The organism is Mesorhizobium sp. M0715 (assembly GCF_040320355.1).
Lineage (GTDB): Bacteria > Pseudomonadota > Alphaproteobacteria > Rhizobiales > Rhizobiaceae > Mesorhizobium.
This window is the reverse complement of the sequence record NZ_JAMYPL010000003.1, coordinates 335,675-391,893: the sequence shown is the minus strand read 5'-3', so window position 1 is coordinate 391,893 and position 56,219 is coordinate 335,675. Positions and strand designations below refer to the sequence as shown.

53 protein-coding genes, 2 pseudogenes and 1 riboswitch (2 of these 56 running past the window's edge) are annotated in these 56,219 nt (G+C 63.0%); of the genes and pseudogenes, 19 read left to right on the top strand and 36 right to left on the bottom strand.

Going from position 1 to position 56,219, the window contains the following annotated elements:
- Nucleotides 1-519: the 5' portion of a polyhydroxyalkanoate synthesis repressor PhaR gene (gene phaR, locus NKI21_RS05835; protein ID WP_023814312.1), read on the bottom strand. 93 nt of this gene lie to the left of the window's left edge; 519 of the gene's 612 nt are visible here — the first part of the coding sequence; its start codon is at nucleotides 517-519; the stop codon falls past the left edge of the window.
- A 301-nt stretch (nucleotides 520-820) separates the two neighbouring features.
- Here phaR and NKI21_RS05830 point away from each other — a divergent pair, with 301 nt between their 5' ends.
- The 6 genes from NKI21_RS05830 to NKI21_RS05805 all read left to right on the top strand — a co-directional run bounded on the left by NKI21_RS05830 (nucleotide 821) and on the right by NKI21_RS05805 (nucleotide 8,888).
- A complete protein-coding gene (locus NKI21_RS05830) occupies nucleotides 821-1,999 on the top strand; it encodes an acetyl-CoA C-acetyltransferase (protein ID WP_128305521.1) in 1,179 nt (392 codons plus the stop codon).
- A 92-nt stretch (nucleotides 2,000-2,091) separates the two neighbouring features.
- On the top strand, nucleotides 2,092-2,817 hold the full coding sequence (gene phbB, locus NKI21_RS05825) for an acetoacetyl-CoA reductase (protein ID WP_023814310.1): 726 nt from the start codon (nucleotides 2,092-2,094) through the stop codon (nucleotides 2,815-2,817).
- A gap of 712 nt (nucleotides 2,818-3,529) precedes the next feature.
- Entirely contained in the window at nucleotides 3,530-6,964 is a 3,435-nt protein-coding gene (locus tag NKI21_RS05820) for a helicase-related protein (protein ID WP_352864880.1), read from the top strand.
- A 16-nt stretch (nucleotides 6,965-6,980) separates the two neighbouring features.
- On the top strand, nucleotides 6,981-7,367 hold the full coding sequence (locus tag NKI21_RS05815) for an RNA-binding S4 domain-containing protein (RefSeq protein ID WP_127297242.1): 387 nt from the start codon (nucleotides 6,981-6,983) through the stop codon (nucleotides 7,365-7,367).
- Between the two features lie 234 nt (nucleotides 7,368-7,601).
- Entirely contained in the window at nucleotides 7,602-7,940 is a 339-nt protein-coding gene (fdxA, locus tag NKI21_RS05810; RefSeq protein WP_023699302.1) for a ferredoxin FdxA, read from the top strand.
- A gap of 366 nt (nucleotides 7,941-8,306) precedes the next feature.
- The gene (locus NKI21_RS05805) at nucleotides 8,307-8,888 is read left to right on the top strand and encodes a CarD family transcriptional regulator (RefSeq protein WP_013529179.1); all 582 of its coding nucleotides are present in this window, start codon (nucleotides 8,307-8,309) and stop codon (nucleotides 8,886-8,888) included.
- A gap of 172 nt (nucleotides 8,889-9,060) precedes the next feature.
- On the opposite strand, the gene NKI21_RS05800 is transcribed toward NKI21_RS05805, so the two are convergent.
- Complete coding sequence (locus NKI21_RS05800) at nucleotides 9,061-9,690, bottom strand: ATP-binding response regulator (protein ID WP_352461319.1); 630 nt, start codon at nucleotides 9,688-9,690, stop codon at nucleotides 9,061-9,063.
- Nucleotides 9,691-10,042: 352 nt separating this feature from the next.
- Nucleotides 10,043-10,288 (bottom strand): annotated as a pseudogene (locus tag NKI21_RS05795) (histidine kinase dimerization/phospho-acceptor domain-containing protein); the annotation flags it as partial.
- Nucleotides 10,289-10,960: 672 nt separating this feature from the next.
- On the opposite strand from NKI21_RS05795, the gene NKI21_RS05790 reads away from it, so the two are divergent.
- Both NKI21_RS05790 and NKI21_RS05785 read left to right on the top strand, forming a co-directional pair.
- The gene (locus NKI21_RS05790; RefSeq protein ID WP_352440949.1) at nucleotides 10,961-11,620 is read left to right on the top strand and encodes a response regulator; all 660 of its coding nucleotides are present in this window, start codon (nucleotides 10,961-10,963) and stop codon (nucleotides 11,618-11,620) included.
- Between the two features lie 157 nt (nucleotides 11,621-11,777).
- Nucleotides 11,778-12,395: a LysE family translocator gene (locus tag NKI21_RS05785; RefSeq protein WP_352440950.1), complete on the top strand. Its 618-nt coding sequence runs from the start codon at nucleotides 11,778-11,780 to the stop codon at nucleotides 12,393-12,395.
- A 184-nt stretch (nucleotides 12,396-12,579) separates the two neighbouring features.
- On the opposite strand, the gene NKI21_RS05780 is transcribed toward NKI21_RS05785, so the two are convergent.
- The 3 genes from NKI21_RS05780 to NKI21_RS05770 all read right to left on the bottom strand — a co-directional run bounded on the left by NKI21_RS05780 (nucleotide 12,580) and on the right by NKI21_RS05770 (nucleotide 14,939).
- Entirely contained in the window at nucleotides 12,580-13,350 is a 771-nt protein-coding gene (locus NKI21_RS05780) for an amino acid ABC transporter ATP-binding protein (protein ID WP_352440952.1), read from the bottom strand.
- A complete protein-coding gene (locus NKI21_RS05775) occupies nucleotides 13,347-14,027 on the bottom strand; it encodes an amino acid ABC transporter permease (RefSeq protein ID WP_031213968.1) in 681 nt (226 codons plus the stop codon). The genes NKI21_RS05780 and NKI21_RS05775 overlap by 4 nt, the downstream gene beginning before the upstream one ends.
- Before the next feature lie 138 nt (nucleotides 14,028-14,165).
- Nucleotides 14,166-14,939, bottom strand: coding sequence for an amino acid ABC transporter substrate-binding protein (locus tag NKI21_RS05770; protein ID WP_023814302.1), 774 nt, complete (start codon nucleotides 14,937-14,939; stop codon nucleotides 14,166-14,168).
- 323 nt (nucleotides 14,940-15,262) lie between these two features.
- On the opposite strand from NKI21_RS05770, the pseudogene NKI21_RS05765 reads away from it, so the two are divergent.
- Nucleotides 15,263-16,120, top strand: a pseudogene (locus NKI21_RS05765) (RNA polymerase factor sigma-32); the annotation flags it as partial.
- 30 nt (nucleotides 16,121-16,150) lie between these two features.
- On the opposite strand, the gene NKI21_RS05760 reads toward NKI21_RS05765, so the two are convergent.
- The 4 genes from NKI21_RS05760 to thiB form a co-directional block, all read right to left on the bottom strand.
- Nucleotides 16,151-17,620, bottom strand: coding sequence for a M48 family metalloprotease (locus tag NKI21_RS05760; protein WP_127267258.1), 1,470 nt, complete (start codon nucleotides 17,618-17,620; stop codon nucleotides 16,151-16,153).
- Between the two features lie 256 nt (nucleotides 17,621-17,876).
- Entirely contained in the window at nucleotides 17,877-18,668 is a 792-nt protein-coding gene (thiQ, locus tag NKI21_RS05755; protein ID WP_352440953.1) for a thiamine ABC transporter ATP-binding protein, read from the bottom strand.
- The gene (gene thiP, locus NKI21_RS05750) at nucleotides 18,661-20,280 is read right to left on the bottom strand and encodes a thiamine/thiamine pyrophosphate ABC transporter permease (RefSeq protein ID WP_352864874.1); all 1,620 of its coding nucleotides are present in this window, start codon (nucleotides 20,278-20,280) and stop codon (nucleotides 18,661-18,663) included. Before thiP ends, thiQ begins: the two co-directional genes overlap by 8 nt.
- 243 nt (nucleotides 20,281-20,523) lie before the next feature.
- Nucleotides 20,524-21,522, bottom strand: coding sequence for a thiamine ABC transporter substrate binding subunit (gene thiB, locus NKI21_RS05745; RefSeq protein ID WP_127297428.1), 999 nt, complete (start codon nucleotides 21,520-21,522; stop codon nucleotides 20,524-20,526).
- A gap of 43 nt (nucleotides 21,523-21,565) precedes the next feature.
- Nucleotides 21,566-21,680, bottom strand: a riboswitch (TPP riboswitch).
- An 87-nt stretch (nucleotides 21,681-21,767) separates the two neighbouring features.
- Here thiB and NKI21_RS05740 point away from each other — a divergent pair.
- From NKI21_RS05740 to NKI21_RS05725, 4 genes are read left to right on the top strand one after another with little or no spacing between them, the layout of a single operon-like run.
- Nucleotides 21,768-22,412, top strand: a complete 645-nt coding sequence (locus NKI21_RS05740; protein ID WP_127297429.1) for a thiamine diphosphokinase — start codon at nucleotides 21,768-21,770, stop codon at nucleotides 22,410-22,412.
- A 1-nt stretch (nucleotide 22,413) separates the two neighbouring features.
- Nucleotides 22,414-24,234: an ABC-F family ATP-binding cassette domain-containing protein gene (locus NKI21_RS05735; protein WP_352864869.1), complete on the top strand. Its 1,821-nt coding sequence runs from the start codon at nucleotides 22,414-22,416 to the stop codon at nucleotides 24,232-24,234.
- A gap of 58 nt (nucleotides 24,235-24,292) precedes the next feature.
- Nucleotides 24,293-24,535, top strand: a complete 243-nt coding sequence (locus tag NKI21_RS05730) for a type II toxin-antitoxin system CcdA family antitoxin (RefSeq protein WP_352864866.1) — start codon at nucleotides 24,293-24,295, stop codon at nucleotides 24,533-24,535.
- A complete protein-coding gene (locus tag NKI21_RS05725) occupies nucleotides 24,535-24,834 on the top strand; it encodes a CcdB family protein (protein WP_127297430.1) in 300 nt (99 codons plus the stop codon). The genes NKI21_RS05730 and NKI21_RS05725 overlap by 1 nt, the downstream gene beginning before the upstream one ends.
- Before the next feature lie 29 nt (nucleotides 24,835-24,863).
- On the opposite strand, the gene NKI21_RS05720 is transcribed toward NKI21_RS05725, so the two are convergent.
- Both NKI21_RS05720 and NKI21_RS05715 read right to left on the bottom strand, forming a co-directional pair.
- Complete coding sequence (locus NKI21_RS05720; protein WP_352864863.1) at nucleotides 24,864-26,513, bottom strand: hypothetical protein; 1,650 nt, start codon at nucleotides 26,511-26,513, stop codon at nucleotides 24,864-24,866.
- A 76-nt stretch (nucleotides 26,514-26,589) separates the two neighbouring features.
- The gene (locus tag NKI21_RS05715; RefSeq protein WP_023811870.1) at nucleotides 26,590-27,888 is read right to left on the bottom strand and encodes an adenylosuccinate synthase; all 1,299 of its coding nucleotides are present in this window, start codon (nucleotides 27,886-27,888) and stop codon (nucleotides 26,590-26,592) included.
- A gap of 208 nt (nucleotides 27,889-28,096) precedes the next feature.
- Between NKI21_RS05715 and NKI21_RS05710 the strand changes: the two genes are divergently transcribed.
- Together NKI21_RS05710 and NKI21_RS05705 are read left to right on the top strand one after the other, a co-directional pair.
- A complete protein-coding gene (locus tag NKI21_RS05710; RefSeq protein ID WP_023811869.1) occupies nucleotides 28,097-29,002 on the top strand; it encodes a DMT family transporter in 906 nt (301 codons plus the stop codon).
- 152 nt (nucleotides 29,003-29,154) lie between these two features.
- Complete coding sequence (locus NKI21_RS05705; protein ID WP_352441038.1) at nucleotides 29,155-29,619, top strand: DUF2231 domain-containing protein; 465 nt, start codon at nucleotides 29,155-29,157, stop codon at nucleotides 29,617-29,619.
- A 48-nt stretch (nucleotides 29,620-29,667) separates the two neighbouring features.
- Here NKI21_RS05705 and serA read toward each other — a convergent pair whose 3' ends face one another.
- From serA to glmM, 5 genes are all read right to left on the bottom strand, one after another.
- On the bottom strand, nucleotides 29,668-31,269 hold the full coding sequence (serA, locus tag NKI21_RS05700) for a phosphoglycerate dehydrogenase (RefSeq protein ID WP_352864860.1): 1,602 nt from the start codon (nucleotides 31,267-31,269) through the stop codon (nucleotides 29,668-29,670).
- 67 nt (nucleotides 31,270-31,336) lie between these two features.
- On the bottom strand, nucleotides 31,337-32,512 hold the full coding sequence (locus tag NKI21_RS05695; RefSeq protein WP_023811866.1) for a phosphoserine transaminase: 1,176 nt from the start codon (nucleotides 32,510-32,512) through the stop codon (nucleotides 31,337-31,339).
- A 201-nt stretch (nucleotides 32,513-32,713) separates the two neighbouring features.
- Nucleotides 32,714-33,487, bottom strand: a complete 774-nt coding sequence (locus NKI21_RS05690; protein WP_023811865.1) for an outer membrane protein — start codon at nucleotides 33,485-33,487, stop codon at nucleotides 32,714-32,716.
- Between the two features lie 210 nt (nucleotides 33,488-33,697).
- Nucleotides 33,698-34,534: an outer membrane protein gene (locus NKI21_RS05685; protein ID WP_023811864.1), complete on the bottom strand. Its 837-nt coding sequence runs from the start codon at nucleotides 34,532-34,534 to the stop codon at nucleotides 33,698-33,700.
- A gap of 270 nt (nucleotides 34,535-34,804) precedes the next feature.
- Nucleotides 34,805-36,157: a phosphoglucosamine mutase gene (gene glmM / locus NKI21_RS05680; protein ID WP_023811863.1), complete on the bottom strand. Its 1,353-nt coding sequence runs from the start codon at nucleotides 36,155-36,157 to the stop codon at nucleotides 34,805-34,807.
- A 367-nt stretch (nucleotides 36,158-36,524) separates the two neighbouring features.
- Here glmM and NKI21_RS05675 point away from each other — a divergent pair, with 367 nt between their 5' ends.
- Nucleotides 36,525-37,370 carry a hypothetical protein gene (locus NKI21_RS05675; protein ID WP_352440957.1) on the top strand — a complete coding sequence of 282 codons (846 nt, stop codon included), beginning with the start codon at nucleotides 36,525-36,527 and terminating at the stop codon, nucleotides 37,368-37,370.
- A gap of 241 nt (nucleotides 37,371-37,611) precedes the next feature.
- A complete protein-coding gene (locus NKI21_RS05670) occupies nucleotides 37,612-38,064 on the top strand; it encodes a hypothetical protein (protein ID WP_023811860.1) in 453 nt (150 codons plus the stop codon).
- 248 nt (nucleotides 38,065-38,312) lie between these two features.
- On the opposite strand, the gene ftsH is transcribed toward NKI21_RS05670, so the two are convergent.
- The 9 genes from ftsH to ybgC form a co-directional block, all read right to left on the bottom strand.
- Complete coding sequence (ftsH, locus tag NKI21_RS05665; RefSeq protein ID WP_023811859.1) at nucleotides 38,313-40,241, bottom strand: ATP-dependent zinc metalloprotease FtsH; 1,929 nt, start codon at nucleotides 40,239-40,241, stop codon at nucleotides 38,313-38,315.
- Nucleotides 40,242-40,366: 125 nt separating this feature from the next.
- Nucleotides 40,367-41,761: a tRNA lysidine(34) synthetase TilS gene (gene tilS / locus NKI21_RS05660; RefSeq protein ID WP_352440958.1), complete on the bottom strand. Its 1,395-nt coding sequence runs from the start codon at nucleotides 41,759-41,761 to the stop codon at nucleotides 40,367-40,369.
- Between the two features lie 57 nt (nucleotides 41,762-41,818).
- On the bottom strand, nucleotides 41,819-42,913 hold the full coding sequence (ybgF, locus tag NKI21_RS05655) for a tol-pal system protein YbgF (protein WP_128305347.1): 1,095 nt from the start codon (nucleotides 42,911-42,913) through the stop codon (nucleotides 41,819-41,821).
- Nucleotides 42,914-43,138: 225 nt separating this feature from the next.
- Nucleotides 43,139-43,645, bottom strand: coding sequence for a peptidoglycan-associated lipoprotein Pal (gene pal / locus NKI21_RS05650; protein WP_013529149.1), 507 nt, complete (start codon nucleotides 43,643-43,645; stop codon nucleotides 43,139-43,141).
- Between the two features lie 247 nt (nucleotides 43,646-43,892).
- Nucleotides 43,893-45,203 carry a Tol-Pal system beta propeller repeat protein TolB gene (gene tolB / locus NKI21_RS05645; RefSeq protein ID WP_352440959.1) on the bottom strand — a complete coding sequence of 437 codons (1,311 nt, stop codon included), beginning with the start codon at nucleotides 45,201-45,203 and terminating at the stop codon, nucleotides 43,893-43,895.
- 43 nt (nucleotides 45,204-45,246) lie between these two features.
- Nucleotides 45,247-46,404: a cell envelope integrity protein TolA gene (gene tolA / locus NKI21_RS05640; RefSeq protein ID WP_352440960.1), complete on the bottom strand. Its 1,158-nt coding sequence runs from the start codon at nucleotides 46,402-46,404 to the stop codon at nucleotides 45,247-45,249.
- 7 nt (nucleotides 46,405-46,411) lie between these two features.
- Nucleotides 46,412-46,864 (bottom strand): protein TolR, encoded by a 453-nt coding sequence (gene tolR / locus NKI21_RS05635; RefSeq protein ID WP_023811855.1) that lies wholly within the window; start codon nucleotides 46,862-46,864, stop codon nucleotides 46,412-46,414.
- Between the two features lie 10 nt (nucleotides 46,865-46,874).
- Nucleotides 46,875-47,585, bottom strand: a complete 711-nt coding sequence (gene tolQ / locus NKI21_RS05630) for a protein TolQ (protein ID WP_013529145.1) — start codon at nucleotides 47,583-47,585, stop codon at nucleotides 46,875-46,877.
- 397 nt (nucleotides 47,586-47,982) lie between these two features.
- Complete coding sequence (gene ybgC / locus NKI21_RS05625) at nucleotides 47,983-48,453, bottom strand: tol-pal system-associated acyl-CoA thioesterase (RefSeq protein WP_128305344.1); 471 nt, start codon at nucleotides 48,451-48,453, stop codon at nucleotides 47,983-47,985.
- A 57-nt stretch (nucleotides 48,454-48,510) separates the two neighbouring features.
- On the opposite strand from ybgC, the gene NKI21_RS05620 reads away from it, so the two are divergent.
- The gene (locus tag NKI21_RS05620; RefSeq protein ID WP_352864853.1) at nucleotides 48,511-49,761 is read left to right on the top strand and encodes a glycoside hydrolase family 5 protein; all 1,251 of its coding nucleotides are present in this window, start codon (nucleotides 48,511-48,513) and stop codon (nucleotides 49,759-49,761) included.
- Between the two features lie 26 nt (nucleotides 49,762-49,787).
- On the opposite strand, the gene ruvB is transcribed toward NKI21_RS05620, so the two are convergent.
- From ruvB to NKI21_RS05575, 9 genes are all read right to left on the bottom strand, one after another.
- The gene (ruvB, locus tag NKI21_RS05615; protein ID WP_023811851.1) at nucleotides 49,788-50,825 is read right to left on the bottom strand and encodes a Holliday junction branch migration DNA helicase RuvB; all 1,038 of its coding nucleotides are present in this window, start codon (nucleotides 50,823-50,825) and stop codon (nucleotides 49,788-49,790) included.
- Nucleotides 50,822-51,226 (bottom strand): type II toxin-antitoxin system VapC family toxin, encoded by a 405-nt coding sequence (locus tag NKI21_RS05610; protein WP_127296186.1) that lies wholly within the window; start codon nucleotides 51,224-51,226, stop codon nucleotides 50,822-50,824. Before NKI21_RS05610 ends, ruvB begins: the two co-directional genes overlap by 4 nt.
- Nucleotides 51,223-51,507 (bottom strand): AbrB/MazE/SpoVT family DNA-binding domain-containing protein, encoded by a 285-nt coding sequence (locus NKI21_RS05605; protein WP_023811849.1) that lies wholly within the window; start codon nucleotides 51,505-51,507, stop codon nucleotides 51,223-51,225. Before NKI21_RS05605 ends, NKI21_RS05610 begins: the two co-directional genes overlap by 4 nt.
- Before the next feature lie 68 nt (nucleotides 51,508-51,575).
- Nucleotides 51,576-52,196, bottom strand: a complete 621-nt coding sequence (ruvA, locus tag NKI21_RS05600; protein ID WP_023811848.1) for a Holliday junction branch migration protein RuvA — start codon at nucleotides 52,194-52,196, stop codon at nucleotides 51,576-51,578.
- A 27-nt stretch (nucleotides 52,197-52,223) separates the two neighbouring features.
- Nucleotides 52,224-52,643, bottom strand: coding sequence for a type II toxin-antitoxin system VapC family toxin (locus tag NKI21_RS05595; RefSeq protein WP_023811847.1), 420 nt, complete (start codon nucleotides 52,641-52,643; stop codon nucleotides 52,224-52,226).
- Entirely contained in the window at nucleotides 52,621-52,890 is a 270-nt protein-coding gene (locus NKI21_RS05590) for an AbrB/MazE/SpoVT family DNA-binding domain-containing protein (RefSeq protein WP_023811846.1), read from the bottom strand. The genes NKI21_RS05595 and NKI21_RS05590 overlap by 23 nt, the downstream gene beginning before the upstream one ends.
- Nucleotides 52,891-52,946: 56 nt before the next feature.
- Nucleotides 52,947-53,456, bottom strand: coding sequence for a crossover junction endodeoxyribonuclease RuvC (ruvC, locus tag NKI21_RS05585; RefSeq protein WP_127296188.1), 510 nt, complete (start codon nucleotides 53,454-53,456; stop codon nucleotides 52,947-52,949).
- A 76-nt stretch (nucleotides 53,457-53,532) separates the two neighbouring features.
- Nucleotides 53,533-54,066, bottom strand: a complete 534-nt coding sequence (gene rcdA, locus NKI21_RS05580) for a protease adaptor protein RcdA (protein WP_023811844.1) — start codon at nucleotides 54,064-54,066, stop codon at nucleotides 53,533-53,535.
- A gap of 398 nt (nucleotides 54,067-54,464) precedes the next feature.
- Nucleotides 54,465-54,845, bottom strand: coding sequence for a hypothetical protein (locus NKI21_RS05575; RefSeq protein ID WP_023811843.1), 381 nt, complete (start codon nucleotides 54,843-54,845; stop codon nucleotides 54,465-54,467).
- A gap of 332 nt (nucleotides 54,846-55,177) precedes the next feature.
- Between NKI21_RS05575 and NKI21_RS05570 the strand changes: the two genes are divergently transcribed.
- Entirely contained in the window at nucleotides 55,178-55,729 is a 552-nt protein-coding gene (locus NKI21_RS05570; protein ID WP_352554254.1) for a DUF2269 family protein, read from the top strand.
- 36 nt (nucleotides 55,730-55,765) lie between these two features.
- Here NKI21_RS05570 and NKI21_RS05565 read toward each other — a convergent pair whose 3' ends face one another.
- Nucleotides 55,766-56,219 carry the 3' portion of a sulfite exporter TauE/SafE family protein gene (locus tag NKI21_RS05565; RefSeq protein ID WP_352864847.1) on the bottom strand. Its footprint extends 317 nt past the window's final position, so only the last 454 of its 771 coding nucleotides appear in the window; the start codon falls outside the window, past its right edge; its stop codon occupies nucleotides 55,766-55,768.

Sequence of the window (56,219 nt, the reverse complement as noted above, 5' to 3'; positions counted from 1 at the left end):
CGGCTCGGGCGACGGCGCGGCGGCCGGCGCGGTGCCGGCGGGCGGGAACGGCGTGAACAGCCGCATCGCATTCTGGAACATTTCCATGTTGCGGCGTGTCTGTTCCTCCAGCGCCTTGATCGGCGTAGTGATCTTCATCATGTCGAGCGGCGACTTGCCGATCGCCCCCTTCATCTGCTCGCGAAAGCGCTCCTGCTCCTTGGAAAAGGCGAGCATCGACTGTTCGAGGAAGCTCGGCACGATCATCTGCATCTGGTCGCCGTAATAAGCGATGAGCTGGCGCAGGAACGGGATCGGCAGCATGTTTTGCCCGTCCTTGTTCTCCAGTTCGAAGATGATCTGGGTCAGCACCGGATGCGTGATGTCGTCGCCGGTCTTGGCGTCCTGGACGGTGAACTCCTCGCCCTTCTTGACCATCTCGGCGAGGTCCTCGAGCGTCACATAGGTGCTGGTGCCGGTGTTGTAGAGGCGGCGATTGGCGTATTTCTTGATGATGATCGGATCGTCTTTAGCGGCCATCTACATCCTCCCGGGGACACCGGCGCGCCTCTGAGCAAGCCGCCGATAACGATTGTGCCTTTTTTTTGAGGATATGCGCAAAAGCTTCACAATTCCAAGCAGTTTGTGCAGTGCGGGATCACTAAATGCTGCATAGCAGGCAAAATATGCTGCGCAGCAATGGACGAATGGCCGCCATGGCAAGGCACGACCTGCTTGCGGCGCATGGGCGCCCTGCCTATTTCCGGTTTGACTTGGGGTTGGGAAAGGGCAAGAAAAGTCCCTAACGACAGAACGACACCCTTGAAGTCTGGAGAAGAAAATGTCCGCTTCCATCGTCATTGCCAGCGCGGCGCGCACGCCGGTCGGCTCCTTCAACGGCGCCTTTGCCGCCACCCCGGCGCATGAGCTCGGTGCCGTTGTCATCAGGGAATTGCTGTCACGTGCCGGTGTCGAACCAGGCGAGGTCGACGAGGTCATCCTCGGCCAGGTGCTGACCGCCGCGCAAGGCCAGAACCCGGCCCGCCAGGCATCGATCAATGCTGGCTTGCCCAAGGAAACCACAGCCTGGGGCCTCAATCAGGTTTGCGGCTCGGGCCTGCGTGCCATTGCGCTCGGCATGCAGCAGATCGCCACCGGCGATGCCAAGGTCATCGTCGCCGGCGGCCAGGAATCGATGTCGCTTTCGACCCATGCCCAGCACCTGCGCGCCGGCGTCAAAATGGGCGACTTCAAGTTGATCGACACCATGATCAAGGACGGGCTGTGGGATGCCTTCAACGGTTATCACATGGGCAACACCGCCGAAAACGTGGCACGTCAGTTCCAGATCACCCGCGAAGACCAGGATCAGTTTGCGCTGGCTTCGCAGAACAAGGCCGAGGCCGCGCAAAAGGCCGGCAAGTTCAAGGACGAGATCGTCGCCGTCACACTCAAGGGCAAGAAGGGCGACACCATTGTCGACCAGGACGAATACATCCGCCATGGCGCCACGCTCGACGCCATGACCAAGCTGAAGCCGGCCTTTGACAAGGACGGCACGGTGACCGCCGCCAACGCCTCCGGCATCAATGACGGCGCCGCCGGCGCGCTGCTGATGAGCGAGGCGGAAGCGGTGAGGCGCGGCATCACCCCGCTGGCACGCATCGTGTCCTGGGCAACCGCCGGCGTCGATCCGCAGATCATGGGCACCGGCCCGATTCCAGCATCGCGCAAGGCCTTGGAAAAGGCCGGCTGGTCGGTCGGCGATCTCGACCTGGTCGAGGCCAACGAGGCCTTTGCCGCGCAGGCCTGCGCCGTCAATAAGGACATGGGCTGGGACCCCTCGATCGTCAACGTCAATGGCGGCGCCATCGCCATCGGCCACCCGATCGGTGCTTCCGGCGCCCGTGTCTTCAACACGCTGGTCTTCGAGATGCGCCGGCGCGGCGCCAAGAAGGGTCTCGCTACCCTGTGCATCGGCGGCGGCATGGGCGTCGCCATGTGCATCGAAGCACTCTGAAGAACTCGCTAACGGGCGGCGCGAGCCGCCCGTTCTGTATTCAGTGCCTGCCAAGCCCGACAACAGGGCGGTATCAAAAAAAGGGGAAATGCATGACCAAGGTAGCAATCGTCACAGGCGGATCGCGCGGCATCGGCGCGGCGATCTCTATCGCATTGAAGACCGTCGGCTATTCGGTTGCCGCGAACTACGCCGGCAATGACGCCGCAGCGGCGAAATTCAAGGCCGAGACCGGCATTCCGGTCTACAAATGGTCGGTCGCCGACTATGATTCCTGCGCCGCCGGCATCAAGCAGGTCGAGGCCGATCTCGGCCCGGTCTCGGTGCTGGTCAACAATGCCGGCATCACCCGCGACGCCATGTTCCACAAGATCACGCGCGAGCAGTGGAAAGAGGTCATCGACACCAACCTGTCCGGCGTCTTCAACATGACGCATCCGCTGTGGAGCGGCATGCGCGACCGGAAGTTCGGCCGCGTCATCACCATCTCGTCGATCAACGGCCAGAAAGGCCAGGCCGGCCAGGTCAACTATTCCGCCGCGAAGGCTGGCGACATCGGTTTCAGCAAAGCCCTCGCTCAAGAGGGAGCTCGCGCGGGCATCACCGTCAACGTCATCTGCCCTGGCTACATCGCCACCGAGATGGTGAAGGCGATCGACGAGAGGGTGCTCAACGACCGCATCATCCCGCAAATCCCCGTCGGCCGCCTCGGCGAACCGGAAGAGATCGCGCGCTGCGTCGTCTTCCTCGCATCCGAAGATGCCGGCTTCATCACCGGCTCGACCATCACGGCCAACGGTGGCCAATACTTCGCCTGATGACGTGGCGATGTAGGAGATCGACGGGCCGGCACACCGGCCCGTTTCCGGCACGGTCCCTTTGACGTGCTCGCGACCGTAGCTGACCCAATTCGGCACGCGAAGGTTAACAGCCGGCAGCCGCCCTGTGCAAAAGCTCCCTGGCAACCTGTGGATTCTCGGTGGATAAACTGTTCACAACACAAGATATTGGGCTGAACAAATCGGGAAAATTACGCCATCGCCGATTCGTCGCCGATTCGTTCCGGCTATGAGCTGAACGTTAACGACGACAGCCGGAATCGCCTGCCCAACTGCTTAACGCAGGTTAAGAAAGATCAACAATGTTGATCGAGGCGCGCCAAGCCACCGTGATTGGTTCCAGGCAAAGGTTAACGGCAACGCCCTCTTAGCATGAAACGGGCCAGTTCAGCGATTCAGCATGTGGTGCGACTCGCGGTCGCGAAATCCACATGTAGCCGTGAACAAAAGCTGAATCTGCAGGAGTCACTGATTCGTCGCCGATTCGTTCCAGACTCGTTCTATCCGTTAATCCGCAGCCGGTTGAAAGCTTGACAAAACCACCTTCTGGCCGCCGGCGGAACATTCCGCTTTCGCTTCGCGCCCGAAATCCCTATGTGTCGCCTGTCATACGCGCCATTTGAGGCACGCTCCCGACAACCAGAGGCCAAGAAGCCTTATTTCCAGGTCCCAGAAGCCTTATTCTAGGTTGATGAACATCCAGCCCAAACACACCGAGCCGCTGATCCTGTCGGGCCGCGACGTGACCGCCGTGCTCGGGCCGACCAACACCGGCAAGACCCATCTCGCAATCGAGCGCATGGTGGCGCATGAGAGTGGTATCATCGGCCTGCCGCTCAGGCTGCTGGCGCGCGAGGTCTACGCCCGTGTCTGCGAAAAGGTCAGCGCCCACAAAGTGGCGCTGATCACCGGCGAGGAAAAGATCCAGCCGCCGGGCGCCAGATATTCGGTCTGCACTGTCGAGGCCATGCCGCGCGAGACCGACGCCGCCTTCGTCGCCATCGACGAAGTGCAGCTCGCCGGCGACCTCGAGCGTGGCCACATCTTCACCGACCGCATCCTGCATCTGCGCGGCCGCCAGGAAACGCTGCTGCTCGGTGCAGCCACCATGCATGGCATTCTGCAGCGCCTGCTGAGGGGTGTCTCGGTGGTGACGCGGCCGAGGCTGTCGCATCTTGCCTATGCCGGCTCCAAGAAGCTGACCCGCCTGCCGCGGCGCACGGCGATCGTCGCCTTCTCGGCCGACGAGGTCTACGCCATCGCCGAGCTGATCCGCCGCCAGCAGGGCGGTGCCGCCGTTGTGCTCGGCGCGCTCTCGCCGCGCACCCGCAACGCCCAGGTGGCGCTGTTCCAGTCCGGCGATGTCGATTATCTCATCGCCACCGATGCCATCGGCATGGGTCTCAACCTCGATCTCGACCACGTCGCCTTCGCCCAGAACCGCAAGTTCGACGGCTTCCAGTATCGCAACCTGACCGCGGCCGAGCTCGGCCAGATCGCCGGCCGCGCCGGCCGGCATCTGCGTGACGGTACGTTCGGTGTCACCGGCCAGGTCGACCCGCTGGACGAAGAGCTGATCAAGAAGATCGAAGGCCACGATTTCGATCCGGTGAAGGTGCTGCAGTGGCGCACCGCGCATTTCGACTTTGCCAGCCTCGACGCGCTGAAGCGCTCGATCGAGACCAACGCCCCCGTCGAGGGACTGACGCGGGCATTGCCTGCCGTCGATGCACAGGCGCTCGAGCATCTATCGCGCGACGAGGACATTCGCGCACTCACCACCAATGCCAAGCGCGTGGCGCTGCTGTGGGAAGCCTGCGCGCTGCCCGACTACCGCAGGATCGCGCCGGCGCAGCATGCCGACCTCATCGCTTCCATTTACACGGACCTCGCACGCTACGGCCATGTCGACGAGAATTACATGGCCGAGCAGGTGCGCCGCGCCGATACCACCGAGGGCGATATCGACACGCTGTCGCATCGCATTGCCCAGATCCGCACCTGGACATTCGTGTCGAACCGGCCCGGCTGGCTGGCCGATCAGGCACACTGGCAGGAAAAGACGCGCGAAATCGAAGACAGATTGTCGGATGCGCTGCATGAGCGGTTGACGAAACGCTTCGTAGACCGCAGGACTTCCGTCCTCATGCGGCGCCTTAGAGAAAATACCATGCCCGAAGCCGAAATTAGTCCTACCGGAACCGTCCTTGTCGAAGGCCACCATGTCGGCGAGTTGCAAGGGTTCCGCTTCACCGCCGACCAGACCGCCGGCGGCGAAGACGCCAAGGCGGTGCGCACCGCCGCCCAGAAGGCGCTGGCCGCCGAGTTCGAAGCGCGCGCCGAACGCTTCGGCGCCTCGGCCAATGGCGACATCGCGCTTGGCTCGGATGGTACGCTGCGCTGGATCGGCGCGCCGATCGGCACGCTGGTATCAGGCGAAGACGCGCTGAAGCCGCGCCTGGTGCTGCTGGCCGACGAACAGCTGACCGGCCCGGCGCGCGACAAGGTCGCCGCGCGTGCAGAGCGATTCGTCAATTTCCAGATCGAGTCGCTGCTGAAGCCGCTGGTCGACCTCAGGAACGCCGACCAGATTTCTGGCATCGGCCGCGGCATCGCCTTCCAGCTGGTCGAGAATTTCGGCCTCATCAACCGCCGCGACATCGCCGAGGAGATGAAGTCGCTCGACCAGGAAGGCCGCGCCGCCCTTCGCCGGCTTGGCGTGCGCTTCGGCGCCTACCATGTCTTCGTGCCGGCGCTGATCAAGCCGGCGCCTGCCGGGCTGGTGACATTGCTGTGGGCGCTGAAGAACGACGGCAAGGACAAGCCGGGCTTTGGCGACGTGGTCCATGCGCTCGCCTCGGGTCGCACCTCGGTGGTGATCGACCCTGCTTTCGACAAGACGTTCTACAAGCTTGCCGGCTACCGCAATCTCGGCCGTCGCGCCGTGCGCATCGACATACTGGAACGGCTGGCGGATCTGATCCGTCCGGCGACCAACTGGAAGCCCGGCCTCGGTCAGCGCCCGGACGGCGCCTATGACGGCCAGTCCTTCATGGTGACGCCGCCGATGATGTCGATCCTCGGCGCCACCGCCGACGACATGGAAGAAATCCTCAAGGGTCTCGGCTATCGTGCCGAGCCGAAGCCGGCCGTCGAGGTCAAGGCGCGGCTCGAAGCACAGGACAATGCCGCGCGCGAAGCGGCGGTGGCGAAGCTTGCGACGGAAGAGGCTGCACGAGCCGAGCAGGCCAAAGCGGCCGAAGCCGCGGCAACGGATGCCGCAGCAGAGGCAGCAATCGAAGGGTCGGAGCCGGCATCGGACGCAGTGGCCGTTTCGGAAACGGCGGCCGAAATTCCCGCCGAAATCACCCCCGACGCCGCGGCTGAACCTGCTGCGCCTGCCGTGGAAGAACAGGCGGACGCTCCTGTCGAAACCGTGCAAGACGAAGCGCCTGTAGCCGAGGCTGCGCCCGACGTCGCCGAACCGGCGCCGGTTGAACCGCAGGCAGAGACTGAGACTGCCGAGATCGAAGTTGCAGCGGCAGAAGAAGCCGCAACGGCCGAGCTGGTGTCAAATGCCGCGCCCGCAACGGACGCCGCGCCGGACGAACCTGCAGCGGTGATTGAAGCTGCCGCCGGCGAACCCGCTCCAGAAGCCGAAGCGCCAAAACCCATCCTGTTGTGGCGTCAGGGCCGCTTCGAACAGCGCCCGCGCAACCGCGACGACAGCCGCAGGAACAATCGCCCACGCAACGGACAAGCGCGCGGCCGAAGCGATGCACCCGTGGATACCGCCGGCGCACCGGCCGTAGCTGCACCCGGAGAACGGCCTGCCCATGAAGGCCGGCGCGATGGAGCCGGCAAGCCGCGCTTCGACCGCTCGAAATTCAAACCCAAGCCGCAGGCCGAAGGCGAACAGCGGCGTGACGGCAGGCCGCAAGGCGAGCGTCCCGACCGCCGTGAGGGCCGTCCCGACTGGAAGGGTGGCAGGCCGGATGCCAAAGGTGGTCCGCAAGGCGGCAAGCCGGCCTTCCAGCCCAAGCCGCGCGAGGAGCGCCCGGTGCGCTTCGACCCGGATTCGCCCTTCGCCAAGCTCGCCGCATTGCGCGACCAGTTGAAGAAGTAGAACCCGGCTCGCTTCGATGGTTGCCGAAGGCCGCCAGCGCATCGACAAATGGCTGTTCTTCTCACGCGCCGTGAAATCGCGCTCGCTGGCGGCAAAACTGGTCGTCGCCGGCCGCGTTCGCATCAATCGCGACAAAGCAGCGCAGGCCTCCGATCAGGTCAAGCCAGGCGACGTCCTGACCATCACGCTCGAGCGCCGCATCTTCATCTGGAAGGTGCTCGGCGCCGGTACGCGGCGCGGCCCGGCCGAGGAGGCCCGTACGCTCTACGAGGATATGTCGCCACCGCCCGCACCGAAGGGCGAAGCCCCTCCCGATGCAATTCCGGGGCTGCGCGAGGCCGGCAGCGGCCGCCCGACCAAGAAGGAACGTCGCCAGACCGACCGATTGCTCGGCGAAGACTGATGCCTGGCGTCCAAAAACACGCAGCGGTTTTGGGACAACGGCACGCCTGAGACGAGAACTGAGCCCGGCAAACAGACGCTCTGCGGGACATGACTGACTTCCGCCGGGCCTGCAGTCTGGAATTCCATTCCGGAAACACCGGCACCGTCCGCAATGGCTACCCTTGCAAGCGGTCGACAAAGGCGTTACCTGACGGAAAAAGCCCAACAAAATGGGACGTCCCGGAGCCGACCGATGACCTATGTCGTGACCGACAATTGCATCAAATGCAAATACATGGACTGCATCGAAGTCTGTCCGGTCGACTGTTTCTACGAAGGCGAGAACATGCTCGTCATCCATCCCGACGAGTGCATCGACTGCGGCGTTTGCGAGCCGGAATGCCCGGCCGACGCGATCAAGCCTGACACCGAACCCGGCCTCGACAAATGGCTGCAGGTCAACACCGAATACGCCGACAAATGGCCCAACATCACCGCCAAGAAGGAACCGCCGGCCGACGCCAAATCCTTCGACGGCGAGGCCGGCAAGTTCGAGAAATACTTCTCGGCAGAGCCCGGCGAAGGCGATTGACAACACGGCCGCAAAGGCCGGTATTACGCTGGGTAAGAGGCACGTCGCATTAACCGGCTTGACAGGCGGCGCTGGCCTGTGGCCTTCGCTTGTGCAGCAAAACCTTGATTCTTACGACTTTTTGTGTTACATCAGCGAAACATGCCGGTGACACAACGTCGATTTATGGCGCAGACGCCCCAAATCACTGAAAGGTGAAAATCCCATTCGGACCAGAGCGATCTGGGCCAGGCGGTCGCAATGTCGCGTTTGCCGGTCCGGCTTTTCCGATGGGTTCATCTGTTGTGCGGCTAACGATCGGCTTCCCCGATCGCGCGAGTTCGGACCGGCAGGACGCCGGTGCCACAACAAGGAGTTCAGGGCGTAATGGCAACGATCACCCCGCAGAAGAAGTCCACCGCTGCGCGTCACGGTTTCAAGACCGGCGAATACATCGTCTACCCGGCGCACGGCGTCGGCCAGATCGTCTCGATCGACGAGCAGGAAGTTGCTGGACACAAGCTGGAACTGTTCGTCATCGACTTCTCGAAGGACAAGATGCGCCTGAAGGTTCCGGTTGCCAAGGCGACCTCCATCGGCATGCGCAAGCTGTCGGAAGAGGATTATGTCGAGCGCGCGCTGAAGGTCGTGCAGGGCCGCGCCCGCGTCAAGCGCACCATGTGGTCGCGCCGCGCCCAGGAATATGATGCGAAGATCAATTCGGGCGACCTGATCTCGATCTCGGAAGTCGTGCGCGACCTCTACCGCGCCGACAACCAGCCGGAGCAGTCCTATTCCGAGCGCCAGCTCTATGAGGCGGCGCTCGACCGCATGGCCCGCGAGATCGCGGCCGTCAATCGCATGTCGGAAACCGAAGCCGTGCGCTTGATCGAGGTCAACCTCAACAAGGGCCCTAAGCGTGGCGCCAAGGCCGACAATGAAGAGGCCGAGCAGGAAGAAGCTGCCTGATCCTTCTCGCCTTTGATTCGAGAGATCCTGCCTGAAACGATTGGAGGCTCCGGTTTGACCGGGGCCTCTTTTGCTTTCGGGCGGCGGCTTCGATGTTGATGATGTACTGCGCACCAGCGTGCTGCATCGCGGCTTGCTGGCGCGCTCCGGGCCGTCCAGCGCGCGTTTTCGGTTAACGTTTGTCCCCACTTGTCGCCTTGCCAGCAAAGCAGACCGCAGCAATGGTTTCGCGCAATTCCTCGTCGGCGATCGGCTTGTGCAGGATGCGGCTGCCGCTGGCGCTGATCTCCTTGAGGCGCGAAGGCGAGGTATCGCCGGTGATGATGATGGTCGGGACAACGCGGCCGATATGGGCGTGAAGCGCACGGATCGCGTCGGTGCCGGTGGTGTCATTCTCGAGACGGTAGTCTGCGATGATCAGGTCGACCGGCGCATCGCCGGCAGCCAGCGCCGCCGCATGGGCCTTCCGCGCCTCTCCGGCGGAGCGGCCGGGATAGACACGATGTCCCTCCAGGCCGAGCAAGCGCACCATGGCATCGAGAACATCGCCCTCGTCCTCGACCACGATGATGCCCGCGGTACTGCTGGCCGGCGATGTCGTGTCGACCGCTAAGCGAGCTTGCACCGCGCCGGCCTTCGCGACGGTGATGGAAAACAGGGAACCGCGTCCGGATGTCGAAGCCAATTTCAGGGGGTGCCGCAACAGTTCGGCGGTGCGGCGAACGATGGCGAGCCCGAGTCCCAGGCCTTGCGTGCGGTCCCGCGCCGGGTTCTGCAACTGCACGAACTCCTCGAAGACCATCCCCTGCTGATCGGCGGGGATGCCGGGGCCGATTGTCCAGGACCTGTATCTCCACACATGCGCCGCGCCGGCGACAGCCCAGCAGGACACCACCTTGCTTGGTGTAGCGAAAGGCATTCGACACCAGGTTGTTGAGAATGCGCTTCAGCATCATCGGGTCGCTGTCGACGTAGAGGCCGCTGTCGACCACGCGCCACCTAAGTCCGCGCTGTTTCGCCTCGGCGGCGAATTCATTGCGAAGATCACCAAAGAGGTCGCGCAGCGGCACCGCCTCGCTCGCGGCCGTGACGATGCCCGCATCGAGCCGGGAGATATCGAGCAAAGCGTTGAGCAGCCCACTGAAGTTGCTGACAACCGATTTCGCTCGGCTGGCCAGGTCGCGCGCCTCGCCGGAGGGTACGTCGCCGCGCTGCCCCAAAACGGCAAGCGTCGAGACCAGCAGGCTCAGGGCATGGATCGGTTGGCGCAGATCGTGACTCGCCGCCGCCAGAAAACGCGTCTTGGCACGGTCGGCGGTCTGCGCCCTGTCGCGTTCCTCTTGCAGATGCTCGACCAGCGTTTCGTTCTCCAATCGCAGGCTGACGGTTTCGCGCAGCATGCGGTAGGTGATACGGCAGTAGTAGAAATTGATCGCCACCAGCGATGCGAGCAGGAACAGGAAGGCGCCGGAAATATCGCTTTGGGTGGTCAGGCAGCGAAGGGCGACCGGCACCACCGTTGCCAGGATGGATCCAACCAGCGCCGGCGGAAAGGCCGACAGAGACGGCACCGTGCCGCAGACGAGACCAGTCAGGACAATGACCGTGAAGGACAGCACGATCGGCGCCTCGGGCATGAAGCCGACCCAGCCAAGCACACCCCACAGAAGGCCCGACATGCAGGAAAACGCCGTAGCCAGCCATGCCCAGCGCAAGATCGAGTGGCGATCCTGGGCGCGGCTGAAAAAACGGCGCGACGCCAGCACCCGGATAGCCGTCAGCAGATACAGCGCCGCTAGCCAGCCGATCAGCCAATTGATGGAAACGGCCGTTCTCAGCACATAGACCGCCGCCATCGAGATCACGATGTTGGAGATGACCACGCCGTAGGAATTGCGATACAGGAGTTCGATCAGGGCCTGGCGTATCTTGTCTTCCTGCATCGAAGCCCTCCAATTGCCCCAAGTATTCTCCGGGCGGTCTTCTCCGGTACCGTTGATCTACCGGCAACCTGTTTCGCATAGATTGGCGATCGATCCATATACGCCGCTGCAGTCCTGGATGGTGCCCTGATGAATCGCCCGCTCACCGCCATACTCGCCGACGACCATGCCATCGTGCGCGAGGGGCTGAAGCTGCTCATCTCGGCAATGGACAATGTCTCGGTCGTCGCCGAGGCTGCGGATGGCGAGGCGCTGCTTGGCCAGCTGCGAAGCACGCGCGCCGACCTTTTGATCCTCGACCTCGGCATGCCAGGTGTCGCCGGGATGCAGTTCATCGCCACCATCAGGACCTTGGCGCCACGCCTGCGGATCGTGGTGCTGACGGCCAATATCGAGCCGAGGACGGTGCGCGCCGCGCTCAGTGCCGGCGCCAACGCCTACCTGACCAAGGACGGCGATCCCGAGGAACTTGGCGTCGCCATCGAAGCGGTCAAGAACGGAGGCACCTATCTGGCGAAAACCGTTCGCTTCGCCGTCAGCGATATGGGCAGGGGCAGCGAGCCGATAGCCGCACAGGAAATCCTCTCCCCGGTGCCGCTGACGCGGCGCGAACGGCAGATCCTTCAACTGGTGGCGCAAGGCATGATCACGCGCGACATCGCCGAACGGTTGGGGATCAGCCTGCCGACCGCTCGCAAGCATCGCGAAAACCTGATGGGCAAGCTCAATCTCCACAACACCGCCGAACTAACCGTCTACGCGGTTCGTCTGGGATTGCCCGCCGGCTGACATCACAGCCGCGACGATGGGCAACCCCGCAACGTCCCCTTAACCATCGGCAGATTAGCCAAGCCCGATCACGATCCAAATACGGCATCTGCCGTATGTTTTCGGCCTGACCCCCAGCCTACTCCTCCCACGGCTTGATCACATGGGAGGAGCCGTCATGCCGTCGCTGGATCTTTGGATTCCGTTCGCCCTCGCAACGCTCGCCTTCGCCTGCATGCCAGGGCCGGCGATTCTCTACATGACCGCGCAAACGCTAGCCCATGGCCGTCAGGCGGGATTGATGGCGGCACTGGGTGTTCATCTCGGCTGTTACGTGCACATCCTGGCCGCGGCGGTCGGACTCGCCGCACTGATGGAACACGCGCCGGTCGCTTTCTCGATGATCCGAGTGGCGGGCGCCACATATCTCATTTCGCTGGGCCTTGCCATGTTCCTGGGCTGGAACCGGATGGGCGAGGACGGTGCCAGGCCGGCCCCGAACACATTTCGCGACAGCATGGTCGTCGAGATCCTCAATCCCAAGACGGCACTGTTCTTCCTGACCTTCCTGCCGCAGTTCGTGGATCCGTCAGCCGCCCTTGCCGTAGGGTTGCAATTCCTCATCCTCGGCATCGTCGTCAATCTCATCTTCTCGATGGCCGACCTGGCGGCGGTCGGCATCGCCTCGCTCGCCGTTGGCCGGTTCACTGGCGGCGGCGCCGGATGGGTGATCCCCAAGACATGCGGTTCGATCCTCATCGGACTTGGCGTGGCGCTCGTCAGCCATCATATCTGAACCTGCAAATGAAAAGCCGCGGCTTCAGGGGAGAGCCGACTGTGAAATTTTAGCGGCTGCCGACAGCAAGGGCAGTATACCGGAGGGCGGCTGACGGCCTGCTCGCGCATCCGGCAACATATCCCGGAAACCGGCGCCCCTTCAGGGGCCATCACCCGAATTCAACACACTCTGGGCCGCGCGCTTACGCGCCGCCGCCTTCCTTCTCAGCCTCCTGCTTCAGCGTCGCAATGAAGCGCTTGGTCCGCTGCTGCTCCGGATTGTTGAACAGCACCGCGGCCGGTCCCTTCTCGACGACGACACCGGCATCGAGGAACACCACTTCCTGGGCGATCTTGGAGGCGAGGCGCAGATCATGCGTCGCCATCACCATGGTCGTGCCTTCGCTGGCGAGCTTGCCGAGCACGTCGACCACCTCTTGCGCCAGCTCCGGGTCGAGCGCCGAAGTCGGCTCGTCGCAGAGCAGCACTTTCGGTGACGGCGCCAACGCGCGGGCGATCGCCACGCGCTGCTGCTGGCCGCCCGACAAGGTCGCTGGCCAAGCGTCGGCCTTGTGCGCCATCCCCACCTTCTCCAGCAAAGCCAGCGCCCGCTCGCGTGCCCTCTCAGGCGGCCATCTCAGCACCGTCACCAGCCCTTCCATGACATTCTCGATCGCGGTGCGATGCGGAAACAGTTGAAAATTCTGGAACACCATGCCGGTCTGCAGCCGCAGGCGCTGGATATCCCTGGCCGGAACCCTGCCGCCGAGGTGGAATTCGAGCGTCTCGTCGCCGATCCGCACCGTGCCCGAGGTCGGGATTTCCAGGAGGTTGATGCAGCGCAGCAGGGTGCTCTTCCCCCCGCCCGAAGGTCCGACCAGCGCCGTGACGCTGCCTTCGGCAATGGTGACCGTCACCCCCTTCAACACGAGATTGTCGCCGAAGCGCTTTTCGATGTTGCTGAGGCCGATCATGAGCGTGCCTCCAGGAAGCCGCCATAGCGGTTGAGCCGGATCTCCAGCCGCGTCTGCAAGGCCGACAGCACCGAACTCAGCGCCAGATAAAGGATCGCCGCCTCGACATAGAGGATCAGCGGCTCATAGGTGGTGGCGACGATGCGCTGCGCCGCCTGGAACATCTCCGGCACGGTGATGGCGGCGGCCAGCGACGTGTCCTTGACCAGCGAGATGAAGGTGTTGGAGAGCGGCGGCACCGCGACCCGGCCGGCTTGCGGCAGAATGGTGCGCCGCATCGCCTGGCCCCAGGTCATGCCGATCGAATAGGCGGCTTCCCACTGGCCTTTCGGCACCGAGCCTATTGCCGCGCGAATGATTTCCGACGTGTAGGCGCCGATGTTCAAGGTAAAGCCGATCAGCGCCGCCGTGAAGGCGTCGAGCAGGATCCCGACCGACGGCAGGCCGTAGAAGATGAGGAACAGCTGCACCAGGAGCGGCGTACCGCGGAAGATCCAGACATAGAAGCGCACCAGCGCGACCAGCGGCTTGGGGCCGAACAGCCGGGCGAGTGCAGCACCCAGGCCGACCGTCAAGCCGAGAGCAAAGGACAATAGCGTCAGCGGCACGGTGAAGATCAGCGCCGCCCACAGGAGCGAAGGCAGCGACTCCAGCATCAGTTGCAGCCAGTGCGGCACGTAAGACCCTCCAGATTGGTCGAAGCAGCTTGGTCAAAGCAAGAATGCGTCGGCCATATCACGACAAAAGCGGCGGGCCGTCAAAGACGGCTCGCCGCTCGATAGTCTCATGGGCGGCGGACCGGCCCGCCTCCCGGATTACTTCGAAACGTCCTGGCCGAAATAGGTGTCGGAGATCTTCTTGTAGGTGCCGTCGGCCTTGATATCGGCCAGCGCCTTGTTGATCGCGGCGACCAGCTCCGGGTCGCCCTTGCGCACGATGACGCCGGAATAGTCGGCGTTTTCCTCTTGCGCGGCGATCCTCACATTGGCGTCGGGCTTGTGCTTCTTGAAGTCGAGGAACGACAGACTGTCATTGATCGTGGCGTCGGCGCGGCCGGTCAGAAGCAGCTGGATCGACTGGTCGAAGCCATCGGTGCCGACCAGTTCGGCGCCGTTCGTTTCGGCCAGCTTGCCGAAATTCGAGGTCAGCGACTGCGCCGACTTCTTGCCCTTGAGATCGGCGAAGCTCTTGATGTCGGTGTTGTCGCCGCGCACGATCAGCACCGCCTTAGAGGCGATGTAGGGATCGGAGAAGTCGTACTTTGCCTTGCGGGCGTCGGTGATGCCGACCTGATTGATAACGGCATCGTAGCGATTGGCGTCGAGGCCGGCGATCAGTCCATCCCACTTGCCTTCGAGGAACTCGGCCTTGACGCCAAGCTTGTCGGCGATCGCCTTGGCGATTTCGACGTCGAAGCCGACCAGTGCACCGGACGTGTCATGGTAGGTGAACGGCGCATAGGTGCCTTCCGTGCCGACCTTGATGACACCGGCGTGCTTGATCTGGTCGAGATTGGGGCCGGCATGGCCTGCAGTGACAGCCAGGGCCTGCAGCGTTCCGGCGATAATGAGCGACTTGAGCCATTTCATTTTTCTGTGATCCCGTCCTTGGCCGGCTGGCCGGCATATTTGTGAGCGCTGGAAACTGACAGATGCAAGCCGAAAAAATAAGGAACAGAATTTCAAAAACAACCGATTTATGAAACCCAGTTCTCCAACTGGAACTTTCTGCTCGTCATCGCAGCCATCACGAACCGTCCTGGGAATCCTTCAGGCAACACAATCCCGCCGCCACGGTCGCGGAACCTTTCCCGCGCATGGCAGTTCTGGCTGTTGTAGGGCACGACGCCGCCATTTCAACCCGGGCGCCAGCCAAGTTTGCAAAGTCATCCGCACCACCCAGGGAGCGCCTCATGATGGAAGACACGGCAGGACGGATCATGGTCCGCGCGGCAATGAAGGCTCCCTACCTCGAGCGTGACGAAGAGCATCGGCTTGCATTGCTCTGGAAAGAGGACAACGACCAGAACGCGCTGCACAGCATCACCGTCGCCCATATGCGGCTGGTCATTTCCATGGCCTCCAAATTCCGCCATTACGGCCTGCCGCTCGGCGACCTGGTTCAGGAGGGTCATGTCGGACTGCTCGAGGCCGCCGCCCGCTTCGAGCCGGAGCGCGAGGTGCGGTTCTCGACCTATGCGACATGGTGGATTCGCGCCTCGATGCAGGACTATATCCTGCGCAACTGGTCTATCGTGCGTGGTGGCACCAGTTCGGCCCAGAAGGCGCTGTTCTTCAATTTGCGACGCCTGCGCGCGCGGTTGGCGAATGGCACGGAGCCGCTCTCCAACGCCACGCTCTATCGCGAGGTGTCGGAGGCGCTTGGCGTCTCCGAAGCCGATGTGGCGATGATGGATTCGCGGCTCTCGGCGCCCGACTCCTCGCTCAACATGCCTATTGCCGACGATGCGGGTTCGACCGAGCGCATGGATTTCCTGATTTCGGACGATCCGCTGCCCGACGAGATCGTCGGCGACAAGATCGATGTCGCGCGCCGCTCGCTCTGGCTGAGGGAGGCGCTTCGCGCGCTCAACGCACGGGAACTGAGGATCATCGAGGAACGGCGGCTGAACGACGAGGGCGCCACACTCGAAGCGCTCGGCGAAACGCTCGGCATCTCCAAGGAACGCGTCCGCCAGATCGAGGCCCGCGCCATGGAAAAGCTCAAGGTCGCATTGGTGAAGCAGAATCCGGAGTTCATGGCGACTGCCCCCGGAACGGCGGCATGCGTCCAGCGGCGCCTACTTGTCGGTGACGATCTTGACCTTGTCGCCGGCCGAAACGGCGGCACCCGGCGACAGCGCATTGAGCACGCGGAACAGGTCGAGCTTGCGGTCGACGCCGACCATCTGCGCCGAAAGCGAACCCATCGTCTGCCCAGGCTGGACGGTGACGACGCGGATGTGCAGCGGCTTCAGCGCCGCCTTTTCGGCAGCGCTCAAAATCCGGAACGAGCCGCTGACCGAGCGGGCGATCGTGTCCAGCGACGTGCTGGCGGAAGGGGCCGCGGTCAGCAGCCGGTAGACCTGGCCGCCGGCGCGGATGACCGCAATGTCGAACTGCCAGCCTTCGGCGCCGGCATGCGCGGTCGCCGCCTCATTGCCGTTGATGGTTTCCTGCTTGACGCTGCTGTCGACGAGACCAGCCACCCAGCCGCTGCGGATATAGTCCGTCAGCGCCCGGTTCTTGTCGATGGAAACGCCATCGAAACGGATCGCTATGTCGCCGGGGCCGGTGGCCGTCACCGCTGCCGCCGAATTGTCGATGATGAAGCCGTCCGGCACCGTGAACGACACGCCGAGGCCCGGGTGCAGGAAGGTTTCGCCGCGCACATAGCCTTCCTCGGGTGTGTCGCCATAGAGCAGGCCGTCTATGCCGGCGAGGAAGGAATCGCGGTCGCGCGTGCCGACGCCCGGCGCGCCGAACTGGCGGGCATGGCGCTGCGCCAGATCGATGCGCTGCGGCGTGTTTGGGTGCGTGGCCAGGAAGTCCAGGCTGGCGTCGGTGGCGCCACTGATCGAGCGGAAATCGGTATAGGCCGACATCGATTGAAGGAAGCGGCCTGCGGCGAAAGGATCGTAGCCGGCCTCGCCGATCGATTTGATGCCGATGGCGTCGGCTTCCAGCTCCTGGTTGCGCGAAAATTGCGCCAGCCTCAGCTTGCCGCGGATCAACGCCGCCTTGGCGGTTGGGCTGTCGCCGAGCACGTCCGAAACCACCTTGGTGGCCAGGCCTTCCTCGGCCTCCAGTTGCTGGCGCTGCAGGCCGTGATTGGCGGTGACGTGGCCCATCTCATGCGCGATGACGGCGGCAAGCTCGGCCGAATCATTGGCCAGCGCCAGGAGGCCGCGGGTGATGTAGAGATAGCCGCCCGGCAGCGCGAATGCGTTGACGTTGGGCGAATTTAAAATGGTGATGCGATAGGTCTGTGTCGGGTTGGCGGACACCACCGTCAAACTACCGACCACCTTGGCGACCATGCGTTCGAGCTTGGGGTCGGAATATTCACCGCCATAAGTCGCCAGGATGCGCGGGTGCTGCGCCTTGGCCAATTCGGCGAGCTTGTTGTTGGCGCCGACATTGTCCACCGTGATCGGCTTGTCGGAAGGCTGGAAGCCGGATTCCTGAACTTCCGGCGGCGTGAACATCTGGCAGCTTGCCAACGCCACGGCAAAACCGGCCAGCGCGAGAAAACGCGCCAGCGGTTTCATTCCCAATGTGTTAGCGCCGATCGCCAGAACGGCTTCCTTTCGGGTCCCGGCGCATGACCACGAAAATCGGGGGCGATCTTCGGAACGTGTCATGCGCTATCTCAAACTGCTGCAGCATCCGTGCCCGTCCCTTAGGGCGGCGGCGGATACTGCAGGCAAATCACGGCCTGTGCCGGACCGGTAGGGCGGACCTAGCCACACTCCCCCGGTCATGGCAAGCAAACGCCACATCGCCTGGAGCCGGTTTGACCGTAAATTATGTCCGCTTCCGGGCAACATCGCGTGATGTGGAATATCCAGTACCCGCGCCGATATAGCGCCGGAACGCCTCCGGACCAGCCCCGGTAAAGAAATCATCAGCCTTGCCGGTTGCGGCCACCAACCCATTGTCGACAAACACCATGTGCTCGCCGATGCGGCGTGCATCCTCGGGCTGGTGGGTGACAAATAGCACCGTCATGGCGCGTTCGGCATGAACGGCAGCAACCAGATCCAGCATCTCGTCGCGCAAAGCGGGTCCGAGCGAAGCAAAGGGCTCGTCGAGCAGCAACACCGGTCGGTCGCGCACCAGCACGCGGGCCAGTGCGACGCGCTGGCGTTCGCCCCCGGAGAGCTCGCGCGGTAGGCGTTTCTCCTTGCCCGCGAGACCGGTGCGCGCAAGCGCCTCGGCGACCGCGGCGCGGTCCGCCTCGGTCAGTCCCAGGGAGGGCGAGCGGCCGAGCCCGACATTCTGCTCGACGGAAAGATGCGCGAAGAGATTGTTCTCCTGGAACACCATCGACACCGGCCGCGCCGAGGCCGGCTCGGTGCTGACATCGGCCCCGCCGATCAGCACGCGGCCCGATTGTGGGGTCTCGAAGCCGGCGACCAGATTGAGCAGTGTCGACTTGCCCGAACCGCTCGGACCCATGATGGCGGTGATCTTCGCCGTGGCGAACTCGACGTCGAAGACAAGTGGCGCATCGCCATAGCTGCCATAACTGAACGACACATTGTCTAGCCGCACCGGCGCGCCCTTTTCGAGCCTGTTGGCCGCCCTCTCACGCATCGCGGACCTTCTCCCTTCCCAGCCAGTGCGCCGCCACGATCAACGCGAGACAGACGAAGCCGAGCAGCAGTGCCAGGCCGGCGGCATCCTCGGTGCGGTAGCTGCCCATCCGTGCCAGAAGAAGGTAGGGCAATGTCTGCACGGAATCACTGCCGAACAGGGCAATGACACCGAGATCGCCGAGCGACAGCGCCATGGCGAAAGCGAAGGCCGTGGCGAGCGGTCGCCGCAGCGACGGCCAGTCGACCAGCATCAGCCGGTTCCAGCCCGCAATGCCGAGCAGTGCGCAGAGCCGTTCGTGACGCTCGCTCGCCGCATCATAGGCGGGACGCACGGCGCGCAGGGCGAACGGCATCGCCATCACCGCATTGACGGTGACGACCATGACCGGGGCGATGGCAAAGACATCGCCGGCATGGCGCAGCAACAGGAACCAGCCGGCGCCGACGACGGTCGGCGGCACGACAAGGACAAAACCGGCGCCTGTATCGGTGGCGCGTTCGAGCAGTGTCTTTGCGCCGGCACGGCGGTTCAGCGCCAGTGCCCGCCGCGCCATGGTCAGCGCCAGCGACAGCATCACCGAAAGCAGCGCCGACAGGAAGGCGAGCGCCGCGCTGGTCAGCGTTGCCTGCCGGACAGTGGCCTCGCTGGCCAAACGGCCGAGGTCCGCACCCAACCCGGCCACCACGGTTGCCGCCATCGGCCCAACGACGAACAGCAGCGCCAGGATGATGACTAGCGCGTTCAACCAGGTCTCGCTCCGATTGACCGAGAGATAGCGGCGTTGCGCGACCGGCAAATTGGTGTCGCCGACCACATTGGCGCCCAGGCGCGTCAGGGCCAGCACAACGATAAAGGTCAAGGCGATCTGCAACAGCGTCAGTGTAACGGCCCGCGCGGGATCGAAATCGAAGCGCAGCGCCTGGTAGATGCCGACCTCAAGCGTCGTCGCGGCCGGCCCGCCGCCGAGCGTCAGCACGATGGTGAAGGATGTGATGCAGAGCATGAACACCAGCCCGGCGACGCCGGGCAGTGCGGCGCGCAGCGTTGGCCATTCGATCAGCCGGAACGCCGGCCGCGCCGCCATGCCGAGCTGGCTCCCCAACCGCCATTGGTCGGCCGGTATGGTCTGCAGCGCCTCGAGGAACAGCCGCGTCGCCAGCGGCAGGTTGAAGAAGACATGGGCGACGAGGATGCCGGACAGGCCATAGATGCCCGGCCAGCTTCCCCCGCCCATCACAGCAAACACGACGGCGAAATAGCCGGCACGGCCATAAAGCGCCAGAATGCCGAGCGCTGCGACAATAGCCGGCAGCGCCAACGGCACGGCGAATATCTGCAGGATGAAGGCGCGACCGAAGAAACGTGGATGTCGCGACAGAGCGCGCGCCACGAACAGCGCCGGGATGACCGAAAGCAGCGTCGAGAGAGCCGCTTGCCAGAGCGTGAAGCGAATGACGCGAAGCAGATAGGGATCGAAGGCTGCCCAGGCGCCCGAGAAATCATGGGCGCCCTCGAAAAGCAGGCCAGCAAACGCGCCGCCGATCAGCAGCGCGATTGCGGCGAGCGCGAGGGTGCCAGCAGTGATGCGGGGGTCAGACGCGCGTTGCACGCTGGACCACCATTCTTTCCATCGCGGCAATTACAAAGGATTGCGTTCCTTGGCGCCCCCCTCTGTCCTGCCGGACATCTCCCCCTCCAGGGGGGAGATCGGCCGCCACCCATGCTTCCGCTAGTCTCCAACGTTGCCGGACTATAACCAGCAACGACGCTGCCAATCTCCCCCCTTGAGGGGGAGATGGCCGGCAGGCCAGAGGGGGGTGGAGTGGCGCGAACATCAAAAGAACTCGCAAGCCTACTTGCTCATCACCGCCAGCCACTCATCGACCCAGGCCTTGCGGTTGGCGGCGACCTCGTCGGGGCTGAACAGCAAGGTCTTGGTCGGCTTGACCAATTTGTCGAAGGCCGGATTGAGCGGCTTGTCGGTCTTGCCGGCCGGGAACATCCAGTTGGTCTCGGGGATGGCATCCTGGAATTTCGGCCCGGTCATGAAGGCGATGAACTTGGCCGCCAGCGGGTTCTTGGCCCCCGCCGTGGTGATACCCGCGACTTCTATCTGCAAATACTCGCCCTCCTCGAACGACGCTGCCTGATAGCGCTCTGTCTTCTCGGCGACCATGTGGTAGGCCGGCGACGTCGTGTAGGACAGCACCATCGGCGCCTCGCCCTTGGTGAACAGCCCATAGGCCTCGCTCCAGCCCGGCGTCACGGTCAGCACTTTCGCCTTGAGCTTGGCCCAGGCCTCGGGCGCCTTGTCGCCATAGACCGACTTGACCCACAGAAGCAGGCCGAGGCCCGGCGTGGAGGTGCGCGGATCCTGGATGACGATCTTGTCATCGGCACTGCCCTCGACCAGTTCTTTCAGGCTTTTCGGCGGGTTCTTCAGCTTCTCGGAGTCGTAGACGACGGCGAAATATCCGTAGTCAAAGGGGACAAAAGTATCGTCGCTCCAGCCACCCGGCACGTTGACATCAGTTACGCCGCCATGCGGCGCGAACAAGCCTGACGCCTTGGCATCGGCGGTGAGATTGGTGTCGAGGCCAAGCACGATATCGGCCTTGGTCGACGCGCCTTCCAATCTGACGCGGTTGAGCAGCGCGACGCCGTCGGCGACCGAGACGAACTCGACATCGCAGCCGCATTCGGCCTCGAACTCCTTCTTCACCACGGGACCCGGACCCCAGTCGGCGGTAAAGCTCTCATAGGTGTAGACGGTGAGTTTGTCCTTGGCCAAGGCCGGTCCGGACAGGACCACGGCCATTGCTGAGACTAGAGCGTATAAATGCGTGCGCATCGGCGCCTCCTTCGTTCGAATTGAAAGGAATTGAGGCGTCGGACTGTCCGAAACGTCTAATCCCTCCGCCGGTACAAACCGGATCAGGTTCAGCGGGTTGGCGAGACTGCCTCTCAGCCGGTCCGCGAAGATCGCGTCCGGCACCCCGTTAGAGCGTTTCGACACATAGGCCGGGCCGATCCCCCATGCAAGTGGGAGTTTGCCGCCTTCCGTTTCCCGTGCCGGGCTGGTAAGGGCCACACGATATGAGCACATTCACCATCCTGCTTGGCGGCGATCTCATCCGCACGCCACGGCTCGACCGCCAGGCCGAAGGCTCCCGCGTCATCGCCGCCGACGCCGGCATCGGGCATGCGCGGCTGCTGGGTCTCGTGCCCGAACTGTGGGTGGGCGATTTCGATTCCGTGCCAGCCAAGCTGCCTGACGATCTCGCTTCCGTGCCGCGCCGGACCTTCCCGGCGGAAAAGGACCAGACCGATGGCGAACTGGCCATTGCCGCCGCACTCGAGCGCGGCGCGACCCGCCTGGTGCTCGCCGGTGCTTTCGGCGGCAAGCGCGCCGACCACGCTTTCCTGCATCTGGCGCTTGCCCTCCGGCTGGCCGAGGCCGGGACTGATGTGCTCCTGACCAGCGGCGCCCAGGAGGGCATTCCCCTGCTGCGCGGAACGGCCGGCTTCGACTATGCCGATGGCACGCTGTTTTCGGTGCTCGGCTTTTCCGAGCTCGCCGGCCTGACCGTCACCGGCGCCAAATGGCCGCTGAACCACGTCAAGGTGGCGTTCGGTTCGTCGCTGACCATCTCCAACGAGGTCAAGGGCCGCCTCGAAATCGCACTGGACCATGGCCGCGCGATGCTGCTCGCTCATCCCTATCCCTTACCTGAAAGCTGACATGGCCCCGCCTCTTCTCAACCTCGACGGGATAAAACTGACCTTCGGCGGCACGCCGCTGCTCGACGGCGCCGCCTTGACGGCTTCGGCCGGCGACAAGATTGCACTGGTCGGCCGCAACGGGTCGGGCAAGTCGACCCTGCTGAAGATCGCCGCTGGCCTGATCGAGCCGCAGGACGGCGAGGTGTTCCGCCAGCCTTCGGCAACTATCCGCTATTTGCCGCAGATGCCCGACATGGAGGGCTTTGCGACTGTCCGCGCCTATATCGAGGCCGGGCTTGGCCCTGCCGACGATCCCTACCGCGCCAGCTATCTGATGGAGCATCTCGGACTGTCGGGTGAGGAACGTCCGAACGATCTGTCGGGCGGCGAGGCGAGGCGTGCTGCCCTTGCCCGCGTCATGGCGCCGGAGCCAGACATCCTGCTGCTCGATGAGCCGACCAACCATCTCGACCTCTCGGTCATTGAATGGCTGGAAGAAGAACTCATCCGCACCTCCTCGGCACTGATCGTCATCTCGCACGACCGCCGCTTTCTCGAACGTGTGTCGCGCGCCACCATCTGGCTCGATCGCGGCCAGACCCGCAGGCTGGACAAGGGCTTTGGCCATTTCGAGGAATGGCGCGACCTGGTCCTGGAGGAAGAAGAGCGCGAGCAGCATAAACTCGGCCGCCAGATCGTTCGCGAAGAGCATTGGCTGCGCTACGGCGTGACGGCGCGGCGCAAGCGAAACATGCGCCGGCTCGGCGAGTTGCAGACCATGCGCCAGCGTTTTCGCGGCCATCGCGGTGCCGAAGGGTCGGCGACCATGGTGGCGAGCGACGCCGCCGAGTCCGGCAAGCTGGTGATCGAGGCGAAGAACATCGAGAAGAGCTTTGGCGATCTCACCGTGGTCAAGGGGTTTTCGACCCGCATCCAGCGCGGCGATCGCGTCGGCCTGGTCGGGCCGAACGGCGCCGGCAAGACGACGCTCTTGAAGATGCTAACCGGCGAGATGAAGCCGGACGCCGGTTCGGTGCGGCTCGGCACCAATCTGGAGATCGCCACGCTCGACCAGAAGCGCGAGGCGGTCGACCCGCAGGAGACGCTGGCGCAATATCTCACCGACGGGCGCGGCGAGAACCTCGTCATCAATGGCGAGCAGCGCCACGTCGTCTCCTACATGAAGGATTTCCTGTTCAAGCCGGAGCAGGCACGCACGCCGGTGCGCGAGTTGTCCGGCGGAGAACGGGCACGGCTCTTGCTGGCGCGGGTGCTGGCGCGGCCGGCAAACCTTCTGGTGCTCGACGAGCCGACCAACGATCTCGATATGGAGACGCTGGAACTGCTGCAGGAACTGGTCGCCGGCTTTGCCGGCACCGTCATCCTGGTCAGCCACGATCGCGATTTCCTCGACCGCACCGTGACCAGCCTGATCGCGCCGGATGGTGAAGGCCGCTGGATCGAATATGCCGGCGGCTACTCCGACATGCTGGCGCAGCGCGGCGGCACCAGGCTGGACGACCGCCAGGCGCGCGCGAAGGCCGAAAACGGCGAAGCGCCAGTGACGACCAGAAGTGAAGCGGCCGCGCCAAAGGGGCCGGCGAAGAAACTGTCGTTCAAACAGAAATTCGCGCTGGAATCGCTGCCCAAGAAAATTGAGGCTGTGACGGCTTCGATCTCAAGGCTGGAGAACAACATCGCCGATCCGGCCTATTACGAGCGCGACCCGGCCTCCTTCCAGAAAACCATCGCCGCCCTCGACAAGGAGCGCGCCACGCTGGCGGCGCTGGAGGAAGAGTGGCTGGAACTGGAGATGCTGCGCGAGGAGATGGAAGGGTAAGGGATTGTGTGTGAACTTTTATGCGCCTATATTATGCGCATAAAAGAGAGCGATTTCCATGCTTCAATCGACACCAAAACCTCAACGGCAATCCGTCAACACGTCCATCGATTCCCAGTTGATCAGCGACGCGAAAGCGTTGGGCATCAACATTTCCCGTGCCGCCGAGGCGGGGATCGCGAAAGCGATTGCGGCGGAAAAGACGCGTCGATGGCAAGAGGAAAACAAACAAGCCATTGAAAGCTCCAATGAATATGTCAGGCGCAACGGACTGCCATTAGCCAAATACCGGCTGTTTTGATGGCACGTTACGATCTTTATCGGAATGCTGAAGGCGGCGGCTATTTTCTCGATGTTCAGTCCGACCTTCTTGAAGGACTGAGCACAAGAGTCGTCATTCCGTTGATGCCGCCCAACATAGCACCGGTTCCGGGCCGCCGACTAAATCCGACCTTCGCTATCGATGGCAAAGATCATGTAATGGTCACGCAGTTCATGTCAGCCTTGATGGCCTCTGAATTGCCGGATGCCGAGGGAAATCTCTCCCGGCACCACGACGACATCGTCGCCGCGCTCGATATGTTGTTCCAGGGCTTCTGAGTCAACGAGGCTTCGGGCCGGCTTCCTTCTCAGCCCGCCGTCTTCGCCTGCCAGGCCTTGATTGCCTCGTCGAACACCTTCTCGCCGGGAATGCCCTTTTCCATGGTCAGCAGTGCCCGCCGTCCGGTCTTGTAGACGACCGGTACGTCGATCCAGTCCTGGCCGCGAAGCAGGGTCATGTTGGCGTCTTCGTCGGCCTTGGTATCGTTGAGCGCGACGAGGAAGAAGCCGTCGGCGATCTTGGCCGGAATGCCGATCAACGGGCTGCCGGCATCCTGCTCCGAACCCTTCATGGCGACGCGCAGGATGTTGTCGACACCGCCGCCCTCGAAACCGTCGGGCGTCAGGAAGATCATCTCGATGATATGGCTGGCCGGCAGTGTCTGGTCGGTGTTGCGGCGGATGGTCATGCGCAACTGGATGTCCTTGCCGGGAATGGTGGCCTCGGCGCGGATCGCCGGCTCCGGCGGCAGGTCGCCACCGGGCGATTCCTGCACCAGCGACCAGACGATGTTGCCGGGCTCGGCGGAACCCTGGGCAGTGCTGGTACGCTCCTCATAGAAGATCGCCTTCTGGCCGACAGGCAGAGCGGCTTCCGCAGGCGCAGCTGCCGTGGCGGGCGGCGCGGCGCCGGCCGGTGCGGTCGGCGTGCCGGCAGCATCGGCTGGCGCTGCCGGGGCAGCTCCGTTGGCAGGCGGTGTTGCGGGGGCGGCACCTGTAGCGGGGGGCGCTGCCGCGGCAGGTGTGCCTGCGGCCGGAGCGGAAATCGCCGGTGGGTTCGTCGCCGAGGGCGGCGTGGTCAGCGCGGCGACCGATTCGCCTTCGCCGATGCCGCTTTGGCCACCGGCCGGACCCGGGTCGACTTCACTGCCCTGCGGCGTCAGCCGCTGCGTGAATTTCGTGCTTTCGGCTTCCGTGCCGCCAGCCGCGGGCGCCGGAGGCGTTGCCGCGGCATCGGTTGCCGGCTTGGCAGGCGCTGGTTTCACCGGCTCGGTCTTGGCGACCTGATTGCCGCCAAGCCCAAGCATTTTGCCGAACGCATCCTTGTTCAGCCAGATTCCGTAGCCGCCGCCGGCTACGACCAGAAGAGCGACGACGGCCGTGATCAGCCCACCATAGCTGCGCTTGCGCTCGGCGGGACGCAGGCGCTGGAAGGTATCCGACACCGGCTCTTCGTCGCTGGAAAAGACATCTGCCTCGTCCTCCTCCTCGTCGGCATCCATACCTGGAAGAGGCGTGTCGGCGCGAGCCAGCTGGGAAGGCGCCGGCGTCGCCCTTTGCCAGCTCGGCTCGACCTTGGCGGCAGGTGGTGGCGCGGGCTGATAAGATTCAGGCTTTGCAGCGGGCGGTGCCGGCCAGGCCGATTCGGCCTTGGCCGGCTGCCGTGTATGGCTCGGCTGATTCTTGTTGCGATCGATCGACGAAAAGATGTGTTCCAGCTCCGCCAGCGGATCGGTCTCCGGCAGGCTCTTGGCATAGTCCCGCTCGACACTCGCGATCGCGTCTTCCAGCGAACGCATCTGCGTGGCTATGGCTTCGGCGGCCGGCGGCGGCGAATATTCCTCAAGCTTCTTCGCCAGCATGGTGCGAACGCTGGCATAGATGCGCGTACGCTTTTCCGGCGTCTCGTCGCCATGCTTGCCGAGCGCCTTTTTCAGAATAGCAACGTAATCTGCCATGCTTCAGTCGACCTGTATTTTGTTTCCGCGCCGGCCCCCGCAAATCGGCCGCGATGCCCGGAAAAGGCTTCAGAAACTAGTCTTGAAACGGATCGGTCACAAGTATCGTGTCGTCCCGTTCCGGGCTGGTGGAAAGGAGTGCGACCGGGGCGCCGATCAGCTCTTCGATGTAGCGGACGTATTTGACGGCCTGGGCCGGCAGATCGTTCCAGCTGCGCGCGCCGGCAGTGGTGCCTTTCCAGCCCTCGAGCGTCTCGTAGACCGGTTCGACACGTGCCTGCGCACCCTGGCTTGCCGGCAGATAATCGATCATCTCGCCGTCGAGATGATAACCTGTGCAGACCTTGATCTCGTCCAGCCCGTCAAGCACGTCGAGCTTGGTCAGCGCGATGCCCTTGATGCCGTTGACAGCGACGGCCTGGCGTACCAGCACCGCGTCGAACCAGCCGCAGCGGCGCTTGCGGCCGGTGACGACGCCGAATTCATGGCCGCGCGTGCCGAGGAATTCGCCGACCTCGTTCTTCTGCTCGGTCGGGAACGGACCCTCGCCGACGCGTGTCGTATAGGCTTTGGTGATGCCGAGCACATAGCCGATAGCGCCTGGGCCGACGCCGGAGCCGGCGGCAGCCTGTCCGGCAACCGTGTTCGACGAGGTCACGAATGGATAGGTGCCGTGGTCTATGTCAAGCAGCGTGCCCTGCGCGCCCTCGAACAGGATACGCTCGCCAGCCCGGCGCTTGTCATCGAGGATTTTCCAGACCCGGTCCATATAGGGCAGGATGTCGTCGGCGACCGAGGTCAGTTCCTGCATGATCGCGTCATGCGTGACTTCCGCATGGCCAAGCCCCCGACGCAGCGCATTATGGTGCGTCAGCAGCCTGTCAACCTTCACGGGCAGTGTTTCCAAATCCGCCAAGTCCATCACCCTGACCGCGCGCCGGCCCACCTTGTCCTCGTAGGCGGGGCCGATGCCACGACGGGTCGTGCCAATCTTCGTCCCGGAATTGGATGCGGCGTCCTCACGGAATCCGTCCAGCTCCCGATGCAGGGACAGGATAAGCGCTGTGTTTTCGGCTATTTTCAGGCGATCCGGCGCCACTTCGACACCTTGCGCCTTGAGCTTGGCCACCTCGGCGACGAAAGCATGCGGGTCGAACACGACGCCATTGCCGATGATGGACAGCTTGCCCTGGCGCACGACGCCCGACGGAAGCAACGACAGCTTGTAGACCTTGCCGTCGACGACCAGCGTATGGCCGGCATTGTGGCCGCCCTGGAAACGCACCACGACATCGGCCCGCTCCGACAGCCAGTCGACGATCTTGCCCTTGCCTTCGTCACCCCACTGCGAGCCGACGACCACCACATTGGCCATGTTTCTTTTCCCTTGAGACGCCGCCAAGCGGCTTGAATATGGTTCGAAACGACAGGCCTCTATAACGTCAAGACCTCGCGAGCGCGACCTTTCTTTGCCGTCGAAAATGCCCTGAGGCACAACAATTTTCGGCTTTGACATCATTTACTTGGGCGAGCGAGGGCAATAGGCCGGCAAACACCGCAGCTCCGGCGACTGGAATCCCGCGATGCATCGAAGCGCCTACATATTCCTGCTGCTCACCACCTTGCTCTGGGGCGGAAATTCGGTGGCCGGCAAGCTGGCGGTCGATCACGTCTCGCCGATGACGCTGGTCTTCCTGCGCTGGGTTCTGGCCGTGGCGATCATGCTGCCCATCGGCTGGAAGACCATCCAGAAGGACTGGCCGGTCGTCCGCAAGCACTGGTTCGTGCTGGTCGCCCTCGGCGCCAGCGGCTTCACCCTGTTCAACACCATCTTCTACACGGCGCTCAACTACACGACAGCGATCAATGTCTCGATCGAACAGGCGGCGATGCCGATCCTGATCATGACTGCCAATTTCGTCTTCTTCCGCCTGCGCGTGAACTGGGCTCAGATTGTCGGCGTCGTGCTGACCATCGCCGGCGTGATCCTCACCGCCTGCCATGGCGACCCGCGCCGGTTGTTGACGCTGGAACTCAATTTCGGCGACGCCATCATGCTGGTCGCCGTGTTTCTCTACAGCGGCTATTCGGTCGGACTGCGGTTGAAACCAGTGATGCATTGGCAAAGCCTGATGCTGGCCCTGTCGGTTGCGGCACTCGTCACTTCGCTGCCGTTCTTCCTGTGGGAGGTCGTCGCCGGCAAGGTCATCATGCCCGACGCGCGCGGCTGGACCGTCATCGTCTATACGGCGATCGGCGCCTCCGTCGTTTCGCAGATCTTCTACATCAGAGGCAACGAACTGATCGGCGCCAACCGCGCCGGCCTGTTCATCAATCTGGTGCCGATCTTCGGCACGCTGCTATCGGTGCTGATCGTCGGCGAGACGTTCCACCTCTATCAGGCATTGGCTTTGGTGCTCGTGCTGGGCGGCATCGGACTTGCCGAATACAGCGGGCGCAAGATGGCGTTGGCGGACCACCGCGGATGACATGTGGCGGCTGACGCCCTCCGCCGTCGCGGCAATTCACGCGAACGGCCTGGACTTCGCCAATGGCCGCGGAACGGCGGCATAAACCCTGCCGCGTCCCCACTTGGAACATTTCACCTCCAGCGGAGTTTGAACGGCAGGGAGGCGACATGATGAGCCACAACCCTCGCAGCACGGCAAGCATCGCTGGTCACCCTATCCATCCCATGCTGATTCCGTTTCCGATTGCTTTTTTCGTCGGCACCTTCGTTTGCGATCTTATCTTCTGGCGAACAGCCGATCCCGGATGGGTCACCGGGTCGCTTTGGCTTCTCGGCGCAGGCCTGATCATGGCTGCCCTGGCTGCGCTTGCTGGCCTGACGGATGTTCTCGGCGATGTTCAGATCCGCAATCTCACGACGGCATGGCTCCATGCCGGCGGCAATGTACTCGTCGTGTTGATCGAGCTTTACAACTGGTACTCGCGGTATGCGGGCGGAGCGGCGGCCGTGATGCCAACCGGCTTCGTCCTATCGCTGATCGTGGTTCTCATCCTGCTGTTTACGGGCTGGAAGGGCTGGGAACTGGTCTACCGACATCGCGTGGGTGTCTCCGATGGCTCGGACGAGTTGACCTGAACCGGCCGCCGCGGCGGCCGGTTCAACGAGGGCGACCCCTGTCCTCGATCACATCGCGTTGACGTCGAACTGCAGCCGCTTGGCCGAGTCGATCGACTTATGCGCCTTGACCTTTTCCAGCACGGCTTCCGGGAACGGCGCGTCGAGATAGAGCAGCGCTATGGCATCGCCGCCCGGCCGGTTGCGGCCGAGCTGGAAGTTGGCGATGTTGACGCCATTCTCGCCGCAGACAGTGCCGAGCAGCCCGATAATGCCCGGCGCGTCGGCATTGGTGGTGTAGAGCATGTGCTGGCCGACCTCGGCATCAAGGTTGATGCCCTTGATCTGGATGAAGCGTGGCTTGCCATCCGAGAAGCATGTGCCGGCGATCGAACGCGTCATATGCTCGGTCTTCACGGTCAGCTTGATATAGCCGTCGAACACGCCCGATTTGTCGCGCTTGACCTCGGCGACGATGATGCCGCGCTCCTTCACCATGATCGGCGCCGACACCATGTTGACGTCCGAGACCTGAGGCCGGATCAGCCCGGCGAGTGCGGCGCTGATCAGCGCGCGCGTGTTCATCGTCGCGGTGGAGCCGTCGAACAGGATCTCGACCTCCTTGATCGGATCCTCGGTGACCTGGCCGACGAAGGCGCCGAGCACCTCGGCAAGCTTGACGAACGGCTTCAACCGCGGCGCCTCCTCGGCGGTGATCGACGGCATGTTGATGGCGTTGGAGACGGCGCCCTTGATCAGATAGTCGGCCATCTGTTCGGCAACCTGCAGCGCGACATTCTCCTGGGCCTCCGTCGTCGAGGCGCCGAGATGCGGCGTCGCCACCACATTCTCCATGCCGAACAGTTCGTTGTTCTCGGCGGGTTCGACCTCGAAGACGTCGACGCCGGCGCCGGCGACCTTGCCGCTCTTCAGCGCCGCGATCAGGTCGGCCTCGACGATCAGACCGCCGCGTGCGCAATTGATGATGCGCACGCCCTTCTTCATCTTGGCGATCGCCGCGGCATCGATGATGTTGCGCGTCTTGTCGGTCAGCGGCGTGTGCAGGGTGATGAAATCGGCGCGGGCGAACAGTTCGTCGAGTTCGACCTTGTCGACGCCAAGCTCCTCGGCACGGCTGTCCGACAGGAACGGATCGAAGGCGATGACGTGCATCTTGAGGCCAACGCCGCGTGTCGCGACGATCGAACCGATGTTGCCGCAGCCGATGACGCCCAGCGTCTTGCCGGTGATCTCAACGCCCATGAAGCGGTTCTTTTCCCATTTGCCGGCATGGGTCGAGGCGTTGGCTTCAGGGATCTGGCGCGCCAGCGCAAAGATCATCGCCACCGCATGTTCGCCTGTGGTGATCGAGTTGCCGAAGGGCGTGTTCATCACGATGATGCCCTTGCGGCTTGCCGCCGGGATATCGACATTGTCGACGCCGATGCCGGCGCGGCCGATGACTTTGAGATTGGTAGCGGCGTTGATCAGCTTTTCGGTGACCTTGGTCGCCGAACGGATGGCGAGGCCATCATACTGGCCGATCACTTCGGCGAGCTTTTCCTTGTCCTTGCCGAGATCGGGCAGATAGTCGACCTCGACGCCACGATCCTTGAATATCTGCACGGCGGTGGGGGAGAGTTTGTCTGAGACGAGAACGCGGGGCGCCATGGCGACCTCCTTGAAATGGATTTGATCCTGATGGGAATGGGCGGCCCGGAGGCCGCCGCGAATGATCTCAGGCCGCCGCTTTGAGCGACGCCTTCTGTGCGGCGAAGGCCCAGTCGAGCCAGGGCAGCAGCGCTTCCAGATCCGACGTCTCGACCGTCGCGCCGCACCAGATGCGCAGGCCGGGCGGTGCGTCGCGATAGGCACCGATATCGTAGGCGACGCCTTCCTTGTCGAGCACCGACACCAGCCCCTTGGCGAAAGCCGCCTGCCCGTCGGCGTCGAGCTCGGACACGTCCGGATCGGTGAAGGACAGGCAGACGGACGTGTTCGACCGTGTCGCCGGCTGGACGGCGAGATGACCGAGCCAGGAGGATTTGCCGACAAAGCGATCGAGGACGGCCGCATTGGCATCCGCCCTGGCGATCAGCGCGTCGAGGCCGCCGGTCGACTTCGCCCAGTTGAGCGCATCGAGGTAATCCTCGACGCACAGCATCGAGGGGGTGTTGATGGTCTCGCCCTTGAAGATGCCTTCGATCAGCTTGCCGCCCGAAGTCAGGCGGAAGATTTTCGGCAGCGGCCATGAAGGCTTGTAGGTCTCCAGCCGCTCGACGGCACGAGGCGACAGGATCAGCATGCCGTGAGCGCCCTCGCCGCCCAGCACCTTCTGCCAGGAGAACGTGACGACATCGAGCTTTTCGAAGTCGAGCCTCTGCGCGAATGCGGCGGAAGTCGCATCGCAGACGGTCAGGCCCTTGCGGTCCGCGGGAATGAAATCGCCGTTCGGCACGCGCACGCCCGACGTGGTGCCGTTCCAGGTGAAGACCACATCGCGGTCGAAATCGATCCTGGTAAGATCAGGCAGTTCGCCGTAGCCGGCTTCGATCTTGCGCACATCGGCGAGCTTCAATTGCTTGATCACGTCGGTGACCCAGCCGGAGCCAAAGCTCTCCCAGGCGACCATGTCGACGCCGCGCTCGCCGAGCAGCGACCACAGCGCCATCTCGACCGCACCGGTGTCCGACGCCGGCACAATGCCGATGCGATAACCCGCCGGGACCTGGAGAATCTCCCGCGTCAGCTCGATCGCCTGTTCGAGCTTGGTCTTGCCGATCTTGGCGCGGTGGGAACGGCCGAGCGCGGCATTGTTCAGCGCCTCGACCGACCAGCCGGGACGTTTTGCACAGGGACCTGAGGAAAAATTGGGGTTTGCCGGACGGAGTCCGGGCTTCGTATGCGTCGTCATCGTGGTCTATCCTTCCAGATAGTGGCCCCTCGTTGGGGAGGGGTGGCCCACGGACGGCGATATGCGTTCAGACTTCGGGCGTCAAGAGGAAAGTTTTTGTCGCTGCCGGGATACCGGCGATCCCTGATCGGGATGTCGTGACTTCAAACGCAAACGGCGGACCCCGAAGATCCGCCGTCCTGAACCTCGTGCTCGCCGCGCCTACCAGAGATCGTAGCGCAGCCCGAGCTTGACCTGATGGTTGCTGATACCTTTTTTGACCGGATAGGAGGTCAGGCTCTCAGCCGTCACATATTCAGCGTCCGGGGCGGAGAAATACTGATAGCCCAGGTCGACGGAAACGTTCTTCGATACCTGATAGGCGAGGCCCGCATTCAGCGTGTAGGCCAGCGAGTACTGGGTCTTGCTGTCACTTACGGCGAAATCGTCCGTGTCGTCGCCATTGTCGGTGAAATAGCTTGCCGACAGGCTGCGCTTGCTGCGAACGACCCCGATACCGGCGCCGAGATAGGGTGTGATGCCGACATAGGTGCCAAGATCGACATAGCCGTTGAGTATGCCCGACAAGGCGTAGTTCTTCAGGGATGCCGACGCCACGGTCGGCTCTGCCGCAGTCGCTGAATCGTCATAGCCGACGCCGATCTCGTTGCCAGGCAGATAGCCGAGATTGAGGTCGGCGCGCAGATAGTCGTTGAAATGGTAGCCGAAGCCGATGCTGGCAAAGATCGGATCTTCTTTGTCGCTGAAGCTTGCAGGTGGCGAAGGTGTGAAGGCGAAATCCTCATTTTTGAAGCTCTTCTGCGCCAGATAGGAGACGTCGCCGCGCAGGTACCAGCCGGAACCGACCTCGACCGGGACGTAGTCGGGCGCCTGGTCGACGTAGATCGGCGGGTCATAATCGGCCGCGTGCACCGGCGTCAGCGGCAGGAGGGCTAGTGCACCGAGCGCCAGCGCCATACGCGATGTAAGTTTCATGGTCCCCGACTCCCGAATTTGGCTCAGCCCGCAATCGCAGCGGCAGCCATCGTTTCAAGGAGCATTGTTAACCATAGTGGTTAAGTGCCGGTTAAGGCTAACAGAGCGTTAGCGAATTCATTTCCCCTGTCGATTCCAGGCGGCCCAAACGAAAAACCGCCCGGCTTGAGGCCGGACGGTTTTCGAAGAATTCAAGTGATGTAGATGGCGTTACTTGGTGTAGATCGGCTCGGGTTCGGGCTGGTAGGCCACGACCGGCGCGGCGCAACCATTGCTGCCACCGAACTGGTAGCGCAGGCCACCGCGCACTTCGTGCGTGTTGATGCCACGGTCGAAGCCGGGACCGGAGCTGGTGATGTTCCAGTCGAACATGCGGCCGCCCTGAATATGGGAGAAGCGGTAGCCGGCATCGAGAATGATCTTGTCGGTCAGGCAGTACGAAGCGCCGGCCATCAGACCGTAGGCGAAACGCCAGCTTGATCTGCCGGGATTGAACTCGGTGGTGTTCGGGTCGTAGACATCATCCCACTTGACGCGGGCGCCGCCGATGCCGGCGCCAACGTAAGGCGTGATGCCATGGTAGGTGCCGAGATCGACATAGGCATTCGCCAGCAGCAACAGGGCGCTCATCTTCGATACTTCGGTCGAAGTACCGTTGATGTCCGAGGTGCCCCCGTTGAAGTTCGACTTGAACCAGTAGTCGGCGGTCAAATCGGTCCGGAAGTGATCGTTGATCTTGTAGCCGACGCCGGCGCCGAGCGAGAAACCGCCCTTGAGTTTGCCGAAATCGAAGCTTCTGGTGCCGGGCGTAACCGTACAGTTACAGGGATCGACGGTGTAGGTCATATAGTCGATGCCGCGCACGGTCGACTTGTGATAGTCGATGTCGCCGCGGATGTACCAGCCGCCGACCTCGACCGGCTGCTCGTAGACAGCCTGAGGCGGAGCCTCTTCGACCATCGGTTCCGGCAGGTCGGCTGCGAACAGCGGTCCTGCCAGGCCTGCGAACAGGAAGGCGAGCAGGACCTTTCTTGCTGTCTTGAACATGCTTGTCACCCCTGAGAAGCTCGGAACGGCGAATCCGTCCGAAATGCGATTGGCTTTCAGTCGTGGATAATGAATTGCAAAGGTTAAAAGGCGTTTAACCCTGTTGCTTAACCACGAATCTCGAAACTCTAGGGATTGGCGCGAGATTTACGGGCACCGAAAAAAGTGGCGGCTGACAAGAAAAAGCCCGCCGAGGGGCGGGCCTTGGACCGGTTAAGGGAGCGCGGCGCGCCTGGTTGTCCGATCCACGTCCTGCTGGACGCGCTGGGGTCAGGCGGCGCTGCGCGTTTCCGAGATGACTTCAACGATGCCGTTGACGACGGACTCGACCAGTTGCGGGTCGTCGCCTTCGGCCATCACGCGGATCAGCGGTTCTGTCCCTGATGGCCGGATAACCAGCCGTCCGGTCTTGCCGAGGCGGTTACGGGCGTCTTCGATGGCGGCCTTGACCGGCGCCTCCTCGAGCGGCTTGCCGCCGGAAATATGGACGTTCTTCAGAAGCTGCGGCACGGGTTCGAATTTCTTCGACAGTTCGCTGACCGGCCGGCCCTGCCGCTTGATGCAGGCCAGCACCTGCAGCGCCGAAACCAGGCCGTCGCCGGTGGTCGAGAAATCCGACAGCACGATATGGCCCGACTGTTCGCCGCCGACATTCAAGCCATGCGCGCGCATATGCTCGACGACATAACGGTCGCCAACCTTGGTGCGGTGCAATTGCAGCTTCATGCCGCCGAGGAAGCGCTCGAGGCCGAGATTGGACATCACCGTCGAAACGACGCCGCCGCCCGCAAGCCGCCCGCTCTGGTGCCAGGATTCGGCGATCAGCGCCATGATCTGGTCGCCATCGACGATCGCGCCGTTTTCATCGACGATGACGACGCGATCGGCGTCGCCGTCGAGCGCGATGCCGATGTCGGCGCGCACTTCGTGCACCTTCTTTTGCAGGCCGGCCGGATGGGTCGAGCCGCATTCCTTGTTGATGTTGAAGCCGTTGGGCTCGACATTGATGGCGACGACTTCGGCGCCCAGTTCCCACAGCGCCTCGGGCGCCACCTTGTAGGCCGCGCCATTGGCGCAATCGACGACGATCCTCAAGCCCGCGAGCGACATCGAGCGCGGCAAGGTGCGCTTGGCGAATTCGATGTAGCGGTCATGCACGCCATCGACGCGCTTGGCGCGGCCAAGCCCGTCGGAATCGGCGAGCGCCAGTTCGATATCCTTGTCGAGCATGCTCTCGATGCGCTCCTCGATTTCGTCGGAGAGCTTGTAGCCGTCGGGTCCGAACAGCTTGATGCCGTTGTCGTAATAGGGGTTGTGCGAGGCCGAGATCATGACGCCGATATCGGCGCGCAGCGAACGCACCAGCATGGCGACAGCCGGAGTCGGGATCGGGCCGAGCAGGAACACGTCCATGCCGGCGGCACAAAGACCGGCGACCATGGCATTCTCGATCATATAGCCGGAAAGCCTGGTGTCCTTGCCGAGCACGACACGATGTCGATGGCTGCCGCGCTGGAAGGAAAGGCCGGCGGCCATGCCGACCCGCATCGCGATTTCAGCCGTCATCGGAAACTTGTTGGCGCGTCCGCGAATGCCGTCCGTGCCGAAATAATTCCCTGCCATGCTAGTCAGCTTCCTCGACGTTTCTTCCCCGGCACGTCATGCCACAATTGGCCAGGGCGCTATGATCACATTGTGTGATTATACGTTACCAATCCTTAGAAAACCATTGTTGTGCACTGCACACATGTGGCCGCAACCTGACATGCCCAGACTGCCATGTTGCAATATACAAGTCATGCGAGCCTTTCAGCGCGGATGCACCAGCAAAATCTTGCTTTGGACCAGGCAACAAACAACGATTTCATCACCTTATCGGGAGAAACCGGTCTTCGGCGATATATACGCCACTTAGCATCTGGCGCAACCGCCCGTTGAGCGGTATTGATTTGCAGGGACGTATCATGGGCTGCTGCAACGGAGAAACGCTATGCTCATCCACCGACTTGCCACTTTGACCGGCCTCGCCGTCGCGACCTTGTTCCTGACCGCGCCAGCCAACGCACTGACGATGGCCGAGTGCAGCACGAAGTACAACGCCGCCAAGGATGCGGGGACACTCGCCGGCGCGACCTGGAACCAGTTCCGCAAGGCTCAGTGCGGCACCGACGCCGCCGCGACGACCGACGCCAAGCCGGCCGATACCAAGAAAGCAACTGACACCACGAAGGCTGCCGAGACGAAGCCGGCCAAGGCTGCCGCCGCGACGGACGACAGCACGGCCAAGGGCCTGACGGCGAAGGAATGCAGCACCAAATACCAGGCGGCGAAGGCCGCCGGCACGCTGAACGGCATGAAGTGGAACGACTTCCGCAAGTCCGAATGCGCCGCCGGTGCATCCGCCGCTGCCGCCGCCAAGCCGGCAGCCACCAAGGCAGCCGCGGCTCCCGCCGACGGCAAGGGCCTGAGCATGGCCGAATGCAGCACCAAGTATCAGGCTGCCAAGACGGCCAACACGCTGAAAGGCATGAAGTGGAACGACTTCCGCAAGGCCGAATGCGGTACCGGCGCCTCGGATGACGACAGCGTGCCGGCCGCCGACGAGGCGAGCTACACCAAGGAGCCGGCGAAGCCGACGACGGCTGCGCCCAAGGGCGTCGCTTTCCCGTCCGCGATCTCGGCGAAATATGCCAGCGAGACCCCCGGAAAAGGCCGCATGCACACTTGCCTCGACCAGTACTATGCCCTCAAGGACGCCAATGCGCTTGGCGGCCTGAAGTGGATCCAGAAGGGCGGCGGCTTCTACAGCCTGTGCAACGCCAAGCTCAAGAGCTGATCGCTTAGCCATAGTCTCCAAACAAAGGCCCGCGCATCGCAAGATGCGCGGGCCTTTTTTGTTGCGCGAAGACGCACACTGCCTTGCTCGCATCTGCATGTCGCCGGGCTGCCGGCATCATCAATTCGCCTACACTGCCCACCGCCAAGCTCATCGGTAGTCCGAAAAGATTCTGTTGAACATATAAAGAACAAACCATATACAAAAAGACGTCAAACTTATTATCAACCAGGAGGGTCTTATGCACAGTTTGAAATTGGCGGTATTGGCTGCGACCGCATTTGTCGCTTGGAGCGTCGCCCCCGCAAGCGCACTGACGATGAAGGAATGCGGCGAGACCTATCGAACAGCCAAGGAAGGCGGCACTCTGAACGGCATGGACTGGACGGCTTTTCGCAAGGAGAAGTGCGCGACATCAGCAGCGGACAGTGTCAGCGAGGATACGGTCAAAACCGAGCCGCAGACGAAAAAGGAAACCAGCGCGGCGGTCGCCCCCACTGTAGCGCCCGCGGGCGTGACATTCCCAACCACGCTGGCCGCCGAGTTCAAGACCGAAAAGCCCGCGAAGGCGCGCATGAAGACCTGTCTCCAGGGCTACCATGGCAACAAGGACGCGGGCACGTTGAACGGCCTTCGCTGGATCCAGAAGGGCGGCGGTTATTACAGCCTGTGCAATGCCAAGCTGAAGAGCTGAGCGACAAGACATCTGAAGAAGAGAAGGCCTGCGAACCGCAGGGTTCGCGGGCCTTCTTTGTTGCCTTCGAGGGCACGCCCGTGGCGACGTTGCCAATCTCCCCCGCAAGGGGGGAGATTGGCTATCACCTAGGCTTTCGCCAATCGTCATCGTCGCAGATGCGAGGTCGCGGACAACTCCTCCCCAACGCCAAAAACAAAAAACGCCGCGGAGCAAGCCGCGGCGTTCGATGAAATCAGTGGTCAAGCTCAGCTCGATGGCTGCGGTTCCATGCCGCCTTCGGGCTCCGGCCCCTTCTTGCGCCGGCCGCCGGACTTCGGCACGGCAGAGCCACGGCTCGGCGGCGTGTCGTCGCCAAGGTCGCGCGCTGGCTTGTGGCCGGCGATCAACTGCTTGATCTCCTCGCCGGACAGCGTCTCGTATTCCAGCAGGCCCTGCGCCAGCGCGATCCATTCCTTCTTCTTCTTGGTCAGGATGGACTTCGCCGATGAGTAGGCCTCGTCGATCAGGCGGCGCACTTCGGCGTCGATGATCTGCGCCGTTTCTTCCGACACGTTCTGCGTGCGCGCCACCGAGTGGCCGAGGAACACTTCTTCCTGGTTGTCGCCATAAGCGACATGGCCGAGCTTGTCGGAAAAGCCCCAGCGTGTGACCATGGCGCGCGCCAGTTTGGTCGCCTGCTCGATATCCGAAGAGGCACCCGAGGTGATGTTTTCCTTGCCGAACTTGAACTCCTCGGCGACACGGCCGCCCATCATGATGGCGAGCCGCGAGATCATGTATTTGTAGCTCATCGAATAACGGTCGCCTTCGGGCAACTGCATGACCATGCCGAGCGCGCGACCGCGTGGGATGATCGTGGCCTTGTGCAGCGGATCGGCCGACGGCACGTTCAGCGCGAGAATGGCGTGGCCTGCCTCGTGGTAGGCGGTCAGCTCCTTCTCGGCCTGCGTCATGGCCGACGAGCGGCGCTCGGCGCCCATCATGATCTTGTCCTTGGCGTCCTCGAATTCGGCCATGGTGACGAGGCGCTTGTTGCGCCGTGCCGCCATCAGCGCGGATTCGTTGACGAGGTTCATCAGGTCAGCGCCGGAAAAGCCCGGCGTACCGCGCGCGATCACCTTGAGGTCGACATTGGGCGCCAGCGGCACGTTGCGCACATGCACCTTGAGGATCTTCTCGCGGCCGACGATGTCGGGGTTCGGCACCACGACCTGGCGGTCGAAGCGGCCTGGCCTGAGCAGTGCCGGATCGAGCACGTCGGGCCGGTTGGTGGCAGCGATCAGGATGATGCTTTCGTTGGACTCGAAGCCGTCCATCTCGACCAGGAGCTGGTTCAGCGTCTGCTCGCGTTCGTCATTGCCGCCGCCGAGGCCGGCGCCGCGATGACGGCCGACAGCGTCGATTTCGTCGATGAAGATGATGCAGGGCGCGTTCTTCTTGGCCTGGTCGAACATGTCGCGGACGCGGCTTGCACCGACGCCGACGAACATCTCGACGAAGTCAGAACCGGAAATGGTGAAGAACGGCACATTGGCTTCGCCGGCAACCGAGCGGGCGAGCAGCGTCTTGCCGGTTCCCGGAGGGCCGACAAGCAGCACGCCGCGCGGAATCTTGCCGCCGAGCCGCTGGAATTTCTGCGGATCGCGCAGGAACTCGACGATCTCTTCCAGATCTTCCTTGGCTTCGTCGACGCCGGCAACGTCCTGGAAGGTGACGCGGCCATGCGCTTCGGTGAGCAGCTTGGCCTTCGACTTGCCGAAGCCCATGGCGCGACCGGAGCCGGACTGCATCTGGCGCATGAAGAATATCCAGACGCCGAGGATGAGGATCATCGGCAGCCACGAGATCAGATAGCCGAACAGCGAATTGGAACCGTCTGTTTCAGGCCGCGCATTGATGGTGACGTTCTTGTCCTGCAGCCGCGAGACCAGCGAAGGATCGCCGGGCGAATAGGTCTGGAAGCCGCTGGCATTGTCGGTGTAGGTGCCGCTGATACGGGCGCCCGCGATGGTCACCGTCTTGACCCGGCCCGCCGCGACATCCTGCAGGAACTGCGAATAAGGCACATCGCTGGAGGCCCCTCGCGTCTGCGGCGTCTGAAACAGATTGAACAGGGCTATGAGCAGGACCGCTATGATCGCCCAGAGCGCGAGGTTGCGATAGTTCGGATTCATCAATTGTCCCGTTGGCGTCCGCGGGGCGGACACGCGTCATGAGAGGAAACTTGCGCCTAACATAGGGAGAGCGTCCCCCCTTGCCAAGCAGAACAGCACGTCTGGGTTAAGCTTTCGCGCAACCATCAGCCGGCACTGTGGCCGCTGAAAGGCAAGGGCGGCACCGGGGCCGCGCCAATCAGCCCGGCCACGGCCCGCGCCGGCGCCAGGTCGAAGGACGGCAGGAAGCGGGCAAAGGGCGCAACGACCGGCCGCACTTCAACCGCCATTGGCGCCCGGCTATCCCCCGACAAATCAAGGCATTCACCGGCCTGCCACAACGCCGGCTCGGCGGCGAGCGCGGCGCGCATCAGGCTCGGCGGGGTTTTTCCATCGCCCTTCGCCAGCCGCTTCGCCGCTGCTGCGCCGAACGGGGCAATCAACAATGCGCTGCTGCTGTCGTTCAATGTGATGCGCCGGCGGCCATCCCAGACGGTGCCGTCCGTGATGGCAGCGGCGGAGGGCAGGCCGCGCGCCTCGCGGCGCAGGAAGATGCCGGAGCGCCGGGAATCCACAACCGTCCGCGACAATGTGGCGCAAAGAAATCCAGCCCTCAGCCGACCGAACAGAGTCTCGCTGCGGGCCTGATCCGGCAGGAAGGCAATTCCGCCGGCCATGGCCAGCAGGATACGCAACGCATAGACGGCCGCTCGCTCGTCACCTGTGTTCAGCAAAAGCGGATCAAGACGAATGAGCCCGCAGGACAGCCGGGTCGCGAAATCGCCGATCAAACTAGCGGCGGCGAGGCCGAGTTGACTGCGCGCGCGGCCCTCATGCGCGGCCAACGCCAGTGCATCGCCGATGCGCTGTGCACCGTTGCCGTCGGCAAGGGCTGCCCGCATGCGCGGCCGCTCGAAAGCCTCGTCGGCATTGGTCGGGTCGTCGGCCCAGCCGACATTCTCACGCCGCAGGACATCTCGCAGCGCCGCGCGCCGCAACCCGAGAAGCGGCCGCACGATCCACGCGCGAGAGTCATACAGGGTGGCCGGCGCCATGCCGGCAAGTCCCCGGCCTGCCATTTCGGCATGGCCTTGGCCCTCGTCCCGCGCCAATCCTTCTGCGCGCGCTTGCCGCATCAACACCGTCTCCGCCTGGTCATCGGCGGTATGGCCGGTGAGGATCATGCCGACGCCTTCGGCTTGTGCCGCTTCGGACAACAGCCGGTAGCGCGCCTCGCGAGCGGCGGCGGGCAGGCCGGTCGATGGCTTGGGGCCCGACCATGTCAGGATGCGGTGTGAAATTCCGAGTCTGGCGCACAGCTTCGCCACTGCTTGCGCTTCCGCAGCCGAACCGGACCGCAAACCGTGGTCGATCGTCACCGCCAGCAGCTTGGTTGCCGGCGCCGTACGGTCGAGATGGTGTCTGAGAAGAAGGAGCAGGGCGGTCGAGTCGCTGCCGCCGGACACGGCCGCAACAGCGCCGCTGGTAAAATCGATATGCGAAAAAGGGTTAGACGAAAGGTCCGGCTCGGTGTCGAGCATAATGCATGTCGCCCAAAAGTGATCCCGGTTTCAGGACAACGACATGTAGGACAAGGATCAGCAGGCAGCCAGAGCCTTCTCTTGCTTGACGCGTTCCTTGAGCGCACTGGAAATATCAGGGTAGCGCTTGCCGACCTCGCTGAAGGTGGCACAGGCAACATCATGCTGCTTGAGGCCGACCAGCGACACGCCGAGCTTCAGCAACATGTCGGGAGCTTTCTTGGCCTTGGGGTAGTCCTTGCTGGCGGCAAGGAAAGTCTCGGCCGCATCGCGGTATTTCTGCTGGCCGAGCAATGACTCGCCCAGCCAGTAATGCGCGTCCGCCGCCTTCGCATCCCTGGGGAAGCGGGCGATGTGGTCGCGAAAACCCTGCTCGGCGGTGCCGTAGTCGCCCGAGAGGATGAACTGGTATGAGTTGCGGTAAAGCTCCTCCGGGTTGTTGGTGGCGGGCAACGCCGCGACTACCGTGTCGGACTTGCCGGCCTTGGGCGCCGCCCCGGCGACTGGCGCGGTGTCCTGCGCCGGCGCGGTCGATTGTGTGTTGCCGCCGGCATCGATGACATTGCCATTTTTGTCGACGGTGATGGTGCCGAAATTCTTTTCCGGCGCTCCCGTACCGGGAATGACCTTGCCGGGGTCGCCATCGGGAGATTCGACGATGACGTCCTCGACCGTCTTGCCGCCTGCCGACTGGTCGTTGGCGGGCGCGGCGCCGGCATCGGCCGGCGCCCGTATTGCCGGGGCCGCCGCCACGTCGTTGTCGGGGCCGGTGGTGGCGTCCGATTTCTTCTGCGCCGGGGGCTGCCCGCCTTGCGTGCCGCCACCTTCCAGCTGCTGGAAGCGGAATTCATTATCTTCCTGCTGCTTGCGAATCTGCTCCTGCATCTGCAGGACCTGGAAATTGAGTTCCTCGATCTTGCCGTTCATCTGCCGCAGTTGCTCTTCCAGGCTGGTGACAGCGGCAGGATCGGACTGCACCAGCTGAACCTGGTCCGGTTTCTTCTTTTGACCAAAAAACCCCGGCAATTCGATACTGGGAAGATGGAAGGTAAAGCCGCTGTCGGTTGATTGCCCTGTGCCACTAGCCAAGGCGGTGACGCCTGATAGGAGCAGCAGCGCAAGCGTGCCGCTCAGAACCGATCTCAAATGCATGTGCCTCTCGCAGTGATTTCGTTAGCTTGTTCGCGCCTTCCAATCAGAATGGGACCAGCCAAGCGCCCTCGGCTCATAGCAGGAGCCGAGACTTCGGCCAAATTTTGTTTCGAGCATCCGGATATGAAAAAGGCGGCCCCAGGGCCGCCTTTCGCACAGGTATGTTGCATTTTTACCGCTAGACGGCCGCGCGTTCTTTGACGCGCCGGTCGGCTGCGTGATGCCTCAGGAGCCAGCACCGCTAAGCGTGGTGACCGCGCGGCGATTCTGCGACCAGCAGGAGATGTCGTCGCAAACCGCGACCGGACGTTCCTTGCCGTAGGAAATGGTCTTGAGACGGCTGGCCGATACGCCCTTGGCGACAAGGAAGTCACGGGTAGCGGCGGCGCGGCGGGCGCCGAGCGCCAGATTGTATTCGCGAGTTCCGCGTTCGTCGGCATGGCCTTCGACGACGATGGCATACTGCTTGTACTGATTCAGCCACTGCGCCTGGCGCGAGAGCGTCGTCTGCGCGTCGGCGCGGATCGAGGTCGAGTCCGTATCGAAGAAGATGCGGTCGCCAATGTTGACGGTGAAGTCCTGCGCCGATCCGGGTGTTGCGGCACCGGCGCCGTTAAGGCCAAGATCGGCCGCGTTGTTCGGCGTCTTCTTCGAGGCGCAACCTGCGATGGCGAGCATCGCCACCAGCGCGATCATGACCGGGTTTCTGGTAAGTGCTGCGATACGGCCCATGCCGCCTCTCCTTCGTATTTCGAGTGATCTAATTTGAGTGATTTCGTTGATCACCCAGTAACCACGTTTGGGTTAACCGGCATTCAAGAAACACGGTTAATTTTGGTTTAAGCTGCCCGTCCGCAGCCGTTTGGCCATGAGCCACAGTTGGCGCGGACCCTAGGCGGAAATGCGGCCAAAACGCGACCAAGGCATGGAAAGGGGCCGAAACGGCCCCTTTTCAGCATCTGTGGCAATTCAGCCGAACTTACTCCAGCAGCGGCGACCAGGCCGGGTCCGAAGCGAAGTTCGCCGTCGGGATCGATTGCTCGTTGCGTCCGGTAAGATCGACCGAAACCAGTTTGGGGCCACCGGCGGAATCGCGGAAGAACATCAGCACGCGGCCATTCGGCGCCCAGGTCGGTCCCTCCTGCTGGAAGCCGGAGGACAGGATGCGCTCGCCCGAACCGTCGGTCTTCATGACGCCGATCTGGAATTCGCCGCCGGTCTGCTTGGTGAAGGCGATCAGGTCGCCGCGCGGCGACCAGACCGGTGTCGAATAGACGCCGTCGCCAAAGGAAATGCGGGTCTGGCCCGAGCCGTCGGCGCCCATCACGTAGATCTGCGCGCGGCCGCCACGGTCGGAGGTGAACACCACCTTGCTGCCGTCGGGCGAATAGGACGGCGAGGTGTCGATGGCGGTCGAGTTGGTCAGCCTCGTCGTCGAGCGGCTGCGCAGGTCCATGGCGAAGATGTTGGAATTGCCGTCGTCGCGCAGCAAGCTCATGATCACCTTCTGGCCGTCGGGCGAAAAGCGCGGCGCAAAGGTCATGCCGGGGAAATTGCCGACCAGTTCGCGCTGGCCGGTCTCGATCTGCAGCAGGTAGACCCGCGGCTGGCCGCTTTCATAGGACATGTAGGTGATTTCCTGCCGGTTCGGCGAGAAACGCGGCGTCAGCACGATCGACCTGCCGTCCGAGAGATAGCGCACATTGGCGCCGTCCTGGTCCATGATCGCAAGGCGCTTCTTGCGCGCATTCTTGGCGCCCGATTCGTCGATGAAGACGACGCGGGTGTCGAAATAGCCTTTTTCGCCGGTCAGCCGCTCATAGATGGCGTCGGCGATGATGTGTGCGACCCGCCGCTGATTGGCGTCGTTGGCGAAGAACTGCTCGCCGGCCATCTGCTGGCCGGCAAAGGTATCCCACAACCGGTACTGGGCGCGGATGCGGCCGTCGGCTTCCTTGCTGACGCTGCCGGTGACCAGCGCCTGTGCGTTGATCACCTTCCAGTCGTCGAAGCGCGGGGCTGCATCGGGGTTGGTGATCTTCTCGATAAAGGCGCTCTTGTCGATCGGAGCGAACAGACCCGAACGCTTCAAATCGGCGGTGACGATCTGCGAAATCTGCGCCCCAAGCGCGTCGCCGCCCTGGAAATCCGTGATGGCGATCGGCAGCGGCTCGACATTGCCCTTGTTGACGTTGAGCTCGACGAGCGCCAGCGCCGGCACCGTGCCTGCCGCGGTCATGCCCATCGCCATTGCTGCGACCATCAGGAGCGGCTTGAGGATTGATTTCATGTCTTCTCGCTTCTCGTACTGATTTTCGGATACGCGGGCCGCCTTAGAGGCCCAGCATCTCCCTTGGATCGAAGGTGACGCGGACGTCGGCCCAGATGTCCTGCTTGCCGGCGGGAACTTGCAGGCCGGTGACATCGCATTTTTGCACCGCACGAACGGCACTTTCGTCGAACTGGCGATTTCCGCTCGACTTTTCGACCGCCGGGCGCCCGTCCAGCTTGCCGGAACCATCCAGGTTGAACCGCACCACGACGACGAAGTTCTCGGAACCTTCCAGGCCCGCGGGAAGGGTCCAGCAGCCGCCAAGCTGGCTTTCCAGGGCGCCCATTTCGGACCTGGAAAGCTTCTGGCCCTGATCCTTGTCGCCGCCGAGCGATGCCTGCTGGGTCGAGCGCTTGGCGCCGCCGCCGGATGGCTTCTGCTTGTCGAGCAGCGCGGAGATCTCGTCGGCGTTGAATTGCTTGTCATCGGACTTCGGCTTCGACGACGCTTCCTTGACCGGCTTGTCGGCGTTCTTGCGCTCCGGCGCCTTGGCGCTTTCGGCCTGCGCCGGCTGCGGCTTCGGCCGTGCCTCCGGCGCGGGCGCCGAGTCGGGCAGCTGCGTCGCCTCGGCGGGGGGCTCCTGCGCTATGGCTTCAGCGACGGCGTCGGGCTTGACCTCGGGTGTCGGATCGATGGCAGCGGTCTTGTCCTGCGGCGGCGGGGTTGGCGCCGGCTTGGCCGGTGTCGGCTTGGGGTCGGGCTGCTTGACCGGCTCGGGCTTGACCTCTTCCTTGGGCGTCGGCGCCGGCGCCACTTCCGTTGCCGGGGTGGGCTTGGGCTTCTCCTGCGGCTTCGGCACGTCCTCGGGCTTCGGCTTTTCGATCGGGGTCGGCGCGGGCGGCGGAGCCGAGGTCATGTCGACGGGCTTGGGCTTGGCTTCCGGCGTTATCGGCTTGTCCGTGTCGACGCTGTTCTCGCCCACCTTCTGCGCATCCGGAACGATGTCCGGGCGCTGCGTCGGCACGGGTGCCGGCTTTTCATGCATCACGGCCTTCTTGTCGCCCTGCAACGTCTGCGCGATGGCTTCCATCGGCACGATATCGACCGCGACCGACTCGACGTCGGACGACGGAAGCGCGGCCGGCGCCGTCAGCGTGAACAGGCCGAAGGTCAGCGCCGCCGTATGCAAGATCACCGATGTGGTGAGGCCGGTCTTCATCGCGCGTCTATTGGTCCTGTTCCTGCAGTGAAACCAGCCCGATGTTCTTGTAGCCAGCGGCCGAAATGCGGGCCATCACCTTCATCGCCGTGCCATAGTCGGTGGACTTGTCGCCGCGGATGAAGATGCGCTCCTCATAGCCGGTCTTCGAGATCGCCTGCAGCTTGGCTACCAGCTCCTCGATCGGGATCTCGGTTTCCTGGAGATAGATCTGGCCGGCTGCGTTGATCGAGACGGTGATCGGCTGCGTGTCGGCATTCATCGCCTTCGCCTGCGTATCCGGCAGGTCGATCGGAACGCCGACCGTCAGCATTGGTGCCGCGACCATGAAGATGATCAGCAGCACCAGCATCACGTCGACCATCGGCGTGACGTTGATCTCGGACATCAGTGCATGGTGACGGCCGCGCCGCCTGTGGCCGCGCCCGCCGCGTCCTCCCATGCCCATGGACATACCCATCTGCTACTCCTCAGGCCTTGGGGGCCACTTTTTCATCGATTTGGCGCGAGAGTATGGCGGAGAACTCGTCGGAGAACCCTTCCATGCGCACGGCTATCTTGCTCGCGTCGGACGACAGCTTGTTGTAGGCGATGACGGCCGGAATGGCGGCGAGCAGGCCGATGGCCGTCGCCAGCAACGCTTCGGCAATGCCGGGCGCAACCACCGCGAGACTGGTGTTCTTGGAGCCGGCGATCGCCTGGAACGAGGTCATGATGCCGATGACGGTGCCGAACAGGCCGATAAAGGGTGCCGCCGAGCCGGTGGTGGCAAGGAAACCGAGGCGCCCTTCCAGCTTTTCCATCTCGCGGGTCAGCGCCAGGTCCATTGCCTTGTCGATGCGGGTCTGCAGGCCGAGCGGCGACTTGGCGCCCTTCTCGAAACTCTTCTTCCACTCGCGCATGGCGGCGACGAAAATGGCGCCCATGCCGGTGGTCTTGCGGTCGGCGAGCGTGCGGTAAAGCTCCTCCAGCGACTGCCCCGACCAGAACACCTGTTCGAACCGGTTGAGCGCCAGCCGCATGCGGGCATAGGAAACCAGCTTGTCGACGATGATCGCCCAGGTCCAGACCGAGGCGCAGAGCAGGCCGATCATGACCAGCTTGACCACCCAACTGGCCGAAACGAACAGCGACCAAACCGACAATTGCGCGCCCGGATCGGCGAGTGCGATATTTTCCATCGTTACGTCCTTAAGATTTTCCGGGCGAAGCTGGCGGCTGGCCCCTGGCATCCCTTGTGGTCGGTTCGCACGAAGCTACCGGAACAACCCCAAACTGTGCCGTTATCGGCCTTTTCGGGGCAAATATTGGTGAAAGGAAGGCGTTCGATAACGCCAATCTTCGCCAATCTCTTCATGAACCGTTATGGTTAAGGATGGGTTAGTATATAAGGCGCGGCGCATTGCCACGCCCCACGGCAAGGCCATCAATTCAATGGCTGCGCCTAGGGTGTGCTGAGATTCAGGTCAGGCCGAGCCGAAAACGGTAGATTCCGAGAACCGGAGCGGAGCGTACTTTTCGTACGCGAGCACCGGAAGCGCAGGAAGCTGCTGTTTGCAGGCCGGCATCACCTGAATATCAGCGCACCCTCGGCATGAACGCCGCCACCCATTCCTTGGGAAAACGCCTTGGGCGGCCATTCTCGCCGATGATCGCCGCCTCGACCTTGGCCTTGACCAGCACCTCGTCGCTGCGCTTGAGCTGCTGCGCCATGAAGATGCGCGCGCCGGAAATCTCCTCGGTGCGGGTGTCGACCGTCAGGATGTCGTCAATGCGGGCGGGGCCGCGAAAGTCGATCTCCATGCGGCGCACCACCCAGACTATTCTTTCGCCATGCTTGCCGTCGGCAAGCTCGGTGTGGTGCACGCCGGTCAGCCGGAGATAGTCGGAGCGGCCGCGTTCGAAGAATTCGAGATAGCGCGCATGGTAGACGACGCCGGAGAAATCCGTGTCGGCATAATAGACCCGCGCCATCAGCCGGTGGCCGAACGCCGTCAGCGCACCGGAAAGCCCAGCCAGCAGCGTCGCCGATTCACCATGATCGCCCATTGCGCTTCCTTTTTCAGCCCCGACGAGGCACCTGTTTCCCGCGTGGCACAGCATCGGATGGCACTGTTGACGGCGATGATCAAGACCTTGATGGCGGCGCTGCTTGTGCTCGCGGCCTTGGCGTGGCCCAGCCAGGCGGCGAGCTTTTCGATGAAGCGCGGCCTCAATCTCGACCAATGGGTCACATGGCCCGGCGAAGACCAATGGGGCGACGCCAAGGCCATCCTGCCCTATCCGGAGTGGCGCAAATTCCTTGGGGAGAACGATCTCAAGGCACTGAAGGATGCCGGCCTCGATTTCCTGCGCATGCCGGTCGACCCTTCGCCTTTCCTGTCCGACCAGACCGTGGCCTTGCGTGACGACCTCTATGCCAGCGTGCTGGACTCCGTGCGCATGATCAACCGCGCCGGACTGAAAGTCGTCGTCGACATGCACCTGATCCCGGCCGGCGGCAGCCGCAAGATCGGCATGGCGCAAGTGATGGAAGACCCGCGGACCTTCGACGCCTATCTCGAGATGGTCCGCAAGATGGCCCGCACGCTGGCCGGCGAAGATCCCAGACAAGTTGCCTTCGAGCCAATGAACGAACCGATCGTCGACTGCGACAGCGATGGCACCAGCCTGTGGCCGGACCGCCAGCGTAAACTGTTCGCGGCGGTGCGATCTTCGGCTGGGAAATTGACCCTGGTGCTGACCGGCGCCTGCTATTCCGCCGCGAGCTCGCTGGACAAGATCGACCCGAAGACGATCCCGGACGACAACGTCATCTGGACATTCCATTCCTACGATCCGTTCCTGCTCACCCATCAGGGTGCGACCTGGGCCGGCGACTTCATCCCCTACGTGACCGGCCTGCCTTACCCGCTGAGCGCGGTGCCCAAGGCACAGCTCGACGTGACGCTCGACACCATCCGCGCCAGGATCAAGGCCGAAGCTCCGTGGACTCGGCAGAGCGGCCTGCTTGCCTATCTCGATGAACAGGTAGCCAGCATGGACAGTCCCGACAAGCTGCTCGGCTTGATGGATGCGCCGTTCAAAAAGGTCGAGGCATGGGCGAAGGCCAACCGCGTCAAGCCGGAAAACATCACGCTGGGCGAGTTCGGCATGATCCGCCAGGAATATGGCAACGCCTATGTAATGCCCGCCGAGTACCGGGCCGCCTATGTCAGGGACATGATCGGGCGTGCCGAAGCACATGGCTTCTCATGGTCGGTGTGGAGCTATGGCGGTGCCTTCGGCCTCGTCGACGCCTTCAACGGCGACAAGGCCGAGCCGGATGTAATGGACGTGATCGGCGGGCTGCGTTGATCGCTCACGGACGGCGCGCTGGAAAATTACTCTTCCTGGAACAGGTTGATCTGCTGCTGCGCCAGATCCTTCGGCGCGTCGAGGCCGAGATGGCGCCAGGCATTGGCCGTCAGCATGCGGCCGCGCGGCGTGCGCTGGATGAAGCCCTGCTGGATCAGATAAGGCTCGATGATGTCTTCGATGGCGTCGCGCGGCTCTGACAGGCCGGCGGCGATCGTCTCGATGCCGACCGGCCCGCCGCCGAAATTGCGCGCGATCATCGACAGGTAACGGCGGTCGAGCGCGTCGAGGCCGAGCGCATCGACCTCCAGCCGAGTGAGCGCCTCGTCGGCGATCTTGCGGTCGACATGGCCGTCGCCGGCCACCGAGGCGAAATCGCGCACACGGCGCAAGAGCCGGCCGGCGATGCGTGGCGTGCCGCGCGCACGCCGCGCGATCTCCAGCGCACCGTCGTCGCCAAGCGGCATTTGCAGGATGCGCGCGCCGCGCCGCACGATCTGCTCCAGCTCCTCGACCGTGTAGAAATTGAGCCGTACCGGAATGCCGAAACGGTCGCGCAGCGGATTGGTGAGCAGGCCGAGCCGCGTGGTGGCGGCGACGAGCGTGAAGCGGGCAAGGTCGATCTTGACCGAACGCGCCGCCGGTCCTTCGCCGATGATCAGGTCGAGCTGGAAATCCTCCATCGCCGGATAGAGGATCTCCTCCACCGCCGGGCTCAGCCGATGGATCTCGTCGATGAACAGCACGTCGCCTTCCTCGAGATTGGTCAGCAGCGCGGCAAGATCGCCGGCCTTGGCGATGACCGGGCCGGAGGTCGAGCGGAAATTGACGCCGAGCTCACGCGCCATGATCTGCGCCAGCGTCGTCTTGCCCAGACCGGGTGGCCCGACGAACAGTACGTGGTCGAGTGCCTCGTTGCGGCCTTTGGCGGCCTCGATGAACACTTTGAGATTGGCCCGCACCGCCGCCTGGCCGACGAAATCGTCGAGCGTCTGCGGCCGCAAGGTCTGCTCGGCATCCTCGCCGCGTTTTTCCGGCGCAATCAGGCGGGGCGACAGGCTCATGCGAGCAGTTCCATACTGGCAATGGACTTGGCGGCCCGCTGATCGAACGTGACTGTATGCGAGCAACCCAGATTTCGATTGTGCTCGGCGATCAGCGCATCGGCAAAATCTACCTGCGGCAAATTTGATCTTTCGAGCGCAATCACGATGGCATCGAAATCTTCGAACAACAGTGTCTTGACCTTCAACAGTCTCTGGATTGCCGCCTGCATCTGCTCTTTCGGTAGTCTGTAGCGCGAAATCAACGACCAGCTGAATTCCACCAGCACGATCAAGCTGACGAAGCCGGGAGCATCGTCGCTGAGGCCTTCGCCGAATGCGAGGGCTTTCGCCCGTTGCTCTGCATCGTCGTTCAGCACCATTCGAAGCAGAACGTTCGTATCAATGCCGATCGACGTCACTCGTCGCCCTCTCGTCCGCCTTGCGATCCGTCTCCGACAACATGCCTACCAACTGCATCCCGCACCGCGAGGTCGATTTCCTCCAGTGACGCCGGACCGCCGGGCGGATCGCCCAGAAATCCGGCGAGGTCCGCAAAGTCGAGATTGCGCGGTGTTCCAATCAGGTAGCCATCCATGACCGTCCAGGCGATCATGTCACCCGTTTTGAGTGACAGCGCATCCCGGACATCTTTTGGAATTGTAAGCTGACCCTTCGAGGTCAGACTGGCGTAAGCACCCATTTTCTTACTTTCTAAGAAATTTCCTACCAATCATATGATAGTTGGAATTTTCTTTTCCAACAACCATATCACTGCGCCAGTTCCTTCAGCCCGAAGCGGATCAGCTTCGGCGCATCGGCATCCTCGCCCGCCGTCTTCAGCGCCGCCGCCACAGCATTGGCGGCGGTGTCGCGCGAATAGCCAAGATTGACCAGCGCCGAGACCGCGTCGGTTATCGGCGCGGATGCCACGCCGTCGCCGAGCTCCTGTTTCAGGCCGATGGTGCCCGAGGCGGTGCCGGCATAGGCCGGCGCCTTGTTCTTCAATTCGGTGACGATGCGCTCGGCCACTTTCTTGCCGACGCCGGGCGCGCGCGAAACCATGGCGATGTCGCGCAGCGCAATGGCGTTGGCGAGATCCGCCGGCGCCAGCGTCGACAGGATGGCCAGCGCCACCTTGGCGCCGACGCCCGGCACATTGTTCATCAGCAACCGGAACCACTCGCGCTCGAGCTGCGACTGGAAGCCGTAGAGGCGCAGCATGTCCTCGCGCACATAGGTCTCGATGAACAGCACCACCGCTTCGCCGGGCGAAGGCAGCGCGGCCAGCGTGCGCGCCGAGCAATAGGCGACATAGCCGACGCCATGGATATCGACGAGACAATGGTCCTCGTCGACCTCGTCGAGCGTACCCTTGAGCTTGCCGATCATGCCAGACCTTTCATGGAAGATGGGCTCTCATGGGTGCGTCTCAGGAGAGATGATGTCGAGCTCCGGGAAGTAACTGCGGTAACGCGCGGCGTCGCGGGTCAAAAGACGATGTCCAGCGACGGTCGCGTGAGCGCCGATAAAGAAATCGGGCAAGGTTCTTTCCCTGATGCCACCGGCCCGGCGATAGCGGGAATGCGTGACGCCGGCAAGGAATGCCGCGTCCCAAGGTACAAGTTCGCGATCCATCTCAAGCATGTCGACTGCTTTTCGAAGCGCCGTTTCCGTCGCTATCAGTGGCGCGAGTTCGGACCAAATGATGGTGTTGACCACCAAGGCTCCATCACGGCGGCAGGAAGCAATCGCCGACGCCGACCATGTTGTCAGCGGTCCGGCCGGTCCCCAGACGTCGATCAGGACATTTGTGTCAATCAACGTCGAGATCTTCACGCGGCCCCCTCAACCACTCCATGTACTGATCGGTGGTCATGCCTCCCAGATCCAACGTCCCCTCCATCCGGTCGAGGACATCGCTGAACCTGCGCAATTTGTCTTCCTGGGAGAGGTTCTCGTTGACGGCAACCAGCCGAACGCCCTCGTCGGTGGCCACAAACTCCACCTCGGAGCCCGGGGCGATGCCCAGACGGTCCCTTATCGGCTTGGGGATTGTAACTTGCCCCTTGGTGGTCACGCGCATGGTAATACCTCTGCGGTATTACTTATCCCTGCAACGTGAACAAGTCAAGAACATAGCTAGCCGGCCAGCGCCATCCTGTAGGCCACGCTTTGCCGATGATGCGCGTGGCAGATGGCGATGGCCAGCGCGTCGGCGGCATGTTCGGTGTCGAAGACGGCTTTTGGCAACAGCACCTTCACCATCATGTGGATCTGCTTCTTGTCGCCATGACCAACGCCGATCACCGCCTTCTTGACGGCGTTGGGCGCATATTCGGCAACGACGAGACCGGCACGCGCCGGCACCAGCATGGCGATGCCACGTGCCTGGCCGAGCTTCAGCGTCGCCACGGCGTCCTTGTTGACGAAGGTCTGTTCGACCGCCGCCTCGTGCGGCATCGCGCTGTGCAGGATATCCGCCAGCCCGTCATGCAGCTGGCACAGCCGCGTTGCCAGCGCCGCCTTGTCGTCGGACTTCACAGTGCCTGAAGCAATAAAGCGCAGCGAATTGCCGAGGCTTTCGACGATGCCCCAGCCGGTGCGCCGAAGCCCCGGATCGATACCGATGATGCGAATCGCTTCCGCCATTTGCCGACTTTACCTCCGGCCCACAGCGATGCCAGCGAAATGTGAACAAACCGGAAACAGAAAGACAGACCGAGGTCTAACCCCGAGCGAAAGCCGTGTTGAGCAGGCTGATCTGGTCGGAAACCGGATTGAGGCGGCGCGCCATCGGTTGCATGTCGACCAAGGCGCCCGAGCCATAGATCTCCTCGTCCATGCGGCGCACCAGTGCTTGCAGGCGCAGCGAGCGGGTGACGAGGTCGAGGAAATCCTCGGGCAGCTCGGCCCAGCCGGTGGCTTCGTCATGGGCGGAAGCGGTGTCGAGGCGCACCTTGGACTTTTCCGACGCGACCTGGTCGCGGGTCATCTCGCCGGAATTGGCGGCGCGCTGCAAAAGCAGCCAGGACGCAACCTGCATCAGCCTGGTGGTCAGCCGCATCGATTCGGCCGCATAGAGCGTGGCGCCCAGCCGCGACAGTTTCTTTGCCTCGGCCCGGCCCTTGCCGTCGAGATATTCGGCGGCCTGTTCGACCAGGCCCATGCCTTCCTGGTAAAGCGGCTTGAAGGATTGCGAGAAAACCCGGCGCTCCGCCAGCTTGACGGTTTTCGCACTGCCCTTCGAAGGCTCGTTCATTGATACGCCCCTGCACTTGCAACCGGCCGATCCGGCTCCCTGCCGATACACCCGGAACCCTATCTGACTGAAGCTTGAAAATGCGCTTCGTCACTGGCGAAGGCAAGCACATGTTTAACAGAAGGTTAACGGCGAGCCGCCATTGGGCGGCCCCCTTCGAGATGCGGACAAAAAGGGAAATGAAGACAAAAAAAGAGCCGCGGATAAGGCGGCTCTCAGGAGTTTAACAGGGAGGCGTCAAACAAAGTGGCTCCAACCACTCGGTAAGAATCCAGATCACTGGATGAACATAGTAAACACCTGTAAAGCTTAATGAAGCCTTAACGGCGCGGATGTTTTTTGACCGAACGCCGCCATACTGTGCCGTAACAGCACAGCATCTCCTACGTCAGGCTAGCTCAGGCTGTCCTCCAGACGGCGGGCAAGGCGATGAAGGCAAACAACAGCATGGCCGCGTAGAAGCCCATCGAGGAGGCCGCCACCAGCGGTTCGATCGCGGCATTGCCGGCAAGCAGGAAATAGAGGCCGATCAGCAGGCCGATACCGCTGATTGCGGTCAGCCAGAAATGAACGGTAGCGAGCGTCTTCTGCCCGATTGCCGGAAACAAATGGTAGAAGAAGGCGAAGACCGCCGACATCAGCCATCCGGCCACCATCGTGTGGGCGTGGGTCGGCATCTGTCCGTGATCCTGGCTGATCGCCATGTACAGGCCGAGCGCCATGCCGCACAGCGAATAGATGATGGCCAGCGTGAAGAAATTCCGTGCTATCCCTTGCATAATGGTCCCCCGAATTGCCTTTTCCCGTTTGCGGGAATGGGTTGATCGTCAGGCGATTGTTGTCGCCACCGGGCTCCCGGCACTGGCGCACTAGCATCGGCAGCGTATCCGGACGATGTCGCGCCAACCCCTCCCGACATCCGTATATTAGCAGAAAATCAGATAGTGCATTCACAATCTCGGCGACTTCGTACGTTGAGGGAAGGCTGAAACAGAGCCGGATTTTTCGCGACATCGTTCCGAAACAGGCGCCACGCTAAACGCCCGCTCCTCTGACGGCCGGCGCAAATCAGCGCTGCCGCAAACCTGACCGGACACTGCAGGAGCAACCCATGGACTGGTACTCGATCGTCAAATTCCTCCACGTCACTACCGCCATTCTGTGGGTCGGTGGCGGCTTCGTGCTGTTCCTGCTGGGCATGCTTGCCGAGCGGGCGGGCAACATAGAGGAAAAACTGCAGGCAATGCGCGCCAGCGGTCAGCTGGGCGGCAGATTCTTCGCGCCGATGTCGATGCTGACGCTGATTTTCGGCCTCATCATGTGCTGGTTCTGGGTCGGCTTCTCCGACCTATGGATCCTCATCGGCCTGGCCGGCTACGCCACGACCTTTTCGATCGGCATGTTGATCTTCAAGCCGACGGGCGAGCGCATGGGCGAGATGATCGCCAAGGAGGGCGTCACACCGGCTGTTCTTGCCATCGGTCAGCGCATGATGAGCGCGGCACGCTTCGACTATGCGGTGATGCTGGTGATCATCGCCGACATGGTGCTCAAGCCGACCGCGCATGATATCGGCATCCTCGCCGGCATGGTGCTGGTCGTCGTGGCCGGCGCCACGCTGGCCTTTGGCGGCAACCGTCGCCTCGTGCCGAGCGCCGCGTGACCCCCGGATAAACAGGGCGGCTGCGCGGCCGCCTTTCTACATCAAGCCAGCGATGCCGTCCCAAAGCAGCTTCAGCGCCACGACCGCGACGGTTGCGTAGGTGAAGGGATAGAATGTTTCCCGGCGCATCCGTCGCACCAGCCACGCCCCGGCGATGGTCGACAGCGGCGCCAGCGGCATCAGCACCGCCGACGCCGTCAGGTTGGCGGTGTCGAACTGGCCGAGCGCGAAATAGGGCACGAGCTTCAGCGCATTGGTGGCGGCAAAGAAGATCGCCGCCGTGCCCGACAACACCTTCGGGTCGAGCCGGATCGGCAAGGCATAGACCTGGAAGGGCGGGCCGCCGACATGGGCGACGAAGCTGGTGAAGCCGGCGACCGTGCCCCAGACGGCGGCGGCGACACGGTTGGGCTTGGCCGCGTGGTTGGCGCCATGGCGAAACTGCAGATAGAGCCAGCGCAGGACGAAAATGATGGCGACGGCGCCGACG

Coding starts and splice junctions, on each gene's coding strand:
- NKI21_RS05830 (WP_128305521.1), top strand. CDS start 821: ATGTCCGCTTCCATCGTCATTGCCAGCGCGGCGCGCACGCCGGTCGGC.
- phbB (WP_023814310.1), top strand. CDS start 2,092: ATGACCAAGGTAGCAATCGTCACAGGCGGATCGCGCGGCATCGGCGCG.
- NKI21_RS05820 (WP_352864880.1), top strand. CDS start 3,530: ATGAACATCCAGCCCAAACACACCGAGCCGCTGATCCTGTCGGGCCGC.
- NKI21_RS05815 (WP_127297242.1), top strand. CDS start 6,981: ATGGTTGCCGAAGGCCGCCAGCGCATCGACAAATGGCTGTTCTTCTCA.
- fdxA (WP_023699302.1), top strand. CDS start 7,602: ATGACCTATGTCGTGACCGACAATTGCATCAAATGCAAATACATGGAC.
- NKI21_RS05805 (WP_013529179.1), top strand. CDS start 8,307: ATGGCAACGATCACCCCGCAGAAGAAGTCCACCGCTGCGCGTCACGGT.
- NKI21_RS05800 (WP_352461319.1), bottom strand. CDS start 9,690: ATGGTCTTCGAGGAGTTCGTGCAGTTGCAGAACCCGGCGCGGGACCGC.
- NKI21_RS05790 (WP_352440949.1), top strand. CDS start 10,961: ATGAATCGCCCGCTCACCGCCATACTCGCCGACGACCATGCCATCGTG.
- NKI21_RS05785 (WP_352440950.1), top strand. CDS start 11,778: ATGCCGTCGCTGGATCTTTGGATTCCGTTCGCCCTCGCAACGCTCGCC.
- NKI21_RS05780 (WP_352440952.1), bottom strand. CDS start 13,350: ATGATCGGCCTCAGCAACATCGAAAAGCGCTTCGGCGACAATCTCGTG.
- NKI21_RS05770 (WP_023814302.1), bottom strand. CDS start 14,939: ATGAAATGGCTCAAGTCGCTCATTATCGCCGGAACGCTGCAGGCCCTG.
- NKI21_RS05760 (WP_127267258.1), bottom strand. CDS start 17,620: ATGAAACCGCTGGCGCGTTTTCTCGCGCTGGCCGGTTTTGCCGTGGCG.
- thiQ (WP_352440953.1), bottom strand. CDS start 18,668: ATGCGTGAGAGGGCGGCCAACAGGCTCGAAAAGGGCGCGCCGGTGCGG.
- thiB (WP_127297428.1), bottom strand. CDS start 21,522: ATGCGCACGCATTTATACGCTCTAGTCTCAGCAATGGCCGTGGTCCTG.
- NKI21_RS05740 (WP_127297429.1), top strand. CDS start 21,768: ATGAGCACATTCACCATCCTGCTTGGCGGCGATCTCATCCGCACGCCA.
- NKI21_RS05735 (WP_352864869.1), top strand. CDS start 22,414: ATGGCCCCGCCTCTTCTCAACCTCGACGGGATAAAACTGACCTTCGGC.
- NKI21_RS05730 (WP_352864866.1), top strand. CDS start 24,293: ATGCTTCAATCGACACCAAAACCTCAACGGCAATCCGTCAACACGTCC.
- NKI21_RS05725 (WP_127297430.1), top strand. CDS start 24,535: ATGGCACGTTACGATCTTTATCGGAATGCTGAAGGCGGCGGCTATTTT.
- NKI21_RS05720 (WP_352864863.1), bottom strand. CDS start 26,513: ATGGCAGATTACGTTGCTATTCTGAAAAAGGCGCTCGGCAAGCATGGC.
- NKI21_RS05715 (WP_023811870.1), bottom strand. CDS start 27,888: ATGGCCAATGTGGTGGTCGTCGGCTCGCAGTGGGGTGACGAAGGCAAG.
- NKI21_RS05710 (WP_023811869.1), top strand. CDS start 28,097: ATGCATCGAAGCGCCTACATATTCCTGCTGCTCACCACCTTGCTCTGG.
- NKI21_RS05705 (WP_352441038.1), top strand. CDS start 29,155: ATGAGCCACAACCCTCGCAGCACGGCAAGCATCGCTGGTCACCCTATC.
- serA (WP_352864860.1), bottom strand. CDS start 31,269: ATGGCGCCCCGCGTTCTCGTCTCAGACAAACTCTCCCCCACCGCCGTG.
- NKI21_RS05695 (WP_023811866.1), bottom strand. CDS start 32,512: ATGACGACGCATACGAAGCCCGGACTCCGTCCGGCAAACCCCAATTTT.
- NKI21_RS05690 (WP_023811865.1), bottom strand. CDS start 33,487: ATGAAACTTACATCGCGTATGGCGCTGGCGCTCGGTGCACTAGCCCTC.
- NKI21_RS05685 (WP_023811864.1), bottom strand. CDS start 34,534: ATGTTCAAGACAGCAAGAAAGGTCCTGCTCGCCTTCCTGTTCGCAGGC.
- glmM (WP_023811863.1), bottom strand. CDS start 36,157: ATGGCAGGGAATTATTTCGGCACGGACGGCATTCGCGGACGCGCCAAC.
- NKI21_RS05675 (WP_352440957.1), top strand. CDS start 36,525: ATGCTCATCCACCGACTTGCCACTTTGACCGGCCTCGCCGTCGCGACC.
- NKI21_RS05670 (WP_023811860.1), top strand. CDS start 37,612: ATGCACAGTTTGAAATTGGCGGTATTGGCTGCGACCGCATTTGTCGCT.
- ftsH (WP_023811859.1), bottom strand. CDS start 40,241: ATGAATCCGAACTATCGCAACCTCGCGCTCTGGGCGATCATAGCGGTC.
- tilS (WP_352440958.1), bottom strand. CDS start 41,761: ATGCTCGACACCGAGCCGGACCTTTCGTCTAACCCTTTTTCGCATATC.
- ybgF (WP_128305347.1), bottom strand. CDS start 42,913: ATGCATTTGAGATCGGTTCTGAGCGGCACGCTTGCGCTGCTGCTCCTA.
- pal (WP_013529149.1), bottom strand. CDS start 43,645: ATGGGCCGTATCGCAGCACTTACCAGAAACCCGGTCATGATCGCGCTG.
- tolB (WP_352440959.1), bottom strand. CDS start 45,203: ATGAAATCAATCCTCAAGCCGCTCCTGATGGTCGCAGCAATGGCGATG.
- tolA (WP_352440960.1), bottom strand. CDS start 46,404: ATGAAGACCGGCCTCACCACATCGGTGATCTTGCATACGGCGGCGCTG.
- tolR (WP_023811855.1), bottom strand. CDS start 46,864: ATGGGTATGTCCATGGGCATGGGAGGACGCGGCGGGCGCGGCCACAGG.
- tolQ (WP_013529145.1), bottom strand. CDS start 47,585: ATGGAAAATATCGCACTCGCCGATCCGGGCGCGCAATTGTCGGTTTGG.
- ybgC (WP_128305344.1), bottom strand. CDS start 48,453: ATGGGCGATCATGGTGAATCGGCGACGCTGCTGGCTGGGCTTTCCGGT.
- NKI21_RS05620 (WP_352864853.1), top strand. CDS start 48,511: ATGGCACTGTTGACGGCGATGATCAAGACCTTGATGGCGGCGCTGCTT.
- ruvB (WP_023811851.1), bottom strand. CDS start 50,825: ATGAGCCTGTCGCCCCGCCTGATTGCGCCGGAAAAACGCGGCGAGGAT.
- NKI21_RS05605 (WP_023811849.1), bottom strand. CDS start 51,507: ATGGGTGCTTACGCCAGTCTGACCTCGAAGGGTCAGCTTACAATTCCA.
- ruvA (WP_023811848.1), bottom strand. CDS start 52,196: ATGATCGGCAAGCTCAAGGGTACGCTCGACGAGGTCGACGAGGACCAT.
- NKI21_RS05590 (WP_023811846.1), bottom strand. CDS start 52,890: ATGCGCGTGACCACCAAGGGGCAAGTTACAATCCCCAAGCCGATAAGG.
- ruvC (WP_127296188.1), bottom strand. CDS start 53,456: ATGGCGGAAGCGATTCGCATCATCGGTATCGATCCGGGGCTTCGGCGC.
- rcdA (WP_023811844.1), bottom strand. CDS start 54,066: ATGAACGAGCCTTCGAAGGGCAGTGCGAAAACCGTCAAGCTGGCGGAG.
- NKI21_RS05575 (WP_023811843.1), bottom strand. CDS start 54,845: ATGCAAGGGATAGCACGGAATTTCTTCACGCTGGCCATCATCTATTCG.
- NKI21_RS05570 (WP_352554254.1), top strand. CDS start 55,178: ATGGACTGGTACTCGATCGTCAAATTCCTCCACGTCACTACCGCCATT.